The following is a 57671-nucleotide window of genomic DNA, read 5'->3' on the forward strand; positions in this document are numbered from 1 at the left end:
CACGCATGATAATCGCTTCTGTATCTGCGGCTGAAATATTGTAAAAAGGTGCGTTTTTATTTTTCTTTTGACGAATAAAAAACTCTTCTTGTAAATTGCTAATATGCTGTTGTACAGCTTCTTCTGCATATTTCTGCATACGCGAATCGATTGAAACATAAATTTTCAATCCATCGCGATAAATATCGTAAGTTGTTCCGTCTTTTTTCGGGTTTTCTTTTACCCAACGGCGCATATAATCACGCAAATATTCTCTAAAGTAAGTGGCAATACCCTCTCTGTGACTCTCTGGTGTAAAGTGCAACGACAGCGGTTCACCTTGTAAGCGAACGCTCTCCTCTTGGGCAATAAACTCGTTTTTAGCCATTTGATGCAAGACGACATTTCTTCTTTTTTGCACCAATTCGGGTCTGCGAACGGGATTGTAGTACGCTGGATTCTGAAGCATTCCCACTAACATGGCCGCCTCATCAATGGTTAAGTCTTTCGGTTCTTTGCCTAAATAAACTTTGGCCGCAGAGCGAATTCCAACGGCATTATTCACAAAGTCCGCTTTGTTCAAATACATCGTCAAGATTTCCTCTTTGGTGTACTGACGTTCTAACTTAACAGCAATTACCCATTCCTTAGCTTTTTGGGTAATACGCTTAGCCAAGTTACGCGATCCTTCTCCGTGGAACAATAACTTCGCCAACTGTTGAGTAATCGTACTCGCACCACCACTGCTTCCTACAGAAGTTACCGCACGTAAGGTTCCTCTTGCATCAATTCCCGAGTGTCCATAGAAACGCTCATCTTCAGTAGCGATCAACGCTTGAACCAAATGAGGGGGTAAATCTTCGTATTTGACAGGTACGCGATTTTCTAAATAAAACTTTCCTATCGTCTTTCCATCTGAAGAGATGATTTCCGTTGCAACGTTACTCGATGGGTTTTCCAACTCATCAAACGTAGGCATTGCTCCAAAAACGCCCCAAGAAGCACAAAGGAAAAATAGTACAAGGGCAACACCTAAGCCCAAAAAAGCGATCCAAAAAGCAACTAAATACTTCTTGAAACCAGGTGTTTTTTTACTCGTTTGTTTTTTGTTATTCATACAATTTTTAAGAAACTTATTCTGCTTTTTCGATTCTAAATCCGACTTCACTAATCCCCTTTAACTCAGGCACTCCCTCTACATCACCTAGCGCGCGGACAGCCTGTTCTAGCGTTAATTTGTGTTTTCCCACTTGATCAAAAACGAAATTTTCTTTCAACCACAACTTGCTCTCTTTTACATCAGAAAAGCCAGTGCCTAAAAGAGCGCCATTGGGATCTGCCATTTGAAATTGAATGGTGTCAATGACAATTTCCGAATTGGGTTTATACAATTTAGAAATTACAAACAAATTGCTGAAAGGATACTCGTTATTGACCCTTACATTCATAAACAAATTGTTGGCCGTCAGCGTATCCTGAACATCCCAAACAAATGTTTTGACATCTTGTCTTTCCCAAACTCCTTTGGTAGGCTGAAACTCGTCAAAAACCACTTTTTCGTCGTGTTGACAACTCATCAATAGGCCTAACGAAAGACTTAACGCTAAATAAAGACTATTTATTTTCACCGTCTTGTTTATTAGTTGGGTTTGTATTTGGATTTGCTGGACGAGGCTTTCTAGGCTTCGGTTTATTGGAACGCGGTTTTTGATTCTTCCCCTTAGTATCCTCTCCTCCAGCCTCATTATTCCCCTTGGGTTCGCTGTTTCCTTTTGGCTCTCTATTACCGCGGTTTTTCTCCGGTCTTCCTTCTCCTCGATCTTCCGCTTTTCGATCCGGTCTTCCTTCAGGTCTTCCCTCTGTTTTAGCTTTTCGCTCTGGTCTTCCCTCAGATCTTCCCTGAGATTTACCTTGAGACTTACCTCCTTCAGTTCGACCTTCCACTTTGCGTTCTCCCTCTTTTGCAACTGGTCTTTCTCGTCCCTCTGCATTTTTATTTCGGGTTCTCGGTCTGCGTTTTTTATCGTCTTTATCGTTGGACGATTCTCTTTCTTCTCCTGCTTTTGCAGCAGTAGAAGACGCTCCTCGTTCAGCTGATTTCCCCTTCGGTTTGCTATTCTTCTTTCTGCGCTTAGGCTGATCAAAACGCGTGACGCTATCTTGTTCAACTGCACTTTGGAAATGATCATTATCTGTAGGAATATCCTCGCTATAACTCTCTAATTCGTTTCCTTTTTCATTTTGCGCATTCAAGGCCAAGATCTCTTTCACTTGTTCTGCTGTCAAAACATACCAATTGGCAGAATTATTCGCATAAGCAAACCACATCTGCCCCTTGAAAATATCAATTTTTTGACAAAAAGCGATACCTTTTACTGTCATTAATTTTGTATCCGAATCAGGCATATCTTTTAATGCCTCTAAATACGTGTCTAGCTCAAAGTTTAAACAACATTTTAGTTTACCGCACTGACCCGCTAATTTTTGTGGGTTTAACGATAGTTGTTGATAACGAGCTGCTGCTGTATTCACACTTCTGAAATCCGTTAACCAAGTAGAACAACAAAGCTCTCTTCCACAAGAGCCAACCCCGCCTAAACGCGCTGCTTCTTGTCGGAATCCCACCTGTTTCATCTCAATTCGAATACTAAATTCTCTTGCGAATTCTTTGATTAACTGTCTAAAATCGACACGCTCACTCGCTGTATAATAAAACGTCGCTTTTGATCCATCTCCCTGAAATTCAACATCTGATATTTTCATTTCAAGATTTAGGTTGATTGCAATTTCTCTTGCTCTCATTCGAACAGGCTCTTCTTTTTCTCGAACCTCCTGCCAAATATCGATGTCTTTTTGTGTTGCTTTTCGATAGATTTTCAAGATTTCTCCTGTTTCATCTACTTTCTTTTTTTTCATTTGAACTTTTACAAGTTCTCCTACCAATGAAACGATCCCCACATCGTGTCCTGGTGATGTTTCCGTTGCAACAATATCCCCCATTGCTACAGTCATCCCACTAGGATAGCGATAAAAATCTTTTCTTCCGTTCTTAAATCGAACCTCAACTATATCAAAAATGCTGTCTGAATTTGGATAAACCATATTGGACAACCAATCAAAAACTGATAATTTATTACAGCTATCTGTTCCGCATGTTCCTTTACTCTGACACCCTCTGGGTACGCCATTACTATCTGTCTTCGTTGAACAATTTGTACAAGCCATTTGTGTATTTATGTATTTATATATTTGATCCTCCACTAATCAGGAGGAATTATTTTCTCACTTTTCGTTGTAAAGATACTATTTTTTTATAGGCTACTTCAAGAATTTTTTAGTTGTAATAATTAGCTCTTTTACTTTGAAAAAATAAAATACTGCCGATTTCTCTATTTTATTAGCCAAAAAAAGGAAGTATCCCTAATGCAAGTCAATGAACCGTTAGGATCGTTCAGGCGTATGTCTTGGATTATCGCCTAGATATTGAACATTTATTTCTACTTTTGGACTGCTAATACACAATTCAATATGGAGGAACAAATAATTGGAATTATGGGCGCCATTCCCCAGGAAGTAGATGGGATTATCGCTATTTTACAAGATAAGACGGCAACAACGATTGGCAATCGCACCTATTACCAAGGATTTCTTGGCAAACAACAAGTCGTGGTTGTCTACTCGCGTATTGGAAAAGTTGCTGCATCAGCAACTGCATCGGCATTACTGTTGCATTTCCACGTGAGTGAAATTATATTTATTGGGGTTGCAGGTGGTATAGCTCCACATATCCAAGTGGGTGATGTTATCATCGCCAAAGATTTAATTCAGTATGACATGGATGTTTCTCCTTTGCGACCAAAATACGAGATTCCCTTACTCAACAAAACCTATTTTGAAACCAGTATACCAAGGTCTAATCAAGTGAAGCAACACATCGAAAACTTCCTTGACCCTGCTGTACTGCGCACTAAGATTGCAGCAGATGAGTTGAAAAAATTCGCCATCGACCAGCCCAAAGTATACATTGGTACAATTGGCAGTGGCGATCAATTTTTTTCTACGGATTTGCAAAAAGAAAGCTTACAACAAGCCTTGCCCCATGTTCTTTGCGTGGAAATGGAGGGCGCTGCTGTAGCGCAAATCTGCTATGAATACGGCATCCCTTGTACTGTGATTCGAACCATCTCTGACAAAGCTAATCAAGAAGCTAGCTTTAGCTTTGAATCTTTTGTTGAGAAAGTCTCTCAAGTATATGGACAAGAGATTATCGAAACCCTCTTTCAATAGCACTTTCAACCACCAACAGCAAGGATCTAAAAAGCCTAAATAGATAAAACCTCGTCTACAAAAGACGGGGTTTTTTCGTCCAATGGCATTCGCTCTTCCATATCCAGTGACTCCATCAATATACAGAAGCTAAATATACACCCTGTGGACACAGCTGTCCAAAAACGGGCTTTACCACGCGCGAAGCACGTATAAATACACTGGAAAATGGTCGCTAAACCCTGGTTCGTTATTGCTATTCCTCAAGGGATACCCTTGGTACACCCCCTCTGACTGAACGATAAATGGCTTTTGAAAGATATTTGCTTTCCAATATTTCCAAGTCGTATACTCCTCTTGTAAAAAAGCTTGTGTCAAGATGATCTGATCAAAAATATCCCAAGCATCGCGATAGGCTAAGGTGCCATACCCAGCTTTGGCCAACTTCTCCATGGGATTAAACAACCCCATAGGCGGTACTTTGGTCGCTTCTCCTTCCGTTTGTAGGATTTTCTTTACACTCGCATCCATTGGTCCATCATTGAGATCCCCCATGGTGATAATCTTCGCCTGTGTGTGAATCGCTTGTATGGAATCAATAATCCTTTTGTTCAGTGCCGCAGCGGCTTCTCGATTTGGACTACTTCGCTTTTGACCTCCCACGCGCGAAGGCCAATGATTGACGATAAAATGCATGGCTTCTCCATCTAGTAAGCCCGAAACCAATAACTGATCCCGGGTATATATGCGCTTGCGGTGAGTAGGTCTTTTTTGATCGTATAAATACAGCGCATGTTGAGAGGCATGCTCAAGAATAAAATGATCTTTGGCGTACAACAAAGCCACATCAATTCCTCGTTTATCAGGAGAATCAAAGTGTACAATTCCATAATTTCCCTTGCGCAAAGCTGGATGCAAGACCAAATCTTCCAACACAGCGCGATTTTCTACCTCAGCAAGTCCTATAATAACTGGCATATTCGGGTTCTCTTCCCTTCCTATTTCAGCCAAAACACGAGCGATATTGGCAATTTTTTGCTCATACTTCTCTTTTGTCCAACCTCTTGCCCCAGTTGGAGTCCATTCCTCATCATATATTTTGGGATCGCGCAGGGTATCAAACAAGTTTTCACAATTGTAAAAGGCAATTGTGCGAATTTGATATTGTTTTTGCTGGGCAACACTTGTTGTTCCGCTTAGTAATCCCAAGACAAAAATTGTTGTTTTCAAATAAAAATATATAATATCGTTCATTTTACTAATTATTTATCATCGTTTAACGTTAAAATTAAATAATTATTTAATTAAAATTTAACTTTATAGTAAATAATTCAAAAACGAACCCCTAAAATTCTCCCCTTGCCTATGAAAGCATGTTTACTCGCCCTATTAGTTGGGTTGCCAATTCACCTCACTTTGGCTCAACACGAGCAGCAAATCAGCGGAACAGTCTTAGACGCCAAAACGCGGATGCCCCTGCAAACAACAGTTGTCCGATTAATTGGAACGCCCCTTTCTACCTTAACGAATCCCGACGGCGCTTTTGTTTTAACCCCGCCCTCCCCAGGAAATTGGGAGTTGGAACTCTCCTTGGCAAACTATACGACCAAGCGAATAAGCACGGTGGTAGACGCAGGGGAACAGCTTAATTTGGGGCATCTTTTCTTAGAAGAAGATTGGGAATCCACAGAAAAGCTAGGATTAATATTCCTTGAAGACACAGACCTCGACGACGATGCTACCACAGTAGAAAATTCCGCTCGTTTATTACAAGCCACCAAAGACCCCTTTCAACAAGCGGCAGCCTTTACTTGGGGATCGAGCTTCTATCGCCTGCGTGGATTAGACAGCTCCTATGGCAATGTTCTAATCAATGGACTTGTTATGAACAAGATACATCATGGACGTGCGCAATGGAACAACTGGGGCGGCCTAAATGACGCCACGAGAAATGCGGTCTTTTCTTCTGGCTCCTCTCCAACTTCAGCAAGCTTTGGCGGTCTTTTAGGTACACAGTCCATCGTTACATCGGCTGCACAATTTCGAAAAGGCCTGCGATTCGGCTTCGCAAGTACAACGACCTCTTATCGTTGGAAACCCTTTTTTAGCTATGCCTCTGGTCTCACTCGCCGCGGTTGGGCATTCTCCCTATCAGGATCTTATCGCGGCGCAAAAGAAGGGTATTGGCCGGGAAGCAATTATGCCGCTTTGTCGCTTTTCATGGGTATAGAAAAAAAAATCACTGCCAAGCACAGCCTCTATTTTTCTGGTATATTCGCCAATAACAACCGCGCCAAAAACTCGTCCAATACCCTAGAGCAAACCGAATTAAAAGGCGTAGATTACAATGCGTATTGGGGTTGGCAAGGAAGCAAGAAAAGAAGCGCCCGCTATCAAGTGATACAAGAACCCCTATTGATGTTGACCCATACATGGAGCTTGAACGAACAGAGTAAATTGACGACAACTCTGGGCTATCAATGGGGATATCAAGCCCAAAGTCGATTGGATTACCAAGATAACCTCAACCCAGATCCTGTACATTACAAAAATCTTCCCAGCTTCTATCTCGCACAAATCGACTCAACCTATTGGAAGATGTCTGCTGAGGCGTTTGACGCACTTCCCGAATCAGATGACTTCAAACAAACGACCCTAGCTCATTTGCAACAAGCAACAGATGCGCGCTTGTTCTTTCTTCAACACGGACAGATCGACTGGGAAACAATCTACAGAAAGAACAGTCTTTTTGATGGGCAAAGTAAAATCATCTTGTTTGAGGATCGACAAGAAGATCAAACCCTTTCAGCTAACACTGCTTTTCAAACAGCACTCAACGATCACCTCACCGTGTATGCGGGAGTCAATTACCGCAATCTTCGCTCCACTAACTTTAAAAAAGCGGTGGATTTACTTGGTGGAACTTATTACCTTGACCTTGACTCCTACCAAGAAAAAGCACTACAAGACAGCGATCTGAATCATCCAAATCGATCGATATACACGGGAGACACTTATGGATATCACTATCGGCTCTTCGCTGATATCGTGGACGCTTTTATGCAATTTACCTTGCACTACAACCAGGTTGATCTCTATTTTGGACAACATGTCAGTTTTACTAGCTACCAGAGAGAAGGGTTATACCGCAATCCTAACTACCCCACAACATCCTATGGCCGCAGTGAGCGACTGCAATTTAATACCTTAGGTATCAAAGGAGGGATTACGTATTATCTCACGGGTAAGCATTTACTACAGCTGAACATGGTGTACAACAGTAGAGCACCGCTGCTTCAGCATGGATTCACCAATGTTAGAGTTAGCAATACCACCAACCCTCAGCTCAAGCCCGAAAACAACTTGGCCATAGAAGCGAGCTACCGATTGCGCACAAGGCGTCTTCAAACGCGCCTTTCTGGATATCTCACCGAGATCCGCAATGGTACCCAATTGAATTTTTACTATACCGAAGGCATGGACCTCACAGATGCTAAAGGCACTTTGGTTTCTGAGCGACTTAGCCCGGTTCATACGCGTTATCTCGGCATTGAATTTGGACTTGCCTATGCGCTGAGCTCCACCCTAAAAATGACTACAGCCGCAGGACTAGGACAATCGTTCTATATCAACAATCCACAGCTCCACATACAAGCTGCCAATACGGCAAACGCTCAAGAGGTCGATCAAGCCAACCTCAATCAATACAGGGTTGCTAATGGTCCGCAAACAGCTTTAGCCTTAGGACTATCATATCGGGCACCAGCATTCTGGTTCGTCGAAACAACCCTCAGCTATCTTGCGGATTCCTTCATACGGGTATCGCCTTTAAAGAGATCTTCCACTTACTTTAGGGATCCCCAAAAGATGGGTCGCCCCTATGAAGGTCTTACAACCTCCAATTTGTCTGCACTCTTACAGCAGGAAAAACTCCCTCCTTATGCCCTATTTTCTATTACCGGAGGAAAATCCTGGCGACTGTCCAATCGTGCTACCCTCGGCGTTTTATGCTCCGTGCAAAATGTGTTCAACACCTTATACCGCACAGGTGGTTTTGAACAATCGCGAAACGCTACTTATCCACAAGAAATGGCGCGAACAGCGGGTGATCTACCTGTGTTTGGCACCAAGTACTGGTATGGCTACGGTCGCAATTTCTTTATTCATCTGTATTACAACCTATAATCCTTTTAAAAAATGAAAAGCATACTCCCCAAAAGCATGAAGGTTAGCCTAGTAGCACTTGCGCTAGTCAGCTGCGCCCAAACAGATCATTTTGGCGCTCCATCCTTCGACTGTACAGACCCATCATGGAGTCCAAACACCACTATTGACAACGTATTTACCCTCGCCGATGAACGAATTCGCCTCTACCCTGCTGCTCCTACTGATGCACTTACAGGTATAGTCATCTCCAGCGACCAAGGTGGAAATTTCTACAATAAGCTCCATATCGTTGACGAGTATACACTACGTCCTATGACGATTAACCTTGAGCTCCCCGATTCATATGCAGAATTTCCTCCAGGGACAAAAATACTCGTCAAGCTAGACAACCTTTACATCACCAATAGTTTTGGAAAACTAGCCCTAGGTGGTGGAATTTACACCTCTTCAAAAGATAAAAAATACATTGGGAGTATCCCTAAAAACAGCCTAGGAAAACATTTGGAAAAATATTGCGATGCTTTGGTAGCTCCTGAGACATACACCCGTCGCCTCACCTTAGAAGACCTCAAGCAAAATACAGCACAGTACACCAATACACTCGTTACCCTAGAAAACGTACAATTCGACCCCCATATAGTAGACAAAAAACTATATGACCCCAATGATGTTGATGCCCAAGGCTATACCTTGCGCAAACTCGTCGATAGTCAAGGAAATGTCTGTTACATCCGAACAGGGAAGATGAGTAAGGACTTTATTGACTATAGTATTCCCGCAAACAGTGGATCGATTACGGGAATTGTCGATGTTTTTAGCAAGCAAATTCAACTGTATCCCCGTTTATTGACTGATCTGTTATTGAACCAAGATCCCTTGACAGGAGACAGCTCTACCTCAGGAGAGGAGGAAGATAATGAAGGAAAAGACAGTGAGGAGGATAATAGCAATGAAACCATTCCTGTAGAACCAGGAGATCAATTAGTCTTTGCTGGCGCAGATTTTGAAGATTGGGACGCTTTTAAGTCAACCTTAACTCGAGCAGGACTCAAATTTGCTGTCCAAGTACCTCATGAAGGGTGGAACAATTCCACAGGATTAGCCTTTCGCGGTTCACCTACTAAAACAGACATGGCATTTGTTGTGCAAAACCAAACTGTTCCCACCACCGCAACCGCCATCTCTTTTCTGATGAAGGGACGAGCAAGTCGGCGATCACTTTCGATTCAAGTATACGATGCTATGGGGTATTTTGTCGCTTATAATTTAGGCGATGTCCAGCAGAGTAAATCCGTTTCTCCCTCCTCCCGCACCAATAAAGAAGGCAACGTCAATCAGTACAACGGTACTATCGATACCCATGACCAATGGATCATAATTACGCTTCCTCTTGCGGGTGTGGCTTACAATCAAACTGGCAGTGGTCCTTTCTTCGCCATTCGATTTGGCGGTAAAACGACGACAATACCTAGCGAATATGATCTAATCCTCGATGAGATTCGCTTTGAACTCCCGCAGTAAAATTGTCCAATTGTCCAATTGTTGCAATACCTCATAAAAAATGCCCCAAAAAGAGTCTAACTTTTTTGGGGCATGTCTATAGGCACTCTTTTTACTATTTTTGTTCGCGAATCAAATACAAATAAACGGGAAAGTGATCGCTAAATCCGGGTTCACTGTTGCTATTTCTCAGGGGATAGCCTTTGTATTGTCCTGTGGATTGGATAATAAAGGGCTTCTTAAATATCTTCGCTTTCCAGTACTTCCACGAATCATAGCCTTCTTGTAAATAAGGTTCAGTCAAAATCATCTGATCGAATATATCCCATGCGTCTCGGTAAGCCAATGTACCTAAACCGTCTTTCGCCATTTTTTCCATAGGATTGAAAAGTCCTTGGGGTTGCACAGATTTCTTGTCTCCTCCAGAGGCTTGTAAAACCTTTTTGATACTCCTATTGAACGGACCGTCGTTCATGTCCCCCATTGTAATCACTTTTGCTTGTGGATTAATCGCTTGGAGGGAATCGATGATTTTTACATTTAATGCCGCAGCAGCCTCTCGATTTGGACTACTCGCCTTTTCACCTCCCACTCGAGAAGGCCAGTGATTAACAATAAAATGGACTTCTTCTCCATCTAATAGTCCAGTAACCAGGAGCTGATCACGGGTATAAATACGCTTTTTTGAACCGTCACTTCCTTTGCGTAATTGATCGTAAATATACAACGTATGAGCTGATGTTGAAGTTGGCACAAAATGATGCTTACTGTATAAAAGTCCAACATCAATACCACGGCGATCGGGTGAATCATAATGTACAATACCGTAATCTCCAGGTAGCATCACTGCCGCATGCACTAAATCTTCCAAAACCGCTCTATTTTCTACCTCGGCTACACCGATGATCGTGGGCATCTTCGGATTTTCGTCTGTGCCAATTTGCGACATTACCCGAGTAAGGTTGTCAATTTTTTTTTCGTATTTCTTCTTTGTCCACGCTTGTGCTCCAGAAGGAGTCCATTCCTCATCATAAATGTTTGGATCGCGGATTGTATCAAATAAATTCTCCACATTATAGAATGCGATGGTGTGAATTTGAAACTTCTTTTCCTGTGCCTGAAGGTTTATACCGAGTCCTACTAAAAACAAGGTTAAAACTAGATTTTTGACCACTCTACTCATAAGTTAACGTAATTTATTAAAATACTTTATACAAAAATAGCAGTTTTTATCTTAAAAACGTAACTTTACTACTATAAAAGTATAGCACTTTTTAGATTAGCACTTTAATAATCAATTCACTTATGAGGAAACTTTTAATTGTTTTGCTTTGTGCCCTACCTACATTTACGTTTGCACAAGGCAGTCACGAAATTAGGGGAAAAGTACTCGATGCCAAATCTCGAACACCGATCAATGCGGTATCTGCGAGAGTTTCAGGCACGAATATTTCAACCCTGACAAACAGTGAAGGAATCTTTATCCTAGAAAACAAGCAAACGGGTAAGCTGTGGCTAGAATTATCCTATCCAGGATATGTCAATCAGCAGTTACCTATTGAGCCCAACGCCGATCAATTTTTTGATTTAGGTGAAGTTTTATTGGAGGAAGATATCATGGCTCAAGCTCAGATAGGCTTTATCACACTGACGGAAAATGATCTTAGCGATGACAATTCGGGTTCGGATACGTCTTCGGGATTATTACAAGCGACCAAAGACCCCTTCCAACAAGTTGCAGCATTCAACTGGGGGCAATCGTTCTTTAAAGTACGTGGCCTGAACAACGAATACGGCAAAACCTTGATCAATGGTATTGTAATGAATCGGGTGTTGGATGGTCGACCCCAATTTAGCAATTGGGGAGGGTTAAACGACGTAATGCGAAACCAAGAGTTCTCTTCTGGATCAACGCCTTCTGATTATACCTTTGGTAGCATTTTGGGAACACAGGCCATTTCTACCCGTGCCTCTCATATTCGCAAAGGCTCACGTGCAACGTTTTCTGGCTCGAATACCAACTATAATTGGCGTCCGACATTCACCCATGCTTCGGGACTAAACAAAAAAGGATGGGCTTATGCCATATCAGGATCGTATCGAGGAGCAAAAGAAGGGTATTGGGAAGGTAGCAATTATGATGCACTCTCCTTCTTTACAGCAATTGAAAAGAAATTCAACGAGGAACACAGTTTAAATTTCTCTGCTATTTACGCCAAAAATAAAAGAGGTAAAAACTCCCCCATCACTCAAGAACAAGCTGATATCAAAGGCTTTAAGTACAATTCGTATTGGGGATGGCAAGAAGGAGATAAACGAAATTCGCGTTATCGCGATATTGAACAGCCCATTTTCATGTTGACTCACTATTGGAACATAAACGAAAAAAGTAGCCTAACAACAACGGCCTCCTTTCAATTTGGTCACATTGCAGACAGCCGACTTGGCTATCAAAATAATCAAAATCCAGATCCTGCGCATTACAAAAGACTACCTAGCTATTACTTAACCCAGATCGACCCAAAATACTGGGACATGTCACAAGCAGAATTCAATGCGTTGCCCGACGACAACTCCTTTAAGTCCGAAACTCAATCTTACTTAGATTTAGCAGCGCAAAATAGGAATTCCTTTGCCAATGATGGACAAATCAACTGGAGCGATATCTATGCCATTAATGCTGCATTTGAAGGACAAAGTCAAATCGTGCAGTACGAAGATAGACAACAAGAAAAAATAGCGTCTTTAAACACATCATTTAAGACAAAATTAAACAACAATATCACCTTCGATGCTGGGGCAAATTACCGCAAGCTAAACTCCCAAAACTATCAAAAATTAACTGATCTATTGGGCGGCTGGTACTATCTCGATAAAGACACCTACCAAAAGCCAGAGCTACAGGACAAAGACGTAAATCATCCAGATCGAAAAGTAAAAGAAGGGGATCGCTTTGGTTACAACTATAAATTATATGCAGACGTTGTCGATGTATTTACCCAATTTGTTTTTGATTATGGTGCATTGAATTTTTACCTCGCTCAAAACATAGGCTATACCACTTACCAAAGGGAAGGATTATATAAAAATCCGGTGTACATCAACAATTCTTACGGAAAGAGTGGGCATACGGATTATACAACCTTTGGTTTCAAAGGAGGAGCAACCTATCAAATTACAGGTAAACACGCTTTGGATTTGAACATTTCTTACCACAATCAGGCGCCCTCAATCAAAAATACCTTTGCTAATGTCAGGGTGAACAACAACCTTGTGCCCGCCAACAAAAAAGAAGATATTTTTAGTGTAGATGGGAGCTATATTTTGAGAACACCTCGTTTAAAAGCTAGAGCTACAGGATACTTTTCTGAAATTAGAAACGGTACAGAAATTAATTTCTACTTTGCCAACGGTTCGGGTATAAAGGATGCAGAAGGCAATCTTGAAAATTCAGGTAATAACTTTGTTTCTGAAATACTTACAGGTATAGATAAGCGCCAATTAGGCTTTGAATTAGGGGCAGAATACCAAATTACGTCAACCCTTAAGGCAACGGCTGCGGCTGCATTGGGACAAGCGTTTTACATCAGCAATCCCAATGTACATTTAACAACCGACAATCAAACGAATATGTTTGACTATGGCAAAGCTGCCCTAAAAAAGTACAAGCTATCTAATGGTCCTCAAACGGCACTTTCACTAGGTCTAGAATACAGGGATCCCAAATTTTGGTTTGTTGGTGCAAACCTAAACTATATGGCCGATGCTTATACGGATATTTCTGCCCTGCGTAGAACCCGTAATTTCGTCATCAATCCAAGTACACCTGGCCAACCTTTTACTGACTTAACGGATGAGAAGCTACACCAAATCTTAAAACAAGAAAAACTAGCCGACTTTACTATCGTCAATATCACAGGAGGAAAATCTTGGCGATTGCCCAATAGAACCATTGTGGGATTCTTTGCCTCGATTAACAATGTGTTTAACAAAGAATATAAAACAGGAGGATTTGAACAAGCTAGAAATGCTAATTATGCCGAAGAAGTCAAAAACAATAAAGGTCCATACAACCTATTTGGAAACAAGTACTTCTATGGTTATGGTCGTAACTTCTTTGTAAATGTTTACTACAACTTCTAATTTCTGTACCTATGAAAACAATTTTTAAATCTATACTTTTTATTGCACTATCGACACTCTTCTTTGGGAGTTGTGCAAAGAACGACGATTTTTCGGTTCCCTCATTACACTGTGAAGAACCAAAGGTTGTCATCAATAAAACTATTGACGAACTATATCCTCTGGCAGAACAAACGGTAAAACCCTACAGTGGCGATCCAAAGGATATCCTAGAAGGTGTAGTAGTATCAAGCGACAAAGGTGGAAACTTTCACAACAAGCTACACATCCTAGATAAAAACACAAAGCAACCATTGGTGCTAAATATTGATAATAGTGCCTCATTTGTTCAATATCCTCCTGGTACGATTATCTATGTTCGCTTAGGGGGGTTGTACTTCAACAACAGCTATGGCCTAGTCAACCTAGGTGGGGGAACGAATGGAAAGTACACCACATCGATTCCCAAAGGATCCATCGATAAATTTATAGGTAAGTTCTGTAAACCTGTGAAAGACTTTACCCCCTACAATCCGACAATCACGCTGGAGGAATTACTTTCGAAAAAAGACTTCTACAAAGGAAAATTAGTAACGATTAAAGACGTGCAATTCAACCGTGCTATTGTGGGCAAAAAGCTATACGACAAATCGGATGTCGACAGTCAAGGGCAAACCTTGAGAGAAATGGTTGACAAAGACAATCGCAGTTTTTTTGTGCGTACAAGTCAATATTCACGAGATTTTGTGGCCTATGAGATTCCAAAACACAGCGGCTCCATAACAGGAATTGTTGATGTATTTAGCAATAACGTACAATTTTATCCCCGTGTATTAGAGGACATAAACCTAAAAGAAGAGCCATTTGGTGATGGAGAAGTCAACCCTGAACCAGAAGACATCACATTAGGTAAATTCTTAGCTTTTCCAGGAGCTGATTTTGAAGATTGGGATGCCTTCTTAGGAGTAATTTTCAAAAATCAATTGAGTGATGCAACTGCCCAAAAAGCGCCTAATAAAGGATGGGAAAATTCAACTGGATTAGCTGTAGAAGGACAACGCGATAAAAATGGATACTTGTTCTCCGTAGAAAAAGTAAAAATGCCAACCGACGCAACCAAACTATCGTTTTTAGTAAAAGGAACATCGGCAAAATCCCTATCGATTAATATTCACAAAGCAAATGGGACAAATTACTATGCGTACAATCTAGAAAATGTAACAGCGAGTAAAGTAATACAACCGAATATGGATGAGAGTTCATTTCAAGGGGTTCCATCAGGCAATACGACTAATATATACACAGGTACGATTGATACAGGTGGAAAATGGGTGAAAATAACCCTTGATTTAAGCGCTTTAAACGGAGATTATCACCAAACTGGCACAGGAACCTTCATCAGCTTCAGAAATGGAAATGACGCCAACTATGACCTAGTTATCGACGAGATTCGCTTTGAGGACGGAACCCCGGTAGAAGATAATGGAGAAGGTCCTGTAGATCCAGAGCCAGGGGAACCTTTCGTTATAGCAGATTTTAACGATTGGCAAGCCTTTACAAGCACGCTAAATAACTTTGGACTAAAACCCTATGCTACACATGCTCCAGGTCAAGGTAGAGACGGTAAAGACGCCCTTAAACTATCGGGTACCACAACAGCAAACGATTATGTATTTACCATAACAGGTCAACAAGTTCCAGAAGGAAAGTCAAGATTGATCGTATGGATAAAGGGAACCTCAAACAACAAGTCTCTATCCTTCAACGTCAACAAAGCAGGTGGTGGTTTCGATCCCTTCAATGCAGGCACCGTAGCAACACAAGACCTAGAATTGGCAAAATTTACAACCAACCAATACAACGGATCAATAGATACGGGAGGCAATTGGGTCAAACTCACCCTTAATCTATCCGAAACAACCTACAATGCTACAGGAGCTGGAGATGTATTCTCCCTTAAAACAGGAAGTAATTCAACCTATGAATTAGTAATAGACAGCATTTACTTTGAGTAAATAGTAAATAGTGAATGGTGAATGGTGAATGGTGAATGGTGAATCCTGAATCGTGAATCGTGAATGGTGAATCGTGAATGGTGAATGGTGAATCCTGAATCGTGAATCGTGAATCGTGAATGGTGAATGGTGAATGGTGAATCGTGAATGGTGAATCGTGAATGGTGAATGGTGAATGGTGAATCCTGAATCGTGAATCGTGAATCGTGAATGGTGAATAGTGAATCGTGAATGTTGAATCGTAAATAGAAATTTAAAAGCTCGAACGAGTCGAGCTTTTTTTATGGATGAAAGGCGCCTAAACAGACTCTCCTTCCTATTTATTCCTTTGTTAAAAGGCGAAACTATTCACAGTCCATACCAAATACTACAAAACAAAAAAGACGCTTAAAAAGCGTCTTTTTAAAAAAGTATAATATTTATTGATTAGTTTTTCAATGCTTCTGCACCTCCAACAATCTCTAAAATTTCATTTGTAATCGCAGCCTGACGAGCTTTGTTGTAAGTTAATTTCAACGCGTCTCTTAATTCTTGTGCGTTATCTGTCGCTTTGTGCATCGCAGTCATACGCGCACCGTGTTCTGATGCTACAGAGTCTGCAATAGCTTTAAACAATTGTGTTTTTAACGACAAAGGAATCAACATCTCAATGATTTCCTCTTTTGAAGGCTCATAGATATAATCAGATGCTGCTGCAGTTGCTTCTGCTTCTATTGGCAATAATGGCAAAAATTGCTCCGTAACTACGTTTTGCGTAGCTGCATTTTTAAACTGGTTATATACAATTTGAATAGAGTCATACTTCCCATTGACGAAAGCTTCCATCACGTGCTCAGCAATAACAGCTGTGTGATCGAAGTCGAAATGATCGTAAAGAGAACTTTGATTATCAACAACGTTAAACGATTTTTTAAGGATGTCATTTCCTTTTTTACCGATCGTCAATAAATCAATTGTAGCTCCTTTGTACTCCGTATTCGCTAATACATTAACTTGTTTAATAATGTTGGCATTGAAACCACCACATAACCCTCTGTTAGAAGTTACGACTAGAAACAATACATTTTTTACCTCTCTAACTTGCGAATATACACTTGAATTCTCTCCTTCTAAAGTAGAACTAACATTTTGAATAATCTCAGTTAGCTTCTCTGAATAAGGACGCATAGCTGTAATCGTATCAGTCGCTTTTTTCAATTTAGCTGCTGACACCATTTTCATTGCAGATGTGATCTGCATTGTAGATCCAATAGAAGAAATCCTATTGCGTATTTCTTTAAGATTTGCCATTTGAAAACGTATATAATTCAGAAAGAGAATAAGCAGTTAGACCTGCTTAAACTCTTTCAAAAAATTCTTAATATTTTGAAGCTAATTCTTTAGCTACTTTCTCTAAAACACTAGTTTGTTCGTCACCGAATTTACCAGCTTTTAATTGATCTAACACATCTCTGTGACGTGAGTTAAGCGCTTCTAAGTACTCTTTTTCAAACGCTTTCACTTGGTTAACAGGAACGTTTCTCAACAAGTTTTTAGATCCAGCATAAATAATAGCTACTTGATCTTCTACAGTATAAGGATCGTTAACCGCTTGTTTCAAGATTTCAACGTTGCGTTGACCTTTAGAAATAACGTTCATTGTAGCAGCATCTAGGTCAGAACCAAATTTCGCGAATGCTTCTAATTCACGGAATTGAGCTTGGTCTAATTTTAAAGTACCCGCTACTTTTTTCATTGATTTAATTTGAGCAGATCCTCCAACACGAGATACCGAAATACCTACGTTAATCGCTGGACGTACACCTGAGTTGAACAAGTCAGACTCCAAGAAAATTTGTCCATCCGTAATAGAAATTACGTTTGTTGGAATATAAGCAGAAACGTCACCCGCTTGTGTCTCAATAATAGGTAAAGCAGTTAAAGACCCACCACCTTTAACGAAAGGTTTGATTGATTCTGGTAAGTCATTCATGTTTTTAGCGATTTCATCATCACCAATAACACGAGCCGCTCTTTCTAATAATCTTGAGTGAAGGTAGAAAACGTCTCCAGGGTAAGCCTCACGTCCCGGTGGTCTTCTTAAGATCAAAGACATCTCACGGTAAGCAACAGCTTGTTTAGATAAATCATCATAAATAATCAAAGCTGGACGACCAGTATCACGGAAATACTCTCCGATAGCCGCACCTGCCATAGCAGAATAAACTTGCATTGGAGCAGGATCTGAAGCGTTAGCCGCAACAATGATTGAATAGTCCATTGCACCTTTTTCCTCTAATGTTTTTGCAATCGCAGCCACAGTAGACGCTTTTTGTCCAATAGCAACATAGATACAGTAAACCGGTTGACCTGCATCATAGAATTCTTTTTGGTTAAGAATTGTATCGATACAAACCGTTGTTTTACCAGTTTGACGGTCACCAATAACTAACTCACGTTGTCCACGTCCCACTGGGATCATCGCGTCAATCGCTTTAATACCTGTTTGAAGTGGTTCAGTTACTGGTTGACGGTAGATAACACCTGGTGCTTTACGCTCCAATGGCATTTCGTACAAATCACCTTCGATAGGACCTTTACCATCAATTGGTAATCCTAACGTATTTACAACACGTCCTACCATTTTCTCTCCTACGCGTAGAGAAGCGATACGACCTGTTCTTTTCACAGTTGTACCTTCTTTTACTCCAACAGAAGAACCTAACAATACAATACCTACGTTATCTTCTTCTAAGTTTTGTACCATTGCCTCTAAACCGTTGTCTAATACAACTAGCTCTCCGTACTCTGCATTTGTCAACCCGTAAACACGAGCAACTCCATCTCCAACTTCTAGTACTGTACCTACTTCTTCTAAAGTAGCCTCAGAGCTAAATCCAGATAATTGTTTCTTTAAAATCGCTGAAATTTCAGCTGGTTTAATGTCCGCCATTTTTATCTATGTTTATACACGAAAAATTCGTGCGGTGATTTTTTTTACTTAATTAATTCTCTTTTTAATACTTGTAATTGATTTGCTAAAGACGCATTGTATTGGATATCGCCAATTTTTAAAATGAATCCTCCTAAGATTGACTCATCGACAACATTCGTAATGACAGCCTTTTTTCCAGGTGCTAAAACTTTTACCTTGTCAAGTACTTTAGCCTCTATACTAGCATCAATTGGCATTGCTGTAGTAACAGTTACTTTCTCAATACCGTTGTGCAAATCATATTGCTTTTGGAATTCTTCAGCAGTCGCTTGTAAGATGCCAAATCTATTATTTGCTTTTAATACCTTGAAAAGTTCTTTTGTCCCGTCGTTTACTGTTGCAAATACTTCTAATAAAGCATTTAATTTCAACTGATCTTTAACTATTGGGTTTGTCAGGAACGTTTTCAACTCAGCGCTTTGAGATATTGATTGAGAAATAAGGATCATATCAGTATTGATAGCATCAACATTTCCTTTTTCTAAAGAAACCTCAAGCATTGCTTTTGCATAACGTGCCGCAGCTCTTGTGCTTACCATAGTGATATTAGTTTAATTTTACATCATCTAACATTTTCTCAACCAATTGTGTTTGAGCTTCTTTGTTAGATAATTGATCTTTCAATAATTTTTCAGCGATTTCAATTGAAATTGATGAAACTTGAGTTTTTAAATCAAGAATAGCCGCAGCTTTCTCGCTTTCAATTGTAGCTTTTGCTTGAGCGATTAATTTCTCACCCTGAGCTTCCGCTTCTGTTTTAGCGTCTGCAATCAATTTTTCTTTGATCTCACGAGCTTCTTTTAGTAAAGTATCGCGCTCTGCACGTGCCTCTGCTAATAACTTCTCGTTATCCGCTTTTAAATTAGCCATTTCTCTTTTAGCGTTTTCTGCCGCTGCTAATGCATCAGTAATACCCTCTTCACGAGCTTCTAAAGCATTTACAATTGGTTTCCACGCGAATTTTCCTAAGATAACAACAATTACTATCATAATAATTAGTTGCCAGAAAAATAGTCCAAAACTGAAATCGTTAATTAACTTATCCATTATCTAAAATTATACTTTTTAATACCTGATTTTGTTTAATTAAAATAAGAAGTTTACCTGTAACCAACCGTTACAGATAAACTCTTTGTACTGACTTGGATTATTTACCTAAGATTAAAGCACCGAATGCTAAACCTTCCAATAAAGCTCCAATGATGATCATTGCAGTTTGGATTTTTCCAGCAGCTTCTGGTTGACGAGCAATAGCGTCCATTGCAGAAGAACCAATTTTACCTAAACCGTAACCAGCTCCGATTACGATTAAACCTGCACCAATGATAGTTGGAATTGTCATAGTATTGAATTTAATATTAATTAAACAAATTTATTTATACTCTTATTTTTTCTAATTTGATTAGTGTGCTTCTTCGTGATCGTGATCTGCTACCGCCATTCCAATGAATAAAGACGACAACATAGTAAAGATAAACGCTTGTAAGAAAGCTACTAAAATTTCTAAAACGACTAAGAACGTTGACAAGAAGAATCCGATTCCAATTGCTCCACCTGTTCCTAATGCTTCTTTCATCACGAAGATGATAGCAATTAATCCGAATACTACCGAGTGACCTGCTGTAATATTTGCGAATAAACGCACCATTAACGAGAACGGTTTAATAATCGCTCCTAAAATCTCAATGGGCATCAACATGATTTTCATTGGCACTGGAACCCCAGGCATCCAAAACATGTGTTTCCAGTAATCTTTGTTTGCAGAAAAATGCACAATAATGAACGTACAAATTGCTAAACAAACCGTAACCGAAATATTACCTGTTACGTTAAATCCTAGTGGAGTTAACCCTAAAATGTTCAAGATAAAAATCAAGAAGAATACCGATAGTAAATACGGCATAAACTTTTTGTATTTCGCTTTACCGATATTTGGCACAGCCATCTCATCGCGAACGTATAGCACCAAAGGCTCTAATCCTCTAGCAATACCTTTTGGCAAGTTGTTCGGTCCGTTTTTGTATGTTTTAGCTAACCCTAAGAATAGGATAAACATTAAAATTGTAGTGAAAAATAAAGAAGCTACGTTCTTTGTGATAGAGAAATCAAGTGGTTTCTCATTGGTAGGGTGGTGTGCCTCATCATAGGTAATTGTACCTTCAGCATCTGTTTTGTAAATTTTACCGTGGTATAATTTGTAAAACTGTCCGTCTTTTTCTACTACTTTTTTACCGTAGTCAAATTCAGAAGACATAAAAACTTTAAGACCGTTGTCGATTAAAATAACAGGCAAAGAGAACCCGTAATTTTTACCTGTTTCTTCATCTGAGAAGAAAACAAAAGAATAATCATCGGCCAAGTGATGGGTAATATGGGCCTGAACTTTCTCAGCTTGAGTCATTTCAGCAGGGTTTTCTATCTTTTCCCCTTCTACGTGTTCCAGGGTTTTTTCAATAGATTGCTCAGCTTCTTGAATAGAATTTTCAAGCTTTTGAGTAGTTGTTTGCGCGTACGAAAATACCGACGAGGCTGTAAATAAAACAGCTGCTAATAAATTCAGTGATTTCTTGAGAGTCACCATATCTTAACTTCTTGAATATTTTGGTTCCTAAAATTTTGTGCAAAAGTACAATAATTCTTGTATTATCATACCTTTATATCAAACTTTTTTTACTTAGTTTCATTTGATGTAGTATTCTTATTTAAAATAGAATAGGCTACAAATGCATCCCCTCCAAGGAAAACGAGTACAATCACTAAAAAATTATACTTAAATCCCTCTGCTATCATTTCGTGATCTAATCCTTTTTTTGCGAATAAATAACTTGCAATTAATCGCAAAGTAATGAATCCTAAAAAAACAAATCCCAGGTTATTCGGTAGGCTATTTTTAATTCCAACAAGTGCAAAAAAGGTTGCAATTGTAAAAATTAGTTCAAAGCCATAAAACTGTTCTATACTGTATCCCAAAACACTCAAAGCATCCCCTGCATTAGTAAAAGTGACCACAGCATAATGCAAAGCAAACACAGCGATAAGTCCCACTAAAAGTTTTACCCCCATTTGCACCGTTTCTTTATCCATTTTTTTATTTATTTAACTGATTGACTTGTTTAATTACTTGGTACAAAGCTAATCCTACTCCCAATAAAGTACAAATTTTATTTGCCATGTCGTGTTCTAAGTTGTATTTCTCATCTAACCAGACGCCTAATCGGTTTGCTAAATAAATGATTACCCCCATTTGAATGGGGATATTAATCAAGGACAGCCACTTTCGCGGTGAGTTCTTGTCGTCCATTATTCGGAAGCCGATGAGCTGCCGACCATTTGGCATTTGACATCAACTTTGGCTCCTGGTTCAACAGCCAAGCGTCCCACGCGTATATCGCCTTTGATGCGCGCTGCTGACTTTACCGTCAATAAATCGTTTACCGTGATGTTGCCTTCGATCTCACCTTCTACCTCACTGTTTTCACAGGTGATATTGCCTTTAATCTTTGCTATTGGCCCAAGTACAAGTCGCCCTTTTACCACAATATTCCCTTCAATTACGCCATCAATACGAATATCGGCAATCGCCTCTATATCACCTTTGATGATCGTCCCTTCTACAATTCGATTTGTTTGTCCCAACAAATCTAATCCTGTTCCTTTCTTTTTCGATTTTTCAAACATGTAAAAACGCTTTTATTAAGGCTCTATATTTCCTGGAGCCTGGTATTCTTGTAAATTCTTTTTAATTTGTATCACGGCATAATCCTCTTGCATCATCGGTATAAGAGAAGGATGATCACCTAAACGACCAATCATTTGTTCAGCTTCTGCTTTAGATTTGAATCCGTGTAACACGTATAATTTCGTCGAGGCTAAGTAATAGTCTTCGGTAAACTTTAGCCCCGTCCCTGCCGTTACTCCTGACAGGCGCTGCATATTGGCCTTAATTGCTGCAAAATCAGCTACCCGATCAACTGGTACAGCAACTATTATTTTCCAATTGTTCGAATCTTTCGTTGCAAATCCTTTTGACTCTAATGCTGGAATAACATGCTCTAACAATTGTGCTGCTTCTTTTCCTTCTGGCGTGCTACTATACGTCAACGCCAAATAATTCAGCGCTTCTTTGTATTGTTTCACCCCTTCTGTACGCGCAATAATCATTGCATTCAACAGCTCGAATTTGCTGACATACCCATCATCTATACGCTCCAAGGCATCTTTCATCATCGCTATTGCCTCTTCGAAACGCTCTGCTTTAAACACCTGATAAATAGAAGCATAAATTTGTTCTGGTGATAAATCTCCATCGCTAGCCACACTCAAATTCTGCATTAATTTTGCATAGCGAGAGGTTGGGTGTTCGGCTATAATTCGCGCTTTCATTTGAGCTGCTTTTGCCGGATCAACCTCTAGATATAACTTGTACAATTTATACAGCGTAGGAAGAATCAAACGTTCTTTTGGATCGAATAACAACAATTGCTCCAAACGACTAATTCCTTCGGAAATTTTGCCAAAACGCTCGCTATAAATGGCACCAAGCTCAAAATAAGCAAGGTCGCGCTCTTCTTTCATCTTCGCTATTTGGGTACTATCCGTTGGTATTTTACTTGTATACGTATCGAGTTGATAACGCGGATCGACAAAATCGTCCTTCCCTCCGCTATTATTTCCTACATTCCCCTCATTGGCTGCCAATTCTTCTTCCTCCCCTGTTCCAGCATTGGCGTTGGATTGCATCGAACTCAACCTCCAATTATCGGTTAGGGCACGATTGCCCCAACGGCGTTTAAAATCTTGTCGCCCACGAGTTAAGGCCTGATTGGAGTAAAAATAGAAGGTCGTTTTTCCTCCCATACTACCCAAGTTCGTTTCGCCAAAAGACTTTTCGATGGCATCTCCAAAATTGGGAACATTGAAAAAGTCTGCCCCAGTATTTGCCCCTTGGCCTAAGTTTGCCTGTAGTTTTCTTGCATCTTCCTTGCGCAAAGCATCGACATACGTCTGGAAATACGCTTGTTGTTCATCGGGTGACAAAGCCACCAAATGAAGAATACTGTCGTTTTTATGGGCTAGAATTTCCAAGTCAACAACCTCACGCAGAGACTCTCTGCGCTTGGTGATGCGGAATGTTTCTTTTGCTTTGGGTGGTAGTAAGGCAATAGCACTGTCATAATACTGTCCTGCAATGGCATAGCCAGCATCATTAAAATAGATATCGGCAATACTCAAAAAGTTTTTCGCTTTGAGTTGCTTGTCTTGTTTGCCTTCTTTGGTTGCAATCTTTAGGTAGGTCAACGCTTGTTCTTGCTTGCCAACATCGCGGTAAAAGAGTCCTATTTGACGATTTAAAACATCTAAATAAGGTCTATTTTCACGGTCGTTTAGTAAGTTTTTGTATTGTTTTAGAAAAGCCACTGAGTCAATTTTTGTTGCTCCTTCTAGGTTGAATAGCTCTGCGTAGGCATGGATGGTGTAGGTTCTAGGAGACTTGCGATTCATCTCAATAATCGCCTGAAAATTACTTCTAGCCTCGTCTTTCTTTCCGATACGCCCGTTGAGCTGTCCTAAGATATAGTGGTAACGCGCGCGTTCTTCCTTATTGCCCGCTAGATCAACTGCAGATTTTAGGGCCGTACTCGCACTATCTAATTGCTCTAAGTTTATGTATCCTTGAGCGAGCATGGCATAAGCATCAGACTCCACTTGTTGGGGCAACCTGCCTTTGCGCTCGCGCAACAATTCTTTTAAATTTTTAATGGCCAAATCATCATAGCGCAGGCGCAAATTAGTTTTTTCACGCCACACCTTAGCCTCGCCAATTAAGTCACTGTCTGGATATTTGTATAAAATGTAGTTGAAGGCCTCTAAAGCAGGAACAAATCGACCGTCGTAATATCTCGATTTCCCAAGTAGAAGATACGCATTAGCCATCTGGCTGTTTCGCTCTCTACCCTTGATGTACATGGAGTGTTTTTGAATGGCCTTGGTTGCCTTATTCTCTGCTCGGGTAAATCCTTCCCCATCCGTGCTTTCGGGTCCACCTAAATTGTTTCCCCCAACGGATAAATTATCTAAAACGCTGCCCTGTTTCGATTCTAGTGAAGTACCCTTTTCGAACTCTCGCTCTGGGTCAACTTCGATCTCAATTCGCTCTACGGGCAAAATTTCCCAATAATCGTCGAAATAGCCTTCCTTTAAAGCGTCAAGTGCCGCTGTATAGGACTCGTTGCCGTGAAAGAGAATATTGTACTTTGTTGTCAAAGCGTGATACCCCCTATTCAACATCTTATCCTTCTTTACAGAACACGCTATAAAAGACATAATTAGCAGAAGAATTCCACCAAACCGAATGACAATCTTTGTTTTCAATATGTAGGCTAAACTTTATATAACAACTATTTTTTCTCTCTTTTAGTATACACCAAACAGTAAAAATACACCACTTTTTAATACTTTTTGCAAATTTTGTTAAAAATTAAAACATGCTTTGTCGCGGTGGTCTCCTGTTTTTGTGCTAGACAATACCTTTTCCTTTTTTATTCTTGCTCTAGTGTGCATCCTTGCTTTAGCACAACTAAAAATACAAGGCTGCAAATTACAAAAGAAACTTTTATTATAAAGTAATGATACTGATAAAATTACAAGAGATTTAACCTAAAAAAAGCGCCCGAGTAGGAGCGCTATTTTGATTTATTCTAGTTTTTTTAAGCTTCTACGCTAAAAAAGCCTTCGAGTTCTTTATAGGTAATTGCATCGGTTTGTACATCGTGGATCATGCGGCCTTTTTCTAAGGCAATAATGCGATCCGATACTTCATAGGTATGTTGAAGATCGTGGCTCGAAATAATAATAGTCATGGTGCGCATGTCTCTTTTTCTTTTGACTAATTCCTTCAATCGAATTTGAGTTGACGGATCAAGGTTGGCAAACGGTTCATCCAAGATCACTAGTTCTGGATCACCAATAAAAGCACCTATAATACCAATTTTCTTTTGGTTTCCCTTAGAGAAATCACGGATGTATTTTTTTTGTTTTAGCACTTCTCCGTTAAAGAAATCTTCGTGTCCCTTAACAAACTCCTCTACTTTAGTGGCTGACCAACCGCGTAAATTACCTAGAAAAACAAAATACTCTTCTGCTGTTAGGTATCCGATTAAGAAGGTCTCATCTAAGAAAGAAGCGGTGTAATTTTTCCATTGTTCGGAAAGGGTTACATTGAGTCCTTTGGAGAGAATACTACCAGCAGTAGGTTGAATTAAGTCCAACAACAAACTAAAAAAGGTGGTTTTTCCAGCTCCATTATTCCCAACTAAACCAATACTTTCTCCTGAGCTGATAGTTAGCGCATCAAGCGCTAGTACGGTTGTTCCATTATACACTTTACGCAAAAGTTCTACTTGTATCATACGGATCTTTATTTTTTGAAAGCGACCAATGTCGCATATTTTTCTTTTTGATAAATTTTCTCAATAGCCTGGAATACAAAACGGTGTATAAACAAACCGGCTATTCCTACTAGAATAAGCAGAGCAAAGCCTCCCCAAAACGGATAAATCCACGTGCCTAGGCCATAAAATAAAAAGGGTAATACTATTTTAGGTATACTGATCAACATCACGCGTAAGTTAAATGAATTAGCATCGCCAAACACGTTCTTAGCTGCGGTGAGGTCCATAGGTGTTTTGAGATAAGCGCCACCCCAAAGGACTAAATAGCCATTAATTCCTATGTTAAACACTCCCATAGCGATCATCAAATAGAACAGCTGTAGATCGATGAAAAAATAGAAAAAACACAACAACGTTGAGATACATGTTCCCAAGGCAATAATCAACCATTTGGACATTAGATAATCGCGATACATCACGTTTTGCGTCATCAAAAGCGGATAATAAGCCGAATCCCAACTTGGCACATATTGTCCAAAGAGCATCAAAAAGCCTCCAGTTGAAAAAAAAGCAAAAAAGACAGACATGGAACTCATATTTTCTGCACTGAACATAAACAGGGCATAAAAGAGAAATAAAAAACTCATAAGCACGGTTATTCTCGCCCTTTTATTTCTGATAATCAATCGAATATCATTGCGCAGGAAAGCAGCGTAACGTCCAAATCTATCCAACCACTTCATTTCTAGTGCAATCCCTTCTTTCACCCGTACTTTTTCTAAATCGTCCAAATACAAGCGCTTTAAATAAAAGCGATGGGTACTCCAAATGAAACCCGCCAAGAGCAATAGATAGGCAAACAGGCTCAGGGGATATTGATAGGCGAGTTGGTAAAAATGCACGGTGTACACCGTAGGGTCTACGATCTCGAAGTAGTGCAACCCAAAACAAAGTCCGACGAATCCAATTACGCAATAAAAAACAGGGGCATAAGCACTCATCAAAATACCAACACAATGCATGATAAACACGATACAATACATCGACAAGGCCCAAGCCAAAATAGCTAATGCATTCTCTTCTGCCTGAATTGCTATCACCGTAAAGGGAATGAGAAAAAACAGCTGAATGATATTAAAAGCACTCAAAAAGGTTTTTCCTACGTAAAAGGTTACGATTTTTGATCGGGTTATGTTGAGAATCAAAAAGGGCTTAATACTCGCTACAGGTCCTTTTTGCAGAAAAAAACGCATCATTAATTCAATTGCAAAATAGTAGAGTAAGTAGCGACTTACAAACGCTATAGGAGGCACCCCTACCTCGTCCTCAACGATGGCGTAATAGGATATCCATCCCAACAAAAACATCATTGCCGTTAAATAGGCTATGCCCAACCATTTAAAAATACGGACCACGAGATCCATGCTACTTTTATTTCCTCGAGCTATGCGTTTTCGTTCTAAGGTGATAAACCATTGATATGTCATTTTGCTTCTGTTTTTTTTGCTGTACTCCTACATTAGTATAGCGATGGATCTAAACGTTACAAGTTATCATAAAATATCCTAAAATAAAAGATCTTCTGGTATACCCCCAGAAGATCTTTAAACTCAAAACTTAAAAACCAAAAAACTATCATGATCAATTAGAGTATATCAAATTTCAAACCAAACTTTGTTTTGAAAAACAAAAAGTGGAATCGTAGAAATAATTTTATCTTTGTTCAAATTTTATTCGAATGAAAAAAGACATAGAAATACCAGAAGTGAAAGATGTGGAAGTGGCGGTTGTAAAAGAATATAACGAGGATTTTTTACAAGATGCTTGGTACGCTTACTTATTTAATAATTCGCCAGAAACAATTGAAGCTATTATGATTGTTTCCAAAGCAGAGGGAGAACTCAATGGTGAAAAGAGAAACTCAAGTATTTTTAGACATGCGTTTCCTTCTTTAGCTGCGGGAGAATCAATCAAAGTTGAATTGTTGGACGAAGCTATTTTTGAATTGTCTAATACGTTTATGTTGACGTACTTTCAGGGTGCTAAGCTTTATGATAAAAATTTCGTGTTCCCTGCCAAGAGTATATCAGACAAAGCGTTAAAAAACCTGCCTTTTGCAGACAAAAAAGGGATAACCCATGCGAAATAACTATAAACCAAATAGTTAATCCTTATTTATACTAATTCCAAAAGTTACTTTTTATATCTTGCTTATCAACTATAAATGCGACAAGATATGAAACTAAAAAACACAGGAATTATATTAGGCTTCTTTTGCTTGATGATCAGTTTACTCTCATTTAAAAATAATACAACGGAAACAGAAACCACCGTTGTTCAAACAGCATGGAAAAACCTCACGGTACTTCCACAAGATATTTCCAAAGAAGATTTGGAAAAAGTGATGAAAGGCTATAATGCGGCTTTGGGTGTTAAATGTAGCTACTGTCATGCCCCTGCAGAAGACAAAGAAGGATTGGACTTTGCATCTGACGCGAAAAAAGAAAAAGAATTTGCGCGTCACATGATCGTGATGACCCGTCAAATTAATGCGGAGCACTTCAACTGGAAGAACGATCCAAATCCAGAAAACATTAATGTGGTTACTTGTACCATGTGTCACAGAGGAAATACTAGTGCTTCAAAGTAAATCGCTAACTGTTTACCGCAACAGCATAAAATAAAAGTGGGTGTCCCAAAAGGACACCCACTTTGTTTTTGTATTGTTCAGCTTATCCTACCTCCATCATACTTCCTTAGTTCCTCCATAGTGAGTCTATAGGAAACCCACTTTTTAATAGAGGCACTATGGACGCATTATGGACGCATTATGGACTCATGTCCTCTATAACTGATAGAATTGTACAATTGTTTATAAGCTATTTGCTTGGATATTTACACTTCTTTTTTCGGTGGAAAAAGAAGGGATAACACTACAGATAGGGTTAGTACGCTTGCAATTACAGCTAGAGATACCATAGATTCAATATGAACGAATGGCGAGATAATCATCTTCACTCCAATAAACGATAAAATGATCGCCAATCCGTATTTCAACTTAGAGAATTTGTCCATAAAATTCGCCAACAAGAAGTAAAGCGAGCGCAATCCTAGAATCGCAAAAATATTCGATGTATACAGGATAAATGGGTCATCTGGTGCAATTGCGAAAATAGCAGGAATACTATCGACGGCAAAAACTAAATCCGTAAACTCAATAACCATTAAAGCGACAAACAAGGGAGTAACCATTTTTACCCCATTCTTAACTGTAAAGAACTTATCTCCGTCGTATTCATTGCTTACTTTAAAAAACTTATGTACCATTCGCACAGCAAAATTCTTAGTCAAATCTTGTTCTTCGCTGTGATCGTCTTTGGCAAACCACGACTTTATTCCCGACACAAGCAAGAATACCCCAAACACCGTTAGTACAACATTTATTTCCACTTGTTGACCAAACAGTTCAAAAGCAGGTAAATATGTATGGTTAATTAATTCCACACCCGCAAAGATGAAAATAGCTCTAAAGACTAAGGCTCCAATAATTCCCCAGAATAAAACGCGATGGTGTAATTCTTTGGGTACTTTAAAAAAGGTAAACACCAAAATAAAGACAAAGAGATTATCAACAGAGAGGGCTTTTTCAATCCAATAAGCCGATTGGAAACGGGCAAAGTTCTCAAAGTCCATGTAGTAGTATATAACTCCACTAAATACCATGGCTAGACCAATCCAGACTACCGTCCAAATAAGTGCTTCTTTGGTGGAAACAACGTGGCTATTTCGATTGAAAACACCTAAATCCAACAAGAGCATGACTAAAACTACAATTCCAAAAACGGCCAATAGGCCTGGGTGATTAATTAAATGATCCATTATATTTCTTTTTTTAACAGCACAAAACTACTTGATCTATTTTTCCCCTAGGCAAATCTTCACAAGCAACTATAAATCAACAATTTACAACTAATTTTTCAAACTACAGCAAAACAAAAAAAGCAACACAACAAACTGACAATCAGTCTATTATATTGCTTTTTTGTCTAAAAAAACCGATAACGGTCTTTTTTGTATTTTTTTTTAATCTAATTTCTCTGTGAGTTTTCTAAAGGTCTTTTTCGGATCCTTTCCATTGTATAAGATGTCATATACCGCATTGATTATCGGCGTTTTAGCTCCGTATTGAGCATTGAGCTCATAGGCGCTTTTTGTTGCGTAATATCCTTCTGCAATCATATTCATCTCCATCTGTGCAGACTTGACTGTATAACCTTTGCCAATCATATTGCCAAACATGCGGTTGCGAGAAAAAAGCGAATATCCCGTTACTAATAAATCTCCTAAATAAGCGGAGTTATTAATATTGCGTTTCATGTGGTGTACTTTCTTGATGAATTTCTTCATCTCGCGTATAGCATTACTCATCAACAAAGCTTGGAAGTTATCCCCATATCCCAGTCCATGCGCCATTCCACAAGCAATAGCATAGATATTCTTTAATACAGCGGCATATTCCGTTCCAATAATATCATCCGTAAGCTTCACTTTAATATAATGACTGCTGATGCAGCTTTCGATTACTTTGGCATGCTCTTCATTGCGACAAGCAATTGTCAAGTAGGACAAACGCTCTAAGGCTACTTCTTCTGCATGACAAGGCCCGGTAATCACAGCAATATTATCATAGGAAACACCATAGGTTTGGTGAAAATGTTCTCCCACAATTAAACTCGTCTCGGGAATGATTCCCTTAATAGCGGAAATTACAACTTTGTTTTCAAGACTGACGTAAAGTTGCTGCATTTCTTCACTTAAGAAAGCAGAGGGAATAGCAAAAATCACGTAATCCGCATAAGATACGGCTTTATTAATATCATTGGTCAGCAACAGCTGATCGATATCAAATTCTACCGAACTTAGGTAGTTCGGGTTATGATGGTTTACCTTAATTTCTTCTATCGCATTTTCATTTCTCATGTACCATGCTATTTGCTGTAGGTTTTCACTCAGCATTTTTACGATAGCCGTTGCCCAACTCCCACCTCCAATTACTGCAAACTTTGGATAATCACTCATAATTTTAGCTTATAACTTCGTCAAAAGTAACTAAAAAACTTAATGCAAACAATTGAAAAACTGTAAAACAATTCGTTATAGTTCTTTCTCTTTTACTTCATTCTATTGTATTCTCGACAAAAAACCACCTCTTTTGGCTTAAGACAAACAATTTATACTTTGTCCTACTAGTATAAGGGGTAAACACAGAAAAAGAGCTGTACAACAGCCCTTTTTTCTTGATGGTTTTTATTGTTATTTTTTATAAAAGAGGTTGTGGTCAATGTATTTCCAGACCTCTTTATCTAGTAACGGTTGCATATTTTTTCCTGCTTTAATCCCCTCTCGAATAAAGGTAGCCGAAATTTCCATGATAGGGGCATTGTCCACAACCACAATATTGGGGTGTTGCATCAACGGACTTGGCTCTACACGGTTGCGATCAATACGTGGATAAACATAGATTTTATAGGCATTGAGTAGGACCTCATAATTCTTCCATTTCGGAAAAGAATCGAGGTTGTCTTCTCCCATAATTAATGCGAATTCGTGTTTGGGGAAACGCTCCTGTAAATACGCCATAGTATTTACAGTATAATTGGGTTGGGGTAAAGTAAACTCAATATCAGACGGTCGTAAATAATCGTAATCGGCCGTAGCGAGATTCACCAGGTGAATCCGGTGAAAGTCTTCGAGCAAGCCTTTTTTCTTTTTTAAAGGATTATGGGGGGTAACTACCATCCACACCTCATCTAACTCGCTATATTGCACCATGTGATTAGCAATAACCACATGCCCAATATGCACGGGATTAAAGGTCCCAAAATACAAACCAACCTTCATCTTTTGCTATTTTACAAAATCGCGAACCAACTGACTTGCTTCTGCTTTTGCAGTTTCTAGGTCGTAATTTTTAATAATAATATCAAATTGAGGCGCTGTTGCCAATTCAACCGAAGCCTTCGCAATGCGCATATTTATTTTATCTTCACTCTCTGTTGAACGCTTTTTTAAACGGATTTTCAACTCATCAATGCTCGGTGGCTTAACGAAAACAGCAAGGGTTTCCTCAGGGAATTTGCGTTTGATGCGCAAACCTCCTGCAACGTCAATATCGAAAATAACATTTTTTCCCAATGCCCAGATGCGCTCCACCTCTGCTTTTAGTGTTCCATAAAAATTATCGCGATAAACCTCTTCCCACTCTAAAAAATCATCGTTTTTTATGTGTTTCTTAAAGTCTTCTAACGAAATAAAATAGTAGTCTTTTCCGTGTTCTTCTCCTTCTCTTGGTTCACGTGAGGTACACGAAATAGAAAAGTCTAAATTTAGGTCGCTTTGTGCTAATAAATGGCGTACAATTGTAGTTTTTCCCGAACCAGACGGAGCTGAAAAAACGATTAATTTCCCTTTATTCATAGGTGTTGTGTGTCTTTATAATACGTTTAATACTTGCTCTTTGATCTTTTCTAACTCATCTTTCATACGCACAACAATTTGTTGCATCTCTGCATGATTAGACTTCGATCCCATCGTATTAATCTCTCTTCCCATCTCTTGTGCAATAAAACCTAACTTTCTACCATTCGCTTCCTTGCCATTCAACGTTTCTAAGAAATAATCCAAGTGTTTGGCTAGACGCACTTTTTCTTCGGTTATATCCAATTTCTCTAGGTAGTAAATCACCTCTTGCTCGTATCGATTTTCATCAATAGTCAATTGCAATTCCATCAAGTTGTTGCGAAGGCGTTCTTTTACGCTTACGATACGTTCTTTATCTAAAAGTGATACCTGTTCCATATAGGAAAAAATACTTGCAATACGCGCTCTAAAATCATCTTCTAAGGATTTCCCCTCGCTTAAACGAAACGCTTTCATGCTCTGAATGGCTTCGTTAATTACAACTTCAATATCCTTCCACTCTTCCTCGTCAAAATCATTGCGCTCTACCTTCAAAGCATCTGGCATGCGAACCGCCATCTTCATCAATTCAGTCTCATCTGCATTTGGAATAATCGCCTTCATCTGTTCAATATACGCTAACACAATCGGAGCGTTGATCTTACTCGACGTCTCTTCAGCAGTAATCTCGCAAAACAAAGAAAAATCAACCTTTCCTCTTTCTAATTCTTGAGCAATCTGATTGCGCAAAGTCAGCTCTTTTTCTCTATAACTTAACGGCAATCGCACGTTTAAATCAAGATTCTTACTGTTCAGTGACTTTACTTCGATCGTAATCTTTTTTGTGGGTAATTGTAAACACGCTTTACCAAACCCTGTCATGGAATGTATCATATACTTTTGGATAATGACTGCAAAGGTAAGAAAAAATGGTTTACGGTGAACGGTGAACGCTTTACAGTTAACGGTGAACGGTTTACGATGAATGGAGAGGGTCATAAACAAAAAAAAGGGAAGCCTAAGCCTCCCTCTTCAAACCAACGTTATACTTAACTGTAACTTTTTAAAAAACAAACCAATCATTTTCAACTACGTTAAGTCTTAACCAACTTCACTCTATTATGAAATAAAAATGTTCTTTTTAATAACAATTCTTCATCTTTAATAAAAGAACTATACCGGCTCTTCTTTCTGATTGAACCCCTTAATAAACAATTAAAAATCCAAACCAGTATAGTGTAACTTTATTTTCTTCTATCTTATTAAAACCTGAAAAATCTCATAGCAATTATTCCCTTTTTCATATTTAAGACATCAAATTTGATATTTGGTCACATGATTTTTAGAAATAAATTCAAATATTATTGCAACATACTGACTAACAGCTGTTTAAAAAACAAAAAAGTCGAAGTAAAAACTTCGACTTTTTTTATTTTGCTGCCGCTATAAAAGCTTGTTCGAGTACTTTTTTGCTGTTGCCGACAAAAACGGCCCCATCAATAAAAATAACTGGTCGATTTAAAAAGGTATACTGTTCTAAAATTAGATTCTTATACTCTTCCTCTTGAAGGTTTTGATCTTTTAATCCTCTTGATTTGTACAACTGCGCTCTTTTATTAAAGAGTTTTTCATAACTCCCTACAGCGTCATACATTGTTGCTAACTGGGATTCAGTAACGGGATCTTTCTTAATATCCTGTAATTCAAATCCTTCTACCTGAGGCATTTCTTTCAAAATACGTTTGCAGGTATCACACGTACTCAAATAATATATCTTCCTATTCATCTCAGACTTCTTTAACTGTAATAATATGTACGGGACATATTTTTTCGGCTTGTTCACAAGCCTCTAATATCGTATAATCTGGCGACTTAAGCGTATGAAACCCTTTATTATTCACTGCCTTTAATAAAACGGTTTTGCCGTCTTTTTTTGACATCTGAAACTGTTGGGGCGCAACTTCAACACAGTAATTGCATCCAATACACTTATCGCGTTGTAAGGTAACTACAATCATTCGTTGGTTACTATTTTGTACATTTTATCAGACAAGCGCACGCGGAAGGGCAATTTTAAAGTGCAATCGTCTCCTTTGGTTGCCTTTTCAGCTGGTTGTTCGTTGACAAACAATTCTTCAACGGTTAATTCTTGTGCTCCTGTACTTGGACCGGTAATTAAAATTCGATCACCTACTTTAATGTCATAAGCTTCAATTTTGAATTCACCTATTGACGCTTTTTGAAAATAGTGTGCTGCTTTACCGACATATACTTTTTTCTGGGTAGCATTACTCCCTGGGTTATCACTCCACTCGCCTAATTTTTGTCCGAGGTAATACCCACTCCAAAAGCCACGGTTATACACCGTTTCTAAGGCGGCCATCCATTCGCTTACTTTTTCCTTGTTATAGGTACCTTCAGCAATGGCATCAATAGCTTCTCTATAGGTGCGAATCACTGTAGCCACATACTCAGGGGCTCTTCCTCTTCCTTCGATTTTCAATACCTTTGCCCCTGCATCAATCACTTGATCCAAGAAATCAATGGTACACAAATCTTTAGGAGACATCATATATTCATTGTCAAGCTCGATTTCAAATCCGCTTTCTTGATCGATTACGGTGTATTTTTTGCGGCAATTTTGTTTGCATGCACCTCGATTGGCTGATGAATTATGGGAGTGTAAGCTTAGGTAACACTTACCTGATACCGCCATACACAAAGCACCATGTCCAAAAATTTCAATCTCCACCAAGTTTCCTGCAGGTCCTTTGACCTGTTCTCGCTCAATGGCTTCTGTGATTTTTTTTACTTGACGCAAGCTCAATTCGCGCGATAAGACAATGGTATCGGCAAACAAGCTGTAAAACTTAACAGTTTCAATATTGGTCACGTTCAATTGAGTAGAGATATGCACTTCAAGACCAATGGCTCTTGCCGAGGCAATAACCGCTTGATCAGAGGCAATAACGGCAGTTAACCCCGCCTCTTTTGCCTTGTTGAGCAATGTTTTTACAACCGACAAATCGTGATCGTAAATAATCGTATTCAACGTCAAATAGGTGCGTACCTTCTTTTCTTGGCAACGTCTGGCTATTTCGGGCAAATCGTCGACTGAAAAATTCACCGTTGAACGCGCGCGCATATTCAATTGATCTACTCCAAAGTACACTGAATCGGCTCCGTTGTCAATTGCAGCTTGCAAGGACTCGAAGTTTCCAGCGGGAGCCATTAATTCAACTCTTCCTGAAACTGTCATAGCTTATCTATTTAATCAAGTATTTTAAATAATTGGTCATTCTTGCGCACGCGGAAGTTTAATTCCATTGTCATGCGATCACCTACATTTGCCACAGTAACCTCTTGTCCATTCACCAACATTTTTTCTAAAACCAAACGTTCATCTCCTGTTGTTGGCCCTACAATAGCAAGTTTATCGCCCAATTGTACCGATTTTTCCATCTCAAACTGACCCACCCCTGCTTTCGTAAAATAGTGTTGAACCGTTCCCACAAGTTGCTTGCGCTCTACTTGTTTTTTGCGAATTTGAGTCACTGTGCTTACTTTTACTGGTTGAATTTCAGCTGTCCCATCCACATCTTTCTTGAACTTTAAAGCCTCTGAACGCCCTTTCTTGAAAATTAAATTCCCTTTTTGAACGCCTTTTCTCAACGCCTTTTGCTCTTCAATCGGCAATTGAATCACTTCTAAACATTCGTTCGAACAACAACCGTGCATAGCCTCAGCACACGCATCACATTGAATAAACAACAAATGACAGGCTTCATTGGCGCAGTTCACGTGAACATCACAAGGCTTCCCACATTGGTGGCAATTGGCGATCACATCATCGGTAATACGCTCACCTAAACGATGATCGAATACAAAGTTCTTTCCGATGAATTTACTCTCTAATCCTTCGGCTTTCACTTGTCGGGTATATTCAATGATTCCCCCTTCTAGTTGATACACATTTTTGAATCCGTGGTGCTTGAAGTAAGCCGATGCTTTTTCACAACGAATCCCACCAGTACAGTACATCAAAAGGTTTTTATCCTCTTTAATCTCTTCCAATTGGTCTTTAATAATCGGCAAAGACTCGCGGAAGGTATCTACATCTGGAGTAATTGCTCCAACGAAATGTCCTACTTCACTTTCATAGTGATTGCGGAAGTCTACAACAATCGTATTTGGGTCTTCCAACAGCTGGTTAAATTCATTAGCCTTTAAGTGGATACCCTTATTTGTTACGTCAAAGGTAGCATCGTTTAATCCGTCTGCTACAATTTTATTTCTGACTTTTACTGTTAGTTTTAAAAACGACAGGTCATCTTGTTCCACGGCAACATTCAGGCGAATACCCTTCATAAAATCATAGGCTTCTAAGGTGTCTCTAAAGGCTTCGAACTTCGAGGCTGGCACCGACATCTGCGCATTGATTCCTTCATGGGCCACGTAAGTACGTCCAAGGGCGTCTAACGCATTCCATGCTAAGAATAAATCATCTCTAAATTGTTGTGGGTTTTCGATTTTGGCATACGCATAGAAAGACAAAGTCAAGCGATTTTCTCCCGCTTGCTCAATAAGTTCTGCTCTTTCTTCTGCGCTTAATGTGTTATACAGTTGCATGCTATATAAATTTTAAGTGTAGAATAATATAAAAAACGAGTTGAAAATTCTAAAATGGAAGAATTTCAGGGTGCAAAGATACGCTTTTGATTTGAAAATCAAATAGTAAAATGCGAAAGGCTGACATATCTCGCTATATGTCAGCCTTTTAAAAAATTATACCTTTTTATTCTAAACGCTTCAAAGGCAGGTCTTCCACTGGATTGATAATTAATGGAAAACGTTCAACTTTTACAGCGCTACTGTCTAATCCAAATGCTTTTTCCTCTGATAGGGAGATCTTTTTAAGGAAATCATAGAGGTCTAAAATAATTTTCTCTTTCATAGGCAAATCATTGTCATAGGACAATTCTTTTTCGATTAGGATATACTCAAAATCGCCGATGGCATCAATTTTGTGCAGAGACTCGTATCGGGTTGTAATATCGATTTCTCCTTGATGCATGAGTTCAGTCACCACTTGTTTCATCAGTACGTTGATGCGTTGTTCATTTCGGAAGCCTAGGTAGAAATCCACGCGTAGGATATTTTGATGGGCACCGTACTTTACAACTTTATATGCTAACTTATAGGGTTCATCCACTACATTTACGTGTACAAACCAATAATTATCTGCGCGTTTAGGGCGGCGATTAATAATGGAAAACATGGCTTTATACTCTACTTTGGATGGGCTATAGGCATTGGTTAAATACACTAAATTCGTCACGTACTTGGGCATGGATTGGTCCTGACTCAAATCGGTTAATATCTCTTGATAATCCACGATATTCACTAAATCAGTATAATTGCGTCTGATCTTTTTGCCAAGGTAATTGACAGTCATCACTGCTGCTAAAATTCCAGCGATAAACACAGTGACATAGCCTCCATGTGAAAACTTCTGCACATTGGAGATAAAAAACGACACTTCGATGGTGAGGTAAACAAGTTCAACGAGGATAATCAGAATCAGAGGCACGCGTTTTAATACCATGAAGTAACCTAGTAATATGGTTGTCATAATCATACACAGGGTGATAGCCAAACCATAGGCGGCTTCCATATTACCCGATTCTTTAAAGTGTAACACGACAAATACACAACCGATAAAAAGTAAGAAGTTTACAGAAGGGATATACAGTTGTCCGCGTATATTCGTTGGAAATTTCACGCGTATCTTCGGCCATAAATTTAATCGAATAGCTTCGTTGATCAGGGTAAATGATCCGCTAATCAAGGCTTGAGAAGCGATAACTGCAGCTAAGGTAGCAATCCCAATTCCGAAAGGCAAGAACCAGTCTGGCATCACCAAATAAAAAGGGTTGGCAGGTTGATCCGAATTTGGGCTTAAATCCATCAGTGTACTTCCAGCATATTCGATCAGCAAAGCACCTTGTCCGAAGTAACTCAAGACCAACATCAGCTTGACAAATGCCCAACTTATGCGAATATTTTTTATTCCGCAATGCCCCAAGTCGCTGTACAAAGCCTCAGCACCTGTGGTACACAAAAATACAAACCCCAAAACCAAGTAGCCCTCGGAGTGAATGCTTAACAAGTGAAAAGCATAGTACGGATTCAAAGCTTTTAACACACTAAGATTATCAATTAAATGACTGAAACCCAACACACCAAGCATTAAAAACCAAATCATCATCATAGGACCAAAAAACTTGCCTATGGTACGTGTACCGAATTGTTGAATAAAGAAAATCCCCATTAGAATACCGATAACAATAGGAATAGTAGCCAAATTGGGTTGGTAAATTTTAAGCCCTTCAACGGCAGAAGAAATGGATATAGGCGGTGTAATAATCCCATCGGCTAATAAAGCACTCCCTCCAATAATTGCGGGTACAATTAACCAAGGCTTTTTGAGTTTTTTTACTAAAGTAAAAAGCGAAAAAATACCCCCTTCTCCATTGTTATCCGCTTTTAGGGTAAGAAAGACATATTTGACCGTCGTTTGTAAGGTTAATGTCCAAAACACACAAGAAATAGCACCTAAGACGACTTCTTCGCGTATTACTGCACGTCCCATAATCGCCTTCATTACATAAAGTGGCGATGTTCCAATATCTCCGTAAATAATTCCAAGCGTTACTAATAGAGTACCTAAGGTTACGCGATCAAGACGTGTTGTTTTCGACTGTGACATCACAAAATATTTTTAAGTAACTAAATGACAAAAGCTTGCATGCTCCTGTGCATTGCGTTACAAAGGTAGGAAGTAAGACCATACAAAACACATATGCAATGTGAAATTTTCAACCAAACCCCACTTCCGCCATTAATTCTTAAATTTTAAGGAGACTTTATTCCTATTTTCCCACATTGCCTCAAGTTCTATTAGAGATACTATCAGCAGAAATATTTTAATTTGCACCTATATTACAACAAATAGACATAGGATTTATAGAGCGATGCTTGCTGATGTAGCTTGTTGTTTAGCAATTCGTGGAGCAGAGCAAATCAAAATGAGCAAGCGAAAAGAACAAACTTGCTACAATTTGTAGCATTCTTTACATCAAACACGGATCTATAGTATTTTTATCTTATTTTTACATCAGTTAAGAATCAATACTTCAAAAAAATGAGTGCAGATAAAGAAGCTAAATTAAAAGCCTTACAGCTAACATTAGATAAATTAGACAAGACCTACGGAAAAGGAACGGTAATGAAATTAGGAGATACCGCTGTGGAAGAAGTTGAAGTCATTTCTTCAGGTTCATTAGGTGTAGACTTAGCTTTAGGTGTAAGTGGATATCCGAAAGGAAGAATTATTGAAATATATGGTCCTGAATCATCAGGAAAGACGACCTTAACGCTACACGCCATTGCGGAAGCGCAAAAAGCAGGAGGAATTGCGGCATTTATTGATGCGGAGCATGCATTCGACCGTTTTTACGCACAGAAATTGGGGGTTGATATAGACAATTTGATTATTTCACAACCTGATAATGGAGAGCAAGCGTTGGAAATTGCGGAAAACTTAATTCGTTCAGGAGCGATTGATATCGTAGTCATTGACTCGGTTGCGGCTTTAACGCCAAAAGGAGAAATTGAAGGTGATATGGGTGATTCTAAAATGGGGTTACACGCGCGTTTAATGTCTCAAGCATTGAGAAAATTAACTTCGACTATTAGTAAAACCAATTGTACAGTATTCTTCATCAACCAGTTGAGAGATAAAATTGGTGTAATGTTCGGAAGCCCTGAAACAACAACTGGTGGTAATGCCTTGAAATTCTACGCTTCTGTACGTATCGATATTCGTCGTTCAACGCAAATTAAGGATGGTGAAAACGTAATTGGTAACCGCACAAAAGTAAAAATTGTTAAGAATAAAGTTGCTCCTCCATTCCGTACAGCAGAATTTGACATCATGTATGGAGAAGGGATTTCTAAAGTTGGAGAAGTATTAGACTTAGCTGTAGACTATGAAATTGTAAAGAAAAGCGGTTCTTGGTTTAGCTATGGAGACACCAAATTAGGACAAGGAAGAGACGCGGTTAAATCGCTAATCAAAGACAATCCTGAACTAATGGATGAATTAGAACAAAAGATTAAAGAAGAAATCAAAAATAGAGAAGCACAATAAAATGTGTGTACATCAAAAAGGGCCTCAAAACATTTGAGGCTTTTTTTATTTAATAGAGGTACAAAACCCCCTTAGCGTACACATAAGCTCCACCTACTAGCACAACTAAGCTAATCCAGTCCGTCCATTGCGTTGCCCTAAGCTTATTTCTATACAAATGATAGCAAAGGGTACACAAATATATACCTACGTATACGTGTAAAAAATAATACATATAAACAATAGAATAAGCACTCCAAATGCTATCGCCCAGCACAAAAAAAAGTCCCCAGCTCAATAATATAGGTACATTAAGCCACAAGCATCGAAGGAGTAAACGACATAGGAAAGATTTGAATCGCATAAAATTTTGTTTAGTAATTTCCCTCTTCCTAAACAAAAAAAATACCAAAATATGTTTATATAGTAAAAAAATTAGGGATTCACTATTGATTTTATATCTTTTCTAGCCCTCTTTTCCTCCCAAGTCAGCAATTGTTCTAGGATACTATGATGTGTTGCTTCCTTGAGTACTTTTTTGTTTTCTTGGGTACAACCCGCAGTGGAAATCGGTGGTTGAATCACCACAGGCACTGTTCCAGGCTTGCCCAATCCCCATTGAAAGGGGAAAAAATACTTCAAATATCCCATGGCCAGGGGAACTATTGGAATCTGATGGTCAATGGCTAAACGAAAGGCGCCATCCTTAAAATGGTCTAATACAATTGTGCGATCATCAGGAACTCCTCCTTCTGGAAAAATACAAATACTCAACCCCTGATTTAATTTGGCTTGTGCGCTTTCAAACACTTGATATCGGCTCTTTGAGTCTTTGCGATCCACTAAAATACACGTTCGTTTATAAAAAAACCCGAAAATAGGTAGCTTGGCAAGCTCCTTTTTCCCTACGAAGACAAAGGGATTATCTGGAACTAGAATCAGCATCATCATAATGTCCATCATCGAAGTGTGATTGGCAACAAACATATAGCTTTTTCCCTTTTCTAGTGCATAAGCAGACTCAATATGATAAGACATCCCCATACCAAAAAAAGTAAGCTTAGCCCATAAGCGCGCGACTTTGAAAAAAGTAGGATAGGTCGAATCGGACCAAATCGTTGCTAAGAGCAAAGGCGATAACAAAAGGATTACAACCAGCATCCAGAGGTAAAACCAAGCTCGCCATAATACGCTAAAAAAGATGCGAATGTATTTCATTAAACAATGCATTTAACTTTTGCATGAAGTTCATCAAAAATAAAAAATAAAGGTAAGTGAACCCAAGGAAAAAGAAAAAAAGAAAAAACAATACCTCCAAAAGCGCTATCTTTGTAGTTATTATATATACAAACACGCAATGGCTAAAATTCTAACAGGAGTTCAAAGTACAGGAACTCCACATTTAGGGAATCTCTTAGGCGCCATTCTACCAGCAGTAGAAATGGCTAATAACAAAGAGAATGAGTCTTTTATATTTATTGCGAATTTACATTCAGCAACGCAAATAAAAGAGGCAAAAACATTACAGGAAAACACCTATAGTGTTGCGGCTACTTGGCTTGCTTGTGGTTTAGATGTTAATCATGTAACTTTTTACCGCCAGTCCGACGTACCGCAAACGACTGAGTTAAGTTGGTACTTAAGTTGCTTTTTTCCCTTCCAACGTTTAACATTAGCTCACTCTTTTAAAGATAAAGCGGAAGTTCTTTCTGATGTTAATGCTGGATTATTTACCTATCCTATGCTTATGGCTGCGGATATTTTATTATATGATGCAAATTTCGTTCCCGTAGGGAAAGATCAATTACAGCACTTGGAAATTACCCGTGATGTTGCTTCTCGATTTAATCATCAAATGGGAGAAACTTTTGTTTTACCTGATGCTAAAATCTCAGAAGACGTAATGATTGTACCTGGATTAGACGGCAATAAAATGAGTAAATCCAGAAATAATATAATCAATATTTTCGAAAGCGATAAGACGTTGCGCAAGCAAGTCATGAGTATTGAAACGGATAGTACACCCTTGGAAGATCCAAAGAATCCAGACACTTGTAACGTTTATACGATTTACAAGCTATTGGCTACTCCGGAACAAAATGCGCAAATGCGTGCAAAATACCAAGGAGGTAACTATGGATATGGACATGCAAAACAAGAGCTATACGAGTTAATCGTTGAGAAATTTCAAGAGATACGAGAAAAATACAACTACTACATCAATAATTTAGAAGAAGTAGATCGCTTGTTAGCCATTGGAGCATCTAAAGCATCGGTTGTTGCTAATGCTACACTAGAACGAGTACGAGAAAAACTTGGCTATACGATCGCAAAGTAAAATACAAGCGGGCACCCAGATAGAGCGTGCCCGTTTTTTATTTAATTTAGGCGTTCAAAATATTTTCCTGGCAAGGGCTTCACTAGGCCTTGAAGCTCTAATTGTAACAAGAGTGTACTTACTTTATAGATGGGAAGGTTGCATTCTATAGCGATTAAATCAATGACTTCCCGTTCAACCCCACAGAGGTAATCAAAGACTCGTTGTGCTTCTTCTTCCAAGTGCACGAACAATTGGGGTTGCACAACCTTAGTTTTGGGTGCTGTTCGATTCCAATTTAATACGTCTATGATTTCGCTAGGCTGTTGTAGAAGTTGGGCCCTGAGGGTTCGAATCAATTCGTTACAACCTTGGCTCATTAGATCATCTACTCTTCCAGGCACGGCAAAGGCATCGCGGTTATACTCATTCGCAAAGCCAATCGAACTCATTGATCCCCCTTTTAGTGCACTTTCTACCACAATAGTTGCTTGACTCATTCCAGCAACAATGCGATTGCGTTGAACAAAGTTTTCGCGTTCTATTCTACTTTGTATTGGAAACTCCGTTAGCAATCCCCCATGTCTCATCATTTGCTTAGCCAATTTGGCGTGAATTGCAGGATATATACGCTGCAGACCATGCCCTAAAATTCCGAAAGTCTCTAATCCAAACGCCAAGGCCTCTCGGTGTACACAGGCATCAATTCCGTATGCTAATCCACTGACAACAATCGGATTGAACGGTTGAACAGCCTCCATGATTTGGGTACAAAAAGCCATGCCTCTTGGCGTTGGTGTACGCGTACCGACTACGCTAAGTATAGGGCGGGAAGTCCAATCAGGAAGCTTTGCTCCTTTATAAAAAAGCAAAAGAGGAGCATCATCACATTGCTTCAAATAAAAGGGATAAGTTGGTGCTCGATAATATAACGGCAGGATGTCGAGCTTTTGAATGAGCTTGAGCTCTTTCTCGGCCCATCTTAGCACCTGCACCTCTTGTAAATTTGTAATTAATCCCTCCGATACTCGTTTTAAGCGACACGCATCAGGTGTGGCTTGGAATACGCCTTTGGCTGAACCAAAGTGTTCGATCAATCGCTTGCCAATTATTGGTCCAACACCGATCACTTTGGTTAGCGCTAACGTATAAAACAAATCTTCCTCCTCCATCAAAAACTATGTTAATTAGTTAAATTTTATTACCTTAGTATTTCCAATAGCAAAAACCTAACCATTCAATACCAAACACTTAACAACCTTTTGTCGTTTAGTCAAATTGTTAATAAAAAAAACTTGTTTATTATTTGTTAAGCGATTGGTTTCGACTAATTTTGTAGTATGAAGATGACTCAATACATATCAGCCTTATTATATCGCTATCCCTGCGTTATTGTTCCAGGATTTGGTGCTTTTATCACTGAAATCCAATCGTCTTTTTACGATGCTGAAAAACAACAATTTTTTCCGCCCCAAAAGCGAATTTCCTTTAATAGAAATATCGTAAACAATGATGGATTATTAGCCAATCACTTGGCTACGCAAGAAGGTATTTCTTACGAGGAAGCAGTGGTACGCATTGAGAATATGGTCGCTGATTGGAATAGTACTTTAACCTCTTTTGAAACGCTAAACCTAGCATCAATCGGGATATTTAGCTATAACGAAGAGAAGAGTTTACAATTTGATCCTATTCAGAATCAAAATTACTTAGCGACTTCTTTCGGTTTGTCTTCTGTGCGTGTACAAACTGTTGAAAGAGCACCTAAAGCAGCACCGCAAGTTGTTGCTCTAGCTTCTACGCCAGTGCGAACAAGACGAACAGCTACTTTCTTTAAGTATGCTTCAGTCTTGGTTCTTGTTGCAGGTATTGGCAGTGTTTTAGTACAAAATGGCTACACAGCTTATGTCAACGATCAAACCCTATTCATTGAGAACAACGTACAAACTCAAGTTCAAAATAGGATTCAGCAAGCAACGTTTATCATTGAACCTACAAGTGAGTCTATTGCATTACCTGTAAAAGATGAAAACGCCGTTCTAGAGACACCGTATCACTTGGTAGCAGCTGCTTTTAGAAGTGAAGAAAATGCAGCAATAGAAGTGGGCATCCTCAAAAAAAAGGGGTTTGAGCAAGCTTCTTTCTTAGGAAGAACAAAGTATGGCATGTATCCTGTTTTATATGCAAGCTATGCTTCCCATGAAGAAGCCAAAGAAGCTTTGAAAGAAATTCACCGTACTACTAATAAAGACGCATGGATTTTTATTAAATAATACGTTAAATATAGTAACCGAACGCAAAACGTTCGGTTTTTTTTTGCTTTGTCGCTATCTTTGTCAAAAATACATTCTTTATGAAGGCAAAATTAGTATCTGAATCAGCTACTATCATGAGCGATTTAGTTCTCCCAGGAGAAACAAATCCTTTAAACAATATGTTTGGAGGGGAATTATTAGCGCGTATGGACAGAGCTGCAGGGATTGCTGCAAGAAGACACTCAAGAAGAATTTGCGTAACTGCATCAGTGAATCACGTTGCTTTTAACAAGCCTATTCCCTTAGGAAGTGTAGTGACCATAGAAGCGAAAATATCAAGAGCCTTTACTTCATCGATGGAAATCTATATTGATGTTTGGATTGAAGACCGCGAATCGGGAAGTAAAACCAAGGCCAATGAAGCAATTTACACCTTTGTTGCTGTTGATGATATGGGTAATCCCGTTCCAGTTCCTGAATTGATCACAGAAACAGAATTAGAACACCAACGTTATGAGGCGGCATTAAGAAGAAAACAATTGAGCTTAGTCCTAGCCGGTAAGATGAAACCGAGCGATGCGACAGAGTTAAAAGCTCTTTTTAATTAATAGAAAAACAAACAATGAAAAAAATTTTATTTGGTTTAGCCCTTACTTTTTGCTTCTTGCAAACTACGGCGATCTTCGCGTGGGGAACAACGGGACATCGCGTTATTGCAGAAATAGCAGAGAGAAACCTAAACAAAAAAGCTAAAAAAGAATTACAGAAGATTATTGGTAAACAGCAACTAGCGTATTGGGCAAATTGGCCTGATTTCATTAAGTCTGATCCTACGTGGAAATTCGCAGACAGCTGGCATTACCTAAACTTACCTGGAAATTTAAGTCGCGCTGCTTTTGATCAAGAATTGGCTGATTCTACTGACGAAAACTTGTACAAACGCGCCTTAGTTTTGATGGAAGAATTGAAGAGTAACAGCCTTACGCTAGAGGAAAAACAACAAAAGCTCTACTTCTTGATCCACATTATTGGTGACGCACATCAACCATTACACATCGGAAGATCAGAAGATTTGGGAGGAAATAGAATTAAAGTTGAATGGTTTAGAAAGCCGACGAACTTACACAGTTTATGGGATTCTGCCTTAGTAGATTTTGACAAATACAGCTATACAGAATATGCTACTGTACTAGATATTCACGGTAAAGAGCACAATAAATCTTTAGTTTCGGGTAGCTTAGAGGACTGGATCTATGATTCGTATACTTCGGCTAACGCGATTTACAACAGTGTAGAAGAAAGTGAAAATTTAAGTTATCGCTATCATTTTGACTTTAAAGATACTGTAGAGGAACAGCTATTAAAAGGAGGGCTTCGTTTGGCGAAATTGCTGAATGAGCTTTATAAATAACAAAAAAGAGCAAGTTTATCACTTGCTCTTTTTTTATGTGTTATGATTATCTACTTCTTGAATAAGAGGACGAAGATCCGCTACTACTTGAGCTTGATGAACTGCGAGAGTAACTTGGACTGCTGCCTGAACTAGAACTAGACGAACTTCTAGAATAACTTGGACTACTGCTACCTGAACTGTAACTCGATGAACTACGCGAGTAACTCGGGCTACTGCTGCTTGAATTATAGCTAGATGAGCTTCTTGAATAGCTTGGACTACTGCTTCCTGAATTGTAATTCGATGAACTGCGTGAGTAATTGGAGTTGCTACTGCCTGAAGTACTACTATTAGACGATCCTGAACTACGGGAGTAATTGGAGTTGCTACTGCCTGAATTATTTCCATAATTGCTAGTGGATGATCCCGAACTACGTGAATAGTACCCTGAATTTGCATTGGTTGTTTCTGACGTAGTCGAACCTGAACCGCGCGAATAATAACCTGAATTTGAATTTGTTGAGCTATTATTGGTTCCGCTTATGGCTTCTCCTCGTTTGTAAGCATCTGTTCCACTGGAAGAATTTGAGCTTCTTGAATAATAGTTATTCGTATCTACTCGATTGATATCGCGTGTTGAGCCCGTTGTTGAAGTAGTATTCGAACGGGAATAATTACTTGTTTCTCTAGTGTAAGACGATCTTGCTTCAGCTAAATCACGGCTATTGGAGTAGCCATTATTTCGCTCATAAAACGAGTTATTTGGATTTGAGCGCTCGTAATAATCTCTTCTTACCTCGCTATACATCGATCTTGAATTACTGCTGTAGTGATTATTGGTGTACACATATCTATTGTTATAGTTAATGTGATTGTGTACGTGAACGACATAAGTTGCCGTAGGATAAGGCGAGTAATACGAGTAATGGGATGGATAATAGCCCCAATACCACGAAGAGTAGTATGGACGATAGGATACACCCCAGAACAAGCTGAAGACAGGTGGGGTAACGACATAAACTGGTTCATAAATATAGTTTGGCCCATAGAGATAACTATTTCCTACAATTTGGACAGAAACTTGATTACGGCGCTTATTTTTCTCAACTTCAATCGTTGCCACATCTTGATACATATCGCGTCCTAAAACGGCTTGAATCACGATTAAATGGGTATTTCCCTCAGCTATTTCGATAACGCGTAAATAGTCTACATAGCCATCATTATTTAAATCTAAATTATTGATGCGTAGACTAGGGTCATTTAGGCGGTATTCAAAATCTCCTAAGTCTTTTGAATCCCCAAATATAGAAGCAACTGCCTGTAAATCTAAGTTATCACTAATATCGTAATTAGTAGCTGTTACTACTGCTCTTTGCGCTTGCACTTGTGTGGCAAAACCAAAAAACAAAGCGACGATTATATAATATAAAAACTTCATTTTATCCACTTTTTTAGTTAAACATTTGCTGTAAATCAACTATTGTGCCAGCAAATGTTTAACTAAGGTACAAAAAAAGCCCTTACCGATATGGTAAGGGCTTCTTAAAATATCCTAAACTTACTACTTTAACTATTTAAGAATGACGAATTCACTGCGTCTATTGATCGCGTGATCCTCTTCGGAACAGTTTGATTTACAATCGATTTTCGGCTCACTAGCGCCATATCCTTGGGATTCTAGGCGATAAGGCTCTATACCTTTTGACAACACGTATTGAACGGTGGTCTTCGCTCGATTCTCCGATAGCTTTTGGTTGTAGGTTGCACTTCCGCGGTTGTCCGTATGAGCGCCTACTTTGATGCGCATCTGTGGGTTGCGCTTCATTACCTTCACTAACTTATCCAACTCGAAAGCCCCTTGTTGGGTGATGTTCGATCGGTCAAACTCGAAGTAAATATCACCTAAGATGATTTCGTCTTTCGTGACGATCACCTCAATCGGACGCAAAGCAACATTCACTAGCTGACGTCCTCCTTTGCGGTTCAACGGAACTTCGATAGACTTGCCTTCGAAGTCCTCTTTATCAACCTGTAAGTGGTAAAACTTATCGCAGTCAACCACGTATTCCACGATACCGCGACGATCTGTAAACTTGGTTTCTATCAAGTTCTTGCGGTCATCAAAAATGTCTACACGGGCACCCTCGAGGATCTTACCTGTATCTTTGTGGGTAACCGTTACATACATCTCTGTATTACAAACAGGTTTTGCCTTGTAGATATCATCGCGACCAACGCGGTTGGTTGAAAAGAAACCGATGTCTTTGCCCGGATAAAACGAAAAGGCAAAATCGTCTTTTGCCGTGTTAATAGGAGATCCTAAGTTCTTAGGCTCTGCCTGAGGAATGGCTAAGTCTACAACATAAACATCTAGACCGCCAAAGCCCTTGCGGGAATCCGAGGCAAAGTACAACTTGCCATCCTCTGAAATAAAGGGGAAAGACTCTCGTCCTTCTGTGTTGATCTGACTGCCCATATTAATTGGAGTCCCGTAGTTGCCTTCCGAATCAATATCTACTTTCCATATATCTGTGCTACCCATCGTACCTGGCATGTCGGAAGAAAAGTAAAGCGTACGACCGTCCTTGCTCACACTAGGATTACTAACCGAGTAATCACTCCCATTGAAGGGAACTGGCTCGAAATCGGTCCACTTGTCTTTTTTCTTAGTCGCACGGAAAACACTTACTTTTCCTAGCTTAACCAATTTTGCTTTGTTCTTAACAAACTTACCTGCGCGGAAACTCTCCGTTGCAAAGTACATCGTATGACCATCCCCAGTTACGGTAGACGGACCATCGTGGTATTTGGTATTCAATTCTGAAACCGGTTCTACATCGTATAAGGGATCATCTGCGTTTTTGTATTTCGCTTGGTAGATGTCTAAATACCCTTGGTTGTCCCAGCCGTATTTCTTTTTGGAGTTGTTCCCTGCACGAGTAGACGCAAAGTAAAGCGTGTCCCCTACGGTTAAAAAGGCGCCAAAATCATTGCCCTGACGGTCGTTGATCCCAGACTCTTCATAGGTAAACAGCTCCTCTTGCTCGCGCAATCTTGGAATGTAATCCGGTTCGCGTAAAAATGCAATAGCCCGTTGATCCTCGGGGTTGCGCTCAGCGAATTTCTTCATCGCAGCATTGGACGACTCATAGCGTCCACTAGCCTTGAGCATCTGTGCGTAACGGTAGTACAACTCCGAATCTAAACTAGGATCCTTCTCTAAGGCTTTCCCGTAGTATTTGGCCGCTTCAACGGTATTGAAAATGTTGTAATAGCAGTCTGCTAGTTGTAAATAAATATAATTATCTGTCTTGGCACCGCGGATCAACTTCTGATACACCTTTGCCGCCTCGACAAACTCGTAGCGGTTGTAGTGCTCATTGGCAATCTCTAAAGGTGGTTTGATAGGCTCTTGAGCACTTAGACTTTGCGTGGATAATAATCCACCCAATAACAGACTTAAATAAACCTTTCTTATTTTCATTGTGTGTTTTTTAATCAATTAGAAATAACGGGATGAACTAGAAACTTTCTTAGACAAGAAAATGTCATACAACACCATGAACTCATGGGATCCTTTTGCTACTTTATTGATGTCTGACGTCACGTAATCATAAGCATAACCTACGCGCAACTGAGGCGTAACTCGGTAGTTGATCATCCCGCCAACAGCGTCGTCTAAGCGGTAACTTATACCCGCCTCGATTTTATCCATATACATCACATTCATATTCACGTCAAACGAGACAGGGGAATTAAGTGCGTATTTGATCATAGTTGAAGGTTTCAATTTCCAATCTTGATCTAAATCAAATACATAACCTCCATTTAAGAACATATGGATCTCGCGTTGACCGAAGTCTTTCCCATCGTAATTCAGGTAGTACTCTTTGATCAAGTTGGGAACTCCTAAACCAATGTAGTATTTATCAGTATAGTAGTAGGCTCCGATACCTGCGTTAAAAAGCGTTGATTTACTATCTGCGCCAAAAGCTGGGTCATTGGGATCAATCGTATAACCATCACCAACCTCAGAAAACAAGTTCGCACTGTGAAACGTAGCACCTGCTTTAATACCCAAGGCCAATTTGTGTACGCCACCTAAATCCAAGGTATAAGAGAAATCTCCATAGAGGTTGTTCTCAGTAACAGGCCCGATGCGGTCATTGATAAAAGACAATCCAACCCCAACTTTCTTACCAACTCGGCTGTGGATAAAGAATGTGCCCGTTTCAGGAGCTCCTTTAAATCCAGCCCATTGTTTGCGGTATAAGGCTCCCATAGAAACAGCATCCTTAGAACCAGCATAAGCAGGGTTAACAACACTCATATTGTACATGTATTGGGTGTACTGTGGGTTTTGTTGGGCCTTTGTCTCTAGGCAACTAAGCAGACTCAGTAAACCTAGTGTTAAATATATTTTTCTCATATACGATTTAATTTTTTACAAAGAATTGAACCAACTGTGTGAATTTTCACACAGTTGGTGGTTTTATTAATAATTAAGTTGTACCCAACCTGTTCTCGTATTTCCATGCGTAACAACTACATAGAAGTAGGTTCCTGCTGGAAGCAATTTACCAGAATTATTCTGACCTGCCCATTGTGTTTTATATCCTAATCCATGACTGTAAACCTCTACTCCATTTCGGTTAAAGATTTGAAGCTTGGCAACACCGTGATTACTTAAATCAAATGTATCATTGATACCATCGCCATTAGGTGAAAATCCTTTAGGAATTGGACACTCTTCAAAATCTACTGTAAAGCTTGTTTCATCATAACAATAAACCTCTTTATTTCCGTTTCTTGTTACAATATAAATCGTCATTGGAACAATTACTTCATAATCTACTGGCAACTCAATACCGCCTTCATTTGGCAAGGTGTAATACTTACTTCCCGCAGGTAATGGTGGCAATTTGTAGGCTTCACAGCTAAATACTTGATCTTCAAAAACAGGAGAGAATACCTCTGGCAAAATCTCAATTGTGAATTCCGATTGTCCATAGCATCCATTTTCATCCTCACGATAAACATACAAGGTGTTCTTTCCTACGACATTATACAGTGCACCTGCTTCGTATTTGGTTCCCGCTCCGTATGGATCTGTGTAGTACGCTTCTCCATCCGCTAATTTAGGTAAAACAACTTCTTTACAAATAAAAATAGGCTCTATTTGGGTTGCCCCTAATTGCTCATTCTTACCTAGCCTAAATGAGGTATCTTTCGGACATTTGGTCAGCTTATTAGTAACCTTCATATAAATGATCACACCTTCTGGATTCTCAGTTACAAACGAAGGGTCTATTGAATTAATACCTGCATCTAAATCGGCTTTACTAGTAAAATATTCAACTGTAAATTCCTCAATATTTAGACCTTGTAACACCACAGGAATATTATCGTCCAAGTTATATACGTACTCTGATCCTGGTTTTTTAGCGCAGTCGTATAATGTTTGAGGCGTTGAAAGGTTAAATGGCTCTTTTAAGAAAGAAAAGTTCTTTTTAATTTCTAATTCCTCACCATTACAATGGGTATAACTAATTTTTCCTGTATAGACAACTGACTCCTCAATAGTTACGCTAATATCCGTTTGATCAGAATAGAATACTCCATCTTTTAACCATTGGAAGGTAGCAATTGATGGGCCACTAGGCACAAAGCGCCAAGCCTCATTTTGAGCATCCCATGGTCCAGAATTTCTTCCTGGAGGGGCATAGCCTTGGGTACCATCTTCATTTTGAATACCAATTAAACCACTTCCGTTATTAAATCCGGTACATGCCTTTCTGTTCTTTACATAGACTTCAATAATATTAGTACCCTCATATAAAACAACTTGCGTTGTTTGCGTACTTCCCTCAATATCAGATGGGTCGTAAGGACAGTCAGAGCCAAATAATCCCATGTGATACATATTAAATACTAACGCACGACATGGAGCGGTTCCCAAAATCTGATAGTTAACAGAATAATCTGATGGAGAATTATCAGGATACATATCTTGCATTACTCCAAAAATTGAATTTACATAAGGAGGGCTTGTTGTTCCACCTCTATCCATTGGAATTTGATGCGTGTCATTAAAGAGATATCCTGTAGGAGCAAGGGGTTGGTATCTTCCATTATCGACTTCTCCAGCGATACTGAATGTCAGCATTCCATTAGTACCAATTAATACTTTGTCATAACTATTGCCAAAAAAACAAAAATCAAATCCAAGATCAATGATATCAGACCAATAATCATCTCTTGTCAAACTAATAGCATCTCCTCCCACAAATGGGAACGGAGGATCGTAGTCAATCGATTCAACTTCATATTCTGTGGTAGCTCTGATATCGTAGAAATTTGCTTTTAAATCTAGCGTTACAGGTTCATCTGTACAAAGGTAGTAATTCCCATCATCAGCAATTTCAATATCGAGTTCCTCAACGTCAATATTTGCACATCCTGGAGGGTAGAAAACAGAAAACTGTTCAGGACCAACCCAGAATCCTTTTTCAGTATCAGAACAAATAGCACGAACATATACACGATAGAATACTTCTTCTACAGCATCTTCAAATATATACTCTGGGGTTCCTTCTACTACAATACCTTGAGTAGTATATAAAGGATCACTTTCGCCTATTTCAACAATAAAAATTTCCCATTTTGTTTCGTCACCAGCAGGTGTCCATGAAATATGAAAATCTTCTGTATTGTCAATTTTCTCAATCACAATTTCCTCAATATCTCCACAAGCCACATGTTGGATATACAAGTTCTTAATTGCAGCAGGTGGTTGAGCACCGCCACCCCCATCTTGTCTCCACTCAAAAATAACACGCATAGTCTGACCTGCATAGGGTGTAGCATCAAAATCAATTCGCTCAGGTGTGAAAGCAGGCGTTAGGTTGTAGATATTTTGTCCTAACTGAACCCCGCCACTATTGGCAGCTGTTGTCTGTACACCAGCTACAGGAACGTATGTAGTAGGGACTAACCATACTCTGAAATAGTCATATGTACTTTCTCCTACTGCTCTCCAATTAAAGCTCATCGTGTAAACCTCTGTTGCATTTGCTGGGAAGATAATGTCTTTATAAATATGTGAAACTTGTGCGCCACTTACCTCATACGAATTAGAAACTCCATTGTCTTTACTAATATACATCGCTTCTCCAGCAATATTATTGGCTTGACCAACAACCCATTTATTCTTGCTGTCGTTCACATAGCCAAATTTCGGATTATCGTTAAAGTCCTCGAAATAAGGCAGATCCACAGGAATTAAGTCTGTTGAGAATGAGATAGGTCCTTCCCAATAGCCTGTATCTGTTGCACTACAGTGTGAGCGTACCCAAACAAAGAACTGTGTACCATCCGCTAGATTATTTAGAGTATGAGTTGTTCCATTAACTGTAGCAGTTGGCGTAGTTGTTTCGTCTGGACGAACCCCCGTTGTATTGTGATAAACATCATAGGAGCTTATTCCTGTAACTGCAGTCCATGAAACGACTGCTGAATTTCTAGTTATTGATCCGATAGTAATCGTTGTAGGATCAACAGTCGGACATGTAATTTGTTTCAGTTTTAAATTGTCAATAGCAGCTGGTGGTTGAGTCCCACCACTTGCGTCATTTCTCCATTCAAAAAGCAAGCGTAACGTTTGTCCGGCATAAGCAGTAGCATCAAAGACAAGTCTCTCGTTTAGGAAGCTATCATTTTGACTAAAATTCGTTCTGCCTAATTGAACCCCTGAACTATTCGTTGCAGTAGTTAACACGTTAGCGGTAGGGAAATACGTTGTCGGTACCGCCCAAACTCTAAAATAGTCAAAACTACTTTCTCCAACGCAGCGCCAATCAAATGTAATTTCAATATCTGTTGCTCCAGCAGGAATCGTAAAATCTTTATAAATTTGGGATACCTGCGAAATATCATCTTTGATATAAGCATTGGTTACACCATCATCACTTGTAATATATAGGGCTTTATCACCACCATTGTTTACGGCATTACCAATAAACCACTTGTTCAAGTTGTCATTGACCATAGCGTAAGGCTGGTCTGTTTCAAAATCATCTTCATAGGGTAATCCTACGGGAACTAAAGAGGTCCTAGCTTGTAGAGGTCCCGTCCATAAACTAACCTCAGTAGCAGAACATTTCGTACGTACCCAGACATAATAAGTTGTATTGGGTTGTAACCCTTCAAATATATGTGTTGTACCCGTCACATTTACCGTGGTTACAGTAGCACCTGGTGGTGTTGCATCTGTACCGATATACACCTCATAACTTGCAGCGCTAGCAATTGCACCCCAACTCGCTGTTAAGTTATTTGACGTTACTCCCTCTAGTACCAAGTTTGAAGGTTGACTACAGGTAATTACTTCAACATTCAAATTGTCAATAGCTGCAGGAGGTTGCGTTCCTCCACTACTATCTTGTCTCCATTCAAAAACTAGACGCATGGTTTGACCAGCAAATGAGGTAGCATCTACAATTAAGTTTTCAGCTAAGAATGCATTATTTCCATTGTAATTTTCTCTTCCTAGTTGGATTCGTCCTGCATCTGCGGTAATTTGAGTACCTGCAATCGGCAAAAAGTCTACAGGAACTGCCCACACTTTAAATCTATCAAAACTAACTGTTTCTCCCACACAACGCCAATCAAATCGTATGCTAAGTTCATTGACATCTTGCGGTATTTCAAAATCTTGAAATACATGAGAGACTTGTGCGCCTGATACCGTATATTCGTTAGTTACCCCATCATCATTACTAATGTATAAGGCATTTGTTCCGCCGTTATTTACCGCCGTACCAACAACCCATTTATTGGTTGTATCATTTATATATCCAAAGGAGATATCTCCTTCAAAATCTTCAGCATAAGGTAGTGCTTTCGGTACTAAAGGTGTACGTGCTTCTAAAGCCGTTGTCCATGTACTCTCTGCATTGTCAGAACATCTAGAGCGCACCCATATGTAATAAATTGTATTGGGTTCTAAGTTAGTAAATGTGTGTGTTGCAGCTGTTACATTGACAACAGTTGCTGACTCATCCGGTTGGGTTGCATCTGTGCTTAGGAACACATCATAACTAGATGCGTTTGCTATTTCTCCCCAACTCACTTTAATTGAATTTTTTGTCAGTGCATCCACGATCAAATTACTTGGTAGACTACACAGAACTTGTTTTACTTCTATATTATCGATTGCTGCAGGTGGTTGATCTCCACCACTTCCATCATTTCTCCATTCAAATACTAAACGCACATTTTGACCTGCAAACGCAGCTATATTTTGTTCAATAGTTGCTCTAGTAAATTCAGGAGTCAAGTTATAATTCCCCCCTAATTGCATTCGATTTGGAGCCGCAGTAATCTGTGTATTAGTTACAGGCGTATAAGTAGATGGAACGATCCAAACTCTAAAATAATCGTATTGTGTTGAGCTTCCCTCTCCAACAGCCTTCCAATCAAAACCAATTGATAGCTCATCAGTGTTTGCTGGAATAGCTAAGTCACGATAGGCATGTGTAACACTAGACGCACTTCTATCATATTCATAACTAACCCCTTCATCTTTACTAATATACAATGCCTTTGTGCCACCGTTATTCACAACATCACCTATAAACCATTTATTGGTAGAGCCTGTTCCCATTTGCCAATTGACACTACCTTCAAAATTTTCATTAAACGGTAATGTTGCAGGCACTTGTGAAGTAGTGAATTGACCAGCATAAGTGTAAAATGAAGTCCCCTCTGCTCCGCAATTAGCGCGAAGATATAAGCTATAGCTGGTACTTTCTGTTAATCCGTCAATAACTAAAGGCTGGGTGCTGATATCCGTTAAAGTTCCGGAAACAGCTAATCCAGTTGCACCAGATCCAGGTTCGCCAGAAGTTCTAACCTCATACTCAATTGATTCTGTAGTTGGTTGATCTGAAATAGTAAAATTCACACTTGTTGAGGAAATTCCTTGAATCGTTCCAGTAACCTGAGGACATGTTATTTGATTACCAAACGTAATTTTCAAATTTGGCCTTGAAGTTACGGCACTTAAATCTTCTGTAGGTGCAGTATTATCCTTCCCTTTTGTAAAGTGCATATTGGTAGCTTCTGTTGCTTTAATATCAAAAGAGCTTCCACCACCACTTCCCCCGTAATTGGTTTCAACCAAAACTAATAAATTCTTTGTTCCATCTGAGTAGTTGAAAGAATTCAAAAAAGCAATAGTATAATAACCTGTAGTTACAGGACGAGCAATACCCTCATAAACTAAGGTAGCATCCGCAATAAAGCTGTTCCAATTATTGGCAACTAAAGTCGCATTGTCTACTTCCTTTAAATAAATTTTAATGGGTCTCTCTTGCTTTACGCTTCCGATATCCCAAGCTAATTTATTGATAAAACCTACTTGATTAATTTCAGCTGCGGTATACAATGCAGCTGATCGTTCGAAGCCATAAAGAGCCCCCATTGGGTTCCTATCGCTTCTCGTACCTGTGCCAATCGTAACCTCTTGTCCATAAGTATAAAAAATACTTAGCAAGAAGAAAAACAGCACTGTAATTCTTTTCATACGTATTAAGTTTTAAGTTAGTTAGGCTCAAATATAAAATATTTTTTATACAAA

Annotated in this window: 45 protein-coding genes (1 of these 45 cut by a window edge); 12 read left to right on the plus strand and 33 right to left on the minus strand. The window is 39.2% G+C overall.

The annotated features are described in order from the left end of the window. The 3 genes in view from H4K35_RS03175 to ricT are tightly spaced (at most 16 nt apart) and all read right to left on the minus strand, a layout consistent with a single transcriptional unit that may run on beyond the window. Nucleotides 1–1096, minus strand: partial view of a penicillin-binding protein 1A gene (locus H4K35_RS03175; protein ID WP_182625939.1) — the start only. 1205 nt of this gene lie to the left of the window's left edge; the window shows 1096 of its 2301 coding nt (coding positions 1–1096); the start codon lies at nucleotides 1094–1096; the stop codon falls past the left edge of the window. A 16-nt stretch (nucleotides 1097–1112) separates the two neighbouring features. Next, the gene (locus tag H4K35_RS03180; protein WP_286465792.1) at nucleotides 1113–1607 is read right to left on the minus strand and encodes a gliding motility lipoprotein GldH; all 495 of its coding nucleotides are present in this window, start codon (nucleotides 1605–1607) and stop codon (nucleotides 1113–1115) included. Next, on the minus strand, nucleotides 1594–3204 hold the full coding sequence (gene ricT / locus H4K35_RS03185; protein ID WP_255492348.1) for a regulatory iron-sulfur-containing complex subunit RicT: 1611 nt from the start codon (nucleotides 3202–3204) through the stop codon (nucleotides 1594–1596). Before ricT ends, H4K35_RS03180 begins: the two co-directional genes overlap by 14 nt. A 303-nt stretch (nucleotides 3205–3507) precedes the next feature. Here ricT and H4K35_RS03190 point away from each other — a divergent pair, with 303 nt between their 5' ends. Then, the gene (locus H4K35_RS03190; RefSeq protein ID WP_182625941.1) at nucleotides 3508–4266 is read left to right on the plus strand and encodes a 5'-methylthioadenosine/adenosylhomocysteine nucleosidase; all 759 of its coding nucleotides are present in this window, start codon (nucleotides 3508–3510) and stop codon (nucleotides 4264–4266) included. Nucleotides 4267–4437: 171 nt separating this feature from the next. On the opposite strand, the gene H4K35_RS03195 is transcribed toward H4K35_RS03190, so the two are convergent. After that, the gene (locus H4K35_RS03195) at nucleotides 4438–5499 is read right to left on the minus strand and encodes an endonuclease/exonuclease/phosphatase family protein (RefSeq protein ID WP_182625942.1); all 1062 of its coding nucleotides are present in this window, start codon (nucleotides 5497–5499) and stop codon (nucleotides 4438–4440) included. 111 nt (nucleotides 5500–5610) lie between these two features. Here H4K35_RS03195 and H4K35_RS03200 point away from each other — a divergent pair, with 111 nt between their 5' ends. Further along, nucleotides 5611–8430, plus strand: a complete 2820-nt coding sequence (locus tag H4K35_RS03200) for a carboxypeptidase regulatory-like domain-containing protein (RefSeq protein WP_182625943.1) — start codon at nucleotides 5611–5613, stop codon at nucleotides 8428–8430. A gap of 12 nt (nucleotides 8431–8442) precedes the next feature. Then, nucleotides 8443–9933 carry a DUF5689 domain-containing protein gene (locus tag H4K35_RS03205; protein WP_182625944.1) on the plus strand — a complete coding sequence of 497 codons (1491 nt, stop codon included), beginning with the start codon at nucleotides 8443–8445 and terminating at the stop codon, nucleotides 9931–9933. 94 nt (nucleotides 9934–10027) lie between these two features. On the opposite strand, the gene H4K35_RS03210 is transcribed toward H4K35_RS03205, so the two are convergent. Then, nucleotides 10028–11095 carry an endonuclease/exonuclease/phosphatase family protein gene (locus tag H4K35_RS03210; protein ID WP_182625945.1) on the minus strand — a complete coding sequence of 356 codons (1068 nt, stop codon included), beginning with the start codon at nucleotides 11093–11095 and terminating at the stop codon, nucleotides 10028–10030. 122 nt (nucleotides 11096–11217) lie between these two features. Between H4K35_RS03210 and H4K35_RS03215 the strand changes: the two genes are divergently transcribed. Both H4K35_RS03215 and H4K35_RS03220 read left to right on the plus strand, forming a co-directional pair. Beyond that, entirely contained in the window at nucleotides 11218–14055 is a 2838-nt protein-coding gene (locus H4K35_RS03215) for a carboxypeptidase-like regulatory domain-containing protein (RefSeq protein ID WP_182625946.1), read from the plus strand. Between the two features lie 11 nt (nucleotides 14056–14066). Continuing rightward, complete coding sequence (locus H4K35_RS03220; protein ID WP_182625947.1) at nucleotides 14067–16049, plus strand: DUF5689 domain-containing protein; 1983 nt, start codon at nucleotides 14067–14069, stop codon at nucleotides 16047–16049. Between the two features lie 426 nt (nucleotides 16050–16475). Here H4K35_RS03220 and atpG read toward each other — a convergent pair whose 3' ends face one another. The 12 genes from atpG to H4K35_RS03280 form a co-directional block, all read right to left on the minus strand. Then, complete coding sequence (atpG, locus tag H4K35_RS03225; protein ID WP_182625948.1) at nucleotides 16476–17339, minus strand: ATP synthase F1 subunit gamma; 864 nt, start codon at nucleotides 17337–17339, stop codon at nucleotides 16476–16478. A gap of 67 nt (nucleotides 17340–17406) precedes the next feature. Further along, a complete protein-coding gene (gene atpA / locus H4K35_RS03230) occupies nucleotides 17407–18981 on the minus strand; it encodes a F0F1 ATP synthase subunit alpha (RefSeq protein ID WP_182625949.1) in 1575 nt (524 codons plus the stop codon). A 44-nt stretch (nucleotides 18982–19025) separates the two neighbouring features. Then, on the minus strand, nucleotides 19026–19562 hold the full coding sequence (atpH, locus tag H4K35_RS03235; RefSeq protein WP_182625950.1) for an ATP synthase F1 subunit delta: 537 nt from the start codon (nucleotides 19560–19562) through the stop codon (nucleotides 19026–19028). 7 nt (nucleotides 19563–19569) lie between these two features. Then, on the minus strand, nucleotides 19570–20070 hold the full coding sequence (locus tag H4K35_RS03240; protein ID WP_182625951.1) for a F0F1 ATP synthase subunit B: 501 nt from the start codon (nucleotides 20068–20070) through the stop codon (nucleotides 19570–19572). Between the two features lie 100 nt (nucleotides 20071–20170). Next, a complete protein-coding gene (locus H4K35_RS03245) occupies nucleotides 20171–20365 on the minus strand; it encodes an ATP synthase F0 subunit C (protein ID WP_060874638.1) in 195 nt (64 codons plus the stop codon). A gap of 60 nt (nucleotides 20366–20425) precedes the next feature. Next, nucleotides 20426–21604, minus strand: coding sequence for a F0F1 ATP synthase subunit A (atpB, locus tag H4K35_RS03250; protein ID WP_182625952.1), 1179 nt, complete (start codon nucleotides 21602–21604; stop codon nucleotides 20426–20428). An 89-nt stretch (nucleotides 21605–21693) separates the two neighbouring features. Further along, entirely contained in the window at nucleotides 21694–22107 is a 414-nt protein-coding gene (locus tag H4K35_RS03255; protein WP_182625953.1) for a hypothetical protein, read from the minus strand. Nucleotides 22108–22111: 4 nt separating this feature from the next. After that, on the minus strand, nucleotides 22112–22324 hold the full coding sequence (locus H4K35_RS03260; protein WP_182625954.1) for an AtpZ/AtpI family protein: 213 nt from the start codon (nucleotides 22322–22324) through the stop codon (nucleotides 22112–22114). Then, nucleotides 22324–22701: a polymer-forming cytoskeletal protein gene (locus H4K35_RS03265; protein ID WP_182625955.1), complete on the minus strand. Its 378-nt coding sequence runs from the start codon at nucleotides 22699–22701 to the stop codon at nucleotides 22324–22326. The genes H4K35_RS03260 and H4K35_RS03265 overlap by 1 nt, the downstream gene beginning before the upstream one ends. Before the next feature lie 15 nt (nucleotides 22702–22716). Next, the gene (locus tag H4K35_RS03270) at nucleotides 22717–25395 is read right to left on the minus strand and encodes a tetratricopeptide repeat protein (RefSeq protein ID WP_255492349.1); all 2679 of its coding nucleotides are present in this window, start codon (nucleotides 25393–25395) and stop codon (nucleotides 22717–22719) included. A 335-nt stretch (nucleotides 25396–25730) separates the two neighbouring features. Beyond that, entirely contained in the window at nucleotides 25731–26432 is a 702-nt protein-coding gene (locus H4K35_RS03275; protein WP_182625956.1) for an ATP-binding cassette domain-containing protein, read from the minus strand. A gap of 8 nt (nucleotides 26433–26440) precedes the next feature. Continuing rightward, nucleotides 26441–27901 (minus strand): DUF5687 family protein, encoded by a 1461-nt coding sequence (locus H4K35_RS03280; protein ID WP_182625957.1) that lies wholly within the window; start codon nucleotides 27899–27901, stop codon nucleotides 26441–26443. 251 nt (nucleotides 27902–28152) lie between these two features. On the opposite strand from H4K35_RS03280, the gene H4K35_RS03285 reads away from it, so the two are divergent. Both H4K35_RS03285 and H4K35_RS03290 read left to right on the plus strand, forming a co-directional pair. Next, the gene (locus H4K35_RS03285; RefSeq protein ID WP_182625958.1) at nucleotides 28153–28563 is read left to right on the plus strand and encodes a hypothetical protein; all 411 of its coding nucleotides are present in this window, start codon (nucleotides 28153–28155) and stop codon (nucleotides 28561–28563) included. An 87-nt stretch (nucleotides 28564–28650) separates the two neighbouring features. Next, complete coding sequence (locus tag H4K35_RS03290; RefSeq protein WP_182625959.1) at nucleotides 28651–29064, plus strand: c-type cytochrome; 414 nt, start codon at nucleotides 28651–28653, stop codon at nucleotides 29062–29064. A gap of 245 nt (nucleotides 29065–29309) precedes the next feature. On the opposite strand, the gene H4K35_RS03295 is transcribed toward H4K35_RS03290, so the two are convergent. From H4K35_RS03295 to H4K35_RS03340, 10 genes are all read right to left on the minus strand, one after another. Further along, the gene (locus H4K35_RS03295) at nucleotides 29310–30293 is read right to left on the minus strand and encodes a TerC/Alx family metal homeostasis membrane protein (protein ID WP_182625960.1); all 984 of its coding nucleotides are present in this window, start codon (nucleotides 30291–30293) and stop codon (nucleotides 29310–29312) included. A gap of 204 nt (nucleotides 30294–30497) precedes the next feature. Then, a complete protein-coding gene (locus H4K35_RS03300) occupies nucleotides 30498–31493 on the minus strand; it encodes an NAD(P)H-dependent glycerol-3-phosphate dehydrogenase (RefSeq protein ID WP_182625961.1) in 996 nt (331 codons plus the stop codon). 234 nt (nucleotides 31494–31727) lie between these two features. After that, entirely contained in the window at nucleotides 31728–32315 is a 588-nt protein-coding gene (gene nadD, locus H4K35_RS03305) for a nicotinate (nicotinamide) nucleotide adenylyltransferase (protein ID WP_182625962.1), read from the minus strand. Nucleotides 32316–32321: 6 nt separating this feature from the next. Beyond that, nucleotides 32322–32891 carry a guanylate kinase gene (gmk, locus tag H4K35_RS03310; protein ID WP_182625963.1) on the minus strand — a complete coding sequence of 190 codons (570 nt, stop codon included), beginning with the start codon at nucleotides 32889–32891 and terminating at the stop codon, nucleotides 32322–32324. Between the two features lie 15 nt (nucleotides 32892–32906). Continuing rightward, nucleotides 32907–33755: a YicC/YloC family endoribonuclease gene (locus tag H4K35_RS03315; protein ID WP_182626076.1), complete on the minus strand. Its 849-nt coding sequence runs from the start codon at nucleotides 33753–33755 to the stop codon at nucleotides 32907–32909. 547 nt (nucleotides 33756–34302) lie between these two features. After that, complete coding sequence (locus tag H4K35_RS03320) at nucleotides 34303–34659, minus strand: arsenate reductase family protein (protein ID WP_182625964.1); 357 nt, start codon at nucleotides 34657–34659, stop codon at nucleotides 34303–34305. A gap of 1 nt (nucleotide 34660) precedes the next feature. Beyond that, nucleotides 34661–34891 carry a ferredoxin gene (locus H4K35_RS03325; protein WP_182625965.1) on the minus strand — a complete coding sequence of 77 codons (231 nt, stop codon included), beginning with the start codon at nucleotides 34889–34891 and terminating at the stop codon, nucleotides 34661–34663. Beyond that, entirely contained in the window at nucleotides 34888–36132 is a 1245-nt protein-coding gene (locus H4K35_RS03330) for a peptidase U32 family protein (protein WP_182625966.1), read from the minus strand. The genes H4K35_RS03325 and H4K35_RS03330 overlap by 4 nt, the downstream gene beginning before the upstream one ends. Before the next feature lie 11 nt (nucleotides 36133–36143). Continuing rightward, a complete protein-coding gene (locus H4K35_RS03335) occupies nucleotides 36144–37502 on the minus strand; it encodes a rhodanese-related sulfurtransferase (RefSeq protein WP_182625967.1) in 1359 nt (452 codons plus the stop codon). A gap of 166 nt (nucleotides 37503–37668) precedes the next feature. Then, nucleotides 37669–39642 (minus strand): KUP/HAK/KT family potassium transporter, encoded by a 1974-nt coding sequence (locus H4K35_RS03340; protein WP_182625968.1) that lies wholly within the window; start codon nucleotides 39640–39642, stop codon nucleotides 37669–37671. A 435-nt stretch (nucleotides 39643–40077) separates the two neighbouring features. Between H4K35_RS03340 and recA the strand changes: the two genes are divergently transcribed. After that, on the plus strand, nucleotides 40078–41085 hold the full coding sequence (gene recA, locus H4K35_RS03345; RefSeq protein ID WP_182625969.1) for a recombinase RecA: 1008 nt from the start codon (nucleotides 40078–40080) through the stop codon (nucleotides 41083–41085). Nucleotides 41086–41499: 414 nt separating this feature from the next. Here the strand turns inward: recA and H4K35_RS03350 are convergent, their stop codons facing one another. Continuing rightward, on the minus strand, nucleotides 41500–42282 hold the full coding sequence (locus H4K35_RS03350) for a 1-acyl-sn-glycerol-3-phosphate acyltransferase (RefSeq protein WP_182625970.1): 783 nt from the start codon (nucleotides 42280–42282) through the stop codon (nucleotides 41500–41502). A 139-nt stretch (nucleotides 42283–42421) separates the two neighbouring features. Here H4K35_RS03350 and trpS point away from each other — a divergent pair, with 139 nt between their 5' ends. Further along, the gene (trpS, locus tag H4K35_RS03355; protein ID WP_182625971.1) at nucleotides 42422–43402 is read left to right on the plus strand and encodes a tryptophan--tRNA ligase; all 981 of its coding nucleotides are present in this window, start codon (nucleotides 42422–42424) and stop codon (nucleotides 43400–43402) included. Between the two features lie 41 nt (nucleotides 43403–43443). Here the strand turns inward: trpS and dprA are convergent, their stop codons facing one another. After that, complete coding sequence (gene dprA, locus H4K35_RS03360; RefSeq protein ID WP_182625972.1) at nucleotides 43444–44553, minus strand: DNA-processing protein DprA; 1110 nt, start codon at nucleotides 44551–44553, stop codon at nucleotides 43444–43446. Between the two features lie 168 nt (nucleotides 44554–44721). Here dprA and H4K35_RS03365 point away from each other — a divergent pair, with 168 nt between their 5' ends. From H4K35_RS03365 to H4K35_RS03375, 3 genes are all read left to right on the plus strand, one after another. Continuing rightward, nucleotides 44722–45654, plus strand: a complete 933-nt coding sequence (locus tag H4K35_RS03365) for an SPOR domain-containing protein (protein ID WP_255492350.1) — start codon at nucleotides 44722–44724, stop codon at nucleotides 45652–45654. An 80-nt stretch (nucleotides 45655–45734) separates the two neighbouring features. Continuing rightward, nucleotides 45735–46244 (plus strand): acyl-CoA thioesterase, encoded by a 510-nt coding sequence (locus H4K35_RS03370; RefSeq protein ID WP_182625973.1) that lies wholly within the window; start codon nucleotides 45735–45737, stop codon nucleotides 46242–46244. 14 nt (nucleotides 46245–46258) lie between these two features. After that, a complete protein-coding gene (locus H4K35_RS03375) occupies nucleotides 46259–47047 on the plus strand; it encodes a S1/P1 nuclease (RefSeq protein ID WP_182625974.1) in 789 nt (262 codons plus the stop codon). A gap of 46 nt (nucleotides 47048–47093) precedes the next feature. On the opposite strand, the gene H4K35_RS03380 is transcribed toward H4K35_RS03375, so the two are convergent. From H4K35_RS03380 to H4K35_RS03395, 4 genes are all read right to left on the minus strand, one after another. Then, nucleotides 47094–48470: a hypothetical protein gene (locus tag H4K35_RS03380; protein WP_182625975.1), complete on the minus strand. Its 1377-nt coding sequence runs from the start codon at nucleotides 48468–48470 to the stop codon at nucleotides 47094–47096. Between the two features lie 132 nt (nucleotides 48471–48602). Continuing rightward, nucleotides 48603–50516 carry an OmpA family protein gene (locus tag H4K35_RS03385; RefSeq protein ID WP_182625976.1) on the minus strand — a complete coding sequence of 638 codons (1914 nt, stop codon included), beginning with the start codon at nucleotides 50514–50516 and terminating at the stop codon, nucleotides 48603–48605. A gap of 18 nt (nucleotides 50517–50534) precedes the next feature. Beyond that, nucleotides 50535–51461, minus strand: a complete 927-nt coding sequence (locus H4K35_RS03390) for a type IX secretion system membrane protein PorP/SprF (protein ID WP_182625977.1) — start codon at nucleotides 51459–51461, stop codon at nucleotides 50535–50537. A gap of 66 nt (nucleotides 51462–51527) precedes the next feature. Continuing rightward, nucleotides 51528–57617: a fibronectin type III domain-containing protein gene (locus tag H4K35_RS03395; RefSeq protein ID WP_182625978.1), complete on the minus strand. Its 6090-nt coding sequence runs from the start codon at nucleotides 57615–57617 to the stop codon at nucleotides 51528–51530. Between the last annotated feature and the right edge of the window lie 54 nt (nucleotides 57618–57671).

The sequence above is a fragment of the Myroides sp. NP-2 genome (assembly GCF_014145665.1).
In the GTDB taxonomy this organism is placed as follows: domain Bacteria; phylum Bacteroidota; class Bacteroidia; order Flavobacteriales; family Flavobacteriaceae; genus Flavobacterium.

Bases quoted from the DNA above. Each gene is read 5' to 3' on its own strand.
- ricT (WP_255492348.1), bottom strand. From the start codon at position 3,204: ATGGCTTGTACAAATTGTTCAACGAAGACAGATAGTAATGGCGTACCC.
- H4K35_RS03190 (WP_182625941.1), top strand. From the start codon at position 3,508: ATGGAGGAACAAATAATTGGAATTATGGGCGCCATTCCCCAGGAAGTA.
- H4K35_RS03195 (WP_182625942.1), bottom strand. From the start codon at position 5,499: ATGAACGATATTATATATTTTTATTTGAAAACAACAATTTTTGTCTTG.
- H4K35_RS03200 (WP_182625943.1), top strand. From the start codon at position 5,611: ATGAAAGCATGTTTACTCGCCCTATTAGTTGGGTTGCCAATTCACCTC.
- H4K35_RS03205 (WP_182625944.1), top strand. From the start codon at position 8,443: ATGAAAAGCATACTCCCCAAAAGCATGAAGGTTAGCCTAGTAGCACTT.
- H4K35_RS03210 (WP_182625945.1), bottom strand. From the start codon at position 11,095: ATGAGTAGAGTGGTCAAAAATCTAGTTTTAACCTTGTTTTTAGTAGGA.
- H4K35_RS03215 (WP_182625946.1), top strand. From the start codon at position 11,218: ATGAGGAAACTTTTAATTGTTTTGCTTTGTGCCCTACCTACATTTACG.
- H4K35_RS03220 (WP_182625947.1), top strand. From the start codon at position 14,067: ATGAAAACAATTTTTAAATCTATACTTTTTATTGCACTATCGACACTC.
- atpG (WP_182625948.1), bottom strand. From the start codon at position 17,339: ATGGCAAATCTTAAAGAAATACGCAATAGGATTTCTTCTATTGGATCT.
- atpA (WP_182625949.1), bottom strand. From the start codon at position 18,981: ATGGCGGACATTAAACCAGCTGAAATTTCAGCGATTTTAAAGAAACAA.
- atpH (WP_182625950.1), bottom strand. From the start codon at position 19,562: ATGGTAAGCACAAGAGCTGCGGCACGTTATGCAAAAGCAATGCTTGAG.
- H4K35_RS03240 (WP_182625951.1), bottom strand. From the start codon at position 20,070: ATGGATAAGTTAATTAACGATTTCAGTTTTGGACTATTTTTCTGGCAA.
- H4K35_RS03245 (WP_060874638.1), bottom strand. From the start codon at position 20,365: ATGACAATTCCAACTATCATTGGTGCAGGTTTAATCGTAATCGGAGCT.
- atpB (WP_182625952.1), bottom strand. From the start codon at position 21,604: ATGGTGACTCTCAAGAAATCACTGAATTTATTAGCAGCTGTTTTATTT.
- H4K35_RS03255 (WP_182625953.1), bottom strand. From the start codon at position 22,107: ATGGATAAAGAAACGGTGCAAATGGGGGTAAAACTTTTAGTGGGACTT.
- H4K35_RS03260 (WP_182625954.1), bottom strand. From the start codon at position 22,324: ATGGACGACAAGAACTCACCGCGAAAGTGGCTGTCCTTGATTAATATC.
- H4K35_RS03265 (WP_182625955.1), bottom strand. From the start codon at position 22,701: ATGTTTGAAAAATCGAAAAAGAAAGGAACAGGATTAGATTTGTTGGGA.
- H4K35_RS03275 (WP_182625956.1), bottom strand. From the start codon at position 26,432: ATGATACAAGTAGAACTTTTGCGTAAAGTGTATAATGGAACAACCGTA.
- H4K35_RS03280 (WP_182625957.1), bottom strand. From the start codon at position 27,901: ATGACATATCAATGGTTTATCACCTTAGAACGAAAACGCATAGCTCGA.
- H4K35_RS03285 (WP_182625958.1), top strand. From the start codon at position 28,153: ATGAAAAAAGACATAGAAATACCAGAAGTGAAAGATGTGGAAGTGGCG.
- H4K35_RS03290 (WP_182625959.1), top strand. From the start codon at position 28,651: ATGAAACTAAAAAACACAGGAATTATATTAGGCTTCTTTTGCTTGATG.
- H4K35_RS03295 (WP_182625960.1), bottom strand. From the start codon at position 30,293: ATGGATCATTTAATTAATCACCCAGGCCTATTGGCCGTTTTTGGAATT.
- H4K35_RS03300 (WP_182625961.1), bottom strand. From the start codon at position 31,493: ATGAGTGATTATCCAAAGTTTGCAGTAATTGGAGGTGGGAGTTGGGCA.
- nadD (WP_182625962.1), bottom strand. From the start codon at position 32,315: ATGAAGGTTGGTTTGTATTTTGGGACCTTTAATCCCGTGCATATTGGG.
- gmk (WP_182625963.1), bottom strand. From the start codon at position 32,891: ATGAATAAAGGGAAATTAATCGTTTTTTCAGCTCCGTCTGGTTCGGGA.
- H4K35_RS03315 (WP_182626076.1), bottom strand. From the start codon at position 33,755: ATGACAGGGTTTGGTAAAGCGTGTTTACAATTACCCACAAAAAAGATT.
- H4K35_RS03320 (WP_182625964.1), bottom strand. From the start codon at position 34,659: ATGAATAGGAAGATATATTATTTGAGTACGTGTGATACCTGCAAACGT.
- H4K35_RS03325 (WP_182625965.1), bottom strand. From the start codon at position 34,891: ATGATTGTAGTTACCTTACAACGCGATAAGTGTATTGGATGCAATTAC.
- H4K35_RS03330 (WP_182625966.1), bottom strand. From the start codon at position 36,132: ATGACAGTTTCAGGAAGAGTTGAATTAATGGCTCCCGCTGGAAACTTC.
- H4K35_RS03335 (WP_182625967.1), bottom strand. From the start codon at position 37,502: ATGCAACTGTATAACACATTAAGCGCAGAAGAAAGAGCAGAACTTATT.
- H4K35_RS03340 (WP_182625968.1), bottom strand. From the start codon at position 39,642: ATGTCACAGTCGAAAACAACACGTCTTGATCGCGTAACCTTAGGTACT.
- recA (WP_182625969.1), top strand. From the start codon at position 40,078: ATGAGTGCAGATAAAGAAGCTAAATTAAAAGCCTTACAGCTAACATTA.
- H4K35_RS03350 (WP_182625970.1), bottom strand. From the start codon at position 42,282: ATGAAATACATTCGCATCTTTTTTAGCGTATTATGGCGAGCTTGGTTT.
- trpS (WP_182625971.1), top strand. From the start codon at position 42,422: ATGGCTAAAATTCTAACAGGAGTTCAAAGTACAGGAACTCCACATTTA.
- dprA (WP_182625972.1), bottom strand. From the start codon at position 44,553: ATGGAGGAGGAAGATTTGTTTTATACGTTAGCGCTAACCAAAGTGATC.
- H4K35_RS03365 (WP_255492350.1), top strand. From the start codon at position 44,722: ATGAAGATGACTCAATACATATCAGCCTTATTATATCGCTATCCCTGC.
- H4K35_RS03370 (WP_182625973.1), top strand. From the start codon at position 45,735: ATGAAGGCAAAATTAGTATCTGAATCAGCTACTATCATGAGCGATTTA.
- H4K35_RS03375 (WP_182625974.1), top strand. From the start codon at position 46,259: ATGAAAAAAATTTTATTTGGTTTAGCCCTTACTTTTTGCTTCTTGCAA.
- H4K35_RS03380 (WP_182625975.1), bottom strand. From the start codon at position 48,470: ATGAAGTTTTTATATTATATAATCGTCGCTTTGTTTTTTGGTTTTGCC.
- H4K35_RS03385 (WP_182625976.1), bottom strand. From the start codon at position 50,516: ATGAAAATAAGAAAGGTTTATTTAAGTCTGTTATTGGGTGGATTATTA.
- H4K35_RS03390 (WP_182625977.1), bottom strand. From the start codon at position 51,461: ATGAGAAAAATATATTTAACACTAGGTTTACTGAGTCTGCTTAGTTGC.
- H4K35_RS03395 (WP_182625978.1), bottom strand. From the start codon at position 57,617: ATGAAAAGAATTACAGTGCTGTTTTTCTTCTTGCTAAGTATTTTTTAT.